General features: G+C 63.2%; 30 protein-coding genes (1 of these 30 cut by a window edge). 20 read left to right on the top strand and 10 right to left on the bottom strand.

The features are described 5' to 3' along the window. Window positions 1-16 precede the first annotated feature (16 nt). Entirely contained in the window at window positions 17-784 is a 768-nt protein-coding gene (locus V3587_RS09565) for a TSUP family transporter (RefSeq protein WP_283376421.1), read from the bottom strand. Window positions 785-822: 38 nt separating this feature from the next. On the opposite strand from V3587_RS09565, the gene V3587_RS09560 reads away from it, so the two are divergent. Together V3587_RS09560 and V3587_RS09555 are read left to right on the top strand one after the other, a co-directional pair. Next, entirely contained in the window at window positions 823-1,986 is a 1,164-nt protein-coding gene (locus tag V3587_RS09560; RefSeq protein ID WP_030536362.1) for a sensor histidine kinase, read from the top strand. A gap of 57 nt (window positions 1,987-2,043) precedes the next feature. Further along, window positions 2,044-2,703, top strand: coding sequence for a response regulator (locus V3587_RS09555; protein WP_003945024.1), 660 nt, complete (start codon window positions 2,044-2,046; stop codon window positions 2,701-2,703). A gap of 37 nt (window positions 2,704-2,740) precedes the next feature. On the opposite strand, the gene V3587_RS09550 is transcribed toward V3587_RS09555, so the two are convergent. Beyond that, window positions 2,741-3,400 (bottom strand): hypothetical protein, encoded by a 660-nt coding sequence (locus V3587_RS09550; RefSeq protein WP_003944837.1) that lies wholly within the window; start codon window positions 3,398-3,400, stop codon window positions 2,741-2,743. A gap of 250 nt (window positions 3,401-3,650) precedes the next feature. Here V3587_RS09550 and V3587_RS09545 point away from each other — a divergent pair, with 250 nt between their 5' ends. From V3587_RS09545 to V3587_RS09520, 6 genes are all read left to right on the top strand, one after another. Further along, window positions 3,651-4,211 carry an FxsA family protein gene (locus V3587_RS09545; protein ID WP_003944915.1) on the top strand — a complete coding sequence of 187 codons (561 nt, stop codon included), beginning with the start codon at window positions 3,651-3,653 and terminating at the stop codon, window positions 4,209-4,211. A 12-nt stretch (window positions 4,212-4,223) separates the two neighbouring features. Continuing rightward, window positions 4,224-5,858, top strand: a complete 1,635-nt coding sequence (locus V3587_RS09540) for an amidohydrolase (RefSeq protein WP_118607212.1) — start codon at window positions 4,224-4,226, stop codon at window positions 5,856-5,858. Between the two features lie 37 nt (window positions 5,859-5,895). Then, window positions 5,896-7,464, top strand: a complete 1,569-nt coding sequence (gene lnt, locus V3587_RS09535; RefSeq protein ID WP_030536364.1) for an apolipoprotein N-acyltransferase — start codon at window positions 5,896-5,898, stop codon at window positions 7,462-7,464. 92 nt (window positions 7,465-7,556) lie between these two features. Beyond that, window positions 7,557-8,387, top strand: coding sequence for a hypothetical protein (locus V3587_RS09530; RefSeq protein WP_030536365.1), 831 nt, complete (start codon window positions 7,557-7,559; stop codon window positions 8,385-8,387). A 136-nt stretch (window positions 8,388-8,523) separates the two neighbouring features. After that, window positions 8,524-9,177, top strand: a complete 654-nt coding sequence (locus V3587_RS09525; protein WP_283376420.1) for a hypothetical protein — start codon at window positions 8,524-8,526, stop codon at window positions 9,175-9,177. Then, on the top strand, window positions 9,174-10,352 hold the full coding sequence (locus tag V3587_RS09520) for a PrsW family intramembrane metalloprotease (RefSeq protein ID WP_003944910.1): 1,179 nt from the start codon (window positions 9,174-9,176) through the stop codon (window positions 10,350-10,352). The genes V3587_RS09525 and V3587_RS09520 overlap by 4 nt, the downstream gene beginning before the upstream one ends. 429 nt (window positions 10,353-10,781) lie before the next feature. Here V3587_RS09520 and V3587_RS09515 read toward each other — a convergent pair whose 3' ends face one another. Further along, window positions 10,782-11,120, bottom strand: a complete 339-nt coding sequence (locus V3587_RS09515) for an RNA polymerase-binding protein RbpA (protein ID WP_003944971.1) — start codon at window positions 11,118-11,120, stop codon at window positions 10,782-10,784. A gap of 189 nt (window positions 11,121-11,309) precedes the next feature. Between V3587_RS09515 and V3587_RS09510 the strand changes: the two genes are divergently transcribed. From V3587_RS09510 to V3587_RS09495, 4 genes are all read left to right on the top strand, one after another. Next, window positions 11,310-11,666, top strand: coding sequence for a hypothetical protein (locus V3587_RS09510; RefSeq protein ID WP_051720850.1), 357 nt, complete (start codon window positions 11,310-11,312; stop codon window positions 11,664-11,666). Between the two features lie 294 nt (window positions 11,667-11,960). Beyond that, window positions 11,961-38,537 carry a non-ribosomal peptide synthase/polyketide synthase gene (locus tag V3587_RS09505; protein WP_283376419.1) on the top strand — a complete coding sequence of 8,859 codons (26,577 nt, stop codon included), beginning with the start codon at window positions 11,961-11,963 and terminating at the stop codon, window positions 38,535-38,537. Window positions 38,538-38,647: 110 nt separating this feature from the next. Next, on the top strand, window positions 38,648-39,823 hold the full coding sequence (locus V3587_RS09500) for a lipase family protein (RefSeq protein ID WP_054827626.1): 1,176 nt from the start codon (window positions 38,648-38,650) through the stop codon (window positions 39,821-39,823). A gap of 73 nt (window positions 39,824-39,896) precedes the next feature. Next, the gene (locus V3587_RS09495) at window positions 39,897-40,370 is read left to right on the top strand and encodes a DUF5709 domain-containing protein (protein WP_007732075.1); all 474 of its coding nucleotides are present in this window, start codon (window positions 39,897-39,899) and stop codon (window positions 40,368-40,370) included. Here V3587_RS09495 and V3587_RS09490 read toward each other — a convergent pair. After that, window positions 40,359-41,408, bottom strand: coding sequence for a GGDEF domain-containing protein (locus V3587_RS09490; protein ID WP_238565218.1), 1,050 nt, complete (start codon window positions 41,406-41,408; stop codon window positions 40,359-40,361). The genes V3587_RS09495 and V3587_RS09490 overlap by 12 nt on opposite strands. A 603-nt stretch (window positions 41,409-42,011) precedes the next feature. Between V3587_RS09490 and V3587_RS09485 the strand changes: the two genes are divergently transcribed. After that, on the top strand, window positions 42,012-42,995 hold the full coding sequence (locus tag V3587_RS09485) for a hypothetical protein (protein ID WP_283376418.1): 984 nt from the start codon (window positions 42,012-42,014) through the stop codon (window positions 42,993-42,995). Window positions 42,996-43,002: 7 nt separating this feature from the next. Here V3587_RS09485 and V3587_RS09480 read toward each other — a convergent pair whose 3' ends face one another. Continuing rightward, window positions 43,003-43,599, bottom strand: coding sequence for an NAD-dependent epimerase/dehydratase family protein (locus V3587_RS09480; protein ID WP_283376434.1), 597 nt, complete (start codon window positions 43,597-43,599; stop codon window positions 43,003-43,005). A 122-nt stretch (window positions 43,600-43,721) separates the two neighbouring features. After that, window positions 43,722-45,809 carry a glycosyltransferase gene (locus tag V3587_RS09475; protein ID WP_283376417.1) on the bottom strand — a complete coding sequence of 696 codons (2,088 nt, stop codon included), beginning with the start codon at window positions 45,807-45,809 and terminating at the stop codon, window positions 43,722-43,724. A gap of 52 nt (window positions 45,810-45,861) precedes the next feature. On the opposite strand from V3587_RS09475, the gene V3587_RS09470 reads away from it, so the two are divergent. Further along, window positions 45,862-46,179 carry a hypothetical protein gene (locus tag V3587_RS09470; protein WP_230359872.1) on the top strand — a complete coding sequence of 106 codons (318 nt, stop codon included), beginning with the start codon at window positions 45,862-45,864 and terminating at the stop codon, window positions 46,177-46,179. A 451-nt stretch (window positions 46,180-46,630) separates the two neighbouring features. On the opposite strand, the gene V3587_RS09465 is transcribed toward V3587_RS09470, so the two are convergent. Then, window positions 46,631-47,428, bottom strand: a complete 798-nt coding sequence (locus V3587_RS09465) for an ArsR/SmtB family transcription factor (RefSeq protein WP_080726673.1) — start codon at window positions 47,426-47,428, stop codon at window positions 46,631-46,633. A gap of 411 nt (window positions 47,429-47,839) precedes the next feature. Here V3587_RS09465 and V3587_RS09460 point away from each other — a divergent pair, with 411 nt between their 5' ends. After that, window positions 47,840-49,255 (top strand): NAD(P)/FAD-dependent oxidoreductase, encoded by a 1,416-nt coding sequence (locus V3587_RS09460; RefSeq protein WP_165639264.1) that lies wholly within the window; start codon window positions 47,840-47,842, stop codon window positions 49,253-49,255. 83 nt (window positions 49,256-49,338) lie between these two features. On the opposite strand, the gene V3587_RS09455 is transcribed toward V3587_RS09460, so the two are convergent. Both V3587_RS09455 and V3587_RS09450 read right to left on the bottom strand, forming a co-directional pair. Next, a complete protein-coding gene (locus tag V3587_RS09455; RefSeq protein ID WP_003945020.1) occupies window positions 49,339-49,767 on the bottom strand; it encodes a PaaI family thioesterase in 429 nt (142 codons plus the stop codon). A gap of 236 nt (window positions 49,768-50,003) precedes the next feature. Then, complete coding sequence (locus V3587_RS09450; RefSeq protein WP_269609174.1) at window positions 50,004-50,786, bottom strand: hypothetical protein; 783 nt, start codon at window positions 50,784-50,786, stop codon at window positions 50,004-50,006. Between the two features lie 201 nt (window positions 50,787-50,987). Here V3587_RS09450 and V3587_RS09445 point away from each other — a divergent pair, with 201 nt between their 5' ends. Genes V3587_RS09445 through V3587_RS09435 form a run of 3 tightly spaced genes read left to right on the top strand, consistent with a single transcriptional unit; the run spans window position 50,988 to window position 54,384 of the window. Next, entirely contained in the window at window positions 50,988-52,448 is a 1,461-nt protein-coding gene (locus V3587_RS09445) for a FecCD family ABC transporter permease (protein WP_073512408.1), read from the top strand. Beyond that, complete coding sequence (locus tag V3587_RS09440; RefSeq protein ID WP_003944960.1) at window positions 52,445-53,536, top strand: FecCD family ABC transporter permease; 1,092 nt, start codon at window positions 52,445-52,447, stop codon at window positions 53,534-53,536. The genes V3587_RS09445 and V3587_RS09440 overlap by 4 nt, the downstream gene beginning before the upstream one ends. Next, complete coding sequence (locus V3587_RS09435; RefSeq protein WP_003945031.1) at window positions 53,533-54,384, top strand: ABC transporter ATP-binding protein; 852 nt, start codon at window positions 53,533-53,535, stop codon at window positions 54,382-54,384. The genes V3587_RS09440 and V3587_RS09435 overlap by 4 nt, the downstream gene beginning before the upstream one ends. 10 nt (window positions 54,385-54,394) lie before the next feature. Here the strand turns inward: V3587_RS09435 and V3587_RS09430 are convergent, their stop codons facing one another. Further along, window positions 54,395-56,968 carry a bifunctional lysylphosphatidylglycerol flippase/synthetase MprF gene (locus tag V3587_RS09430; RefSeq protein ID WP_058038790.1) on the bottom strand — a complete coding sequence of 858 codons (2,574 nt, stop codon included), beginning with the start codon at window positions 56,966-56,968 and terminating at the stop codon, window positions 54,395-54,397. Window positions 56,969-57,159: 191 nt separating this feature from the next. Here V3587_RS09430 and V3587_RS09425 point away from each other — a divergent pair, with 191 nt between their 5' ends. Continuing rightward, the gene (locus V3587_RS09425; RefSeq protein ID WP_003944876.1) at window positions 57,160-57,573 is read left to right on the top strand and encodes a BlaI/MecI/CopY family transcriptional regulator; all 414 of its coding nucleotides are present in this window, start codon (window positions 57,160-57,162) and stop codon (window positions 57,571-57,573) included. Window positions 57,574-57,598: 25 nt separating this feature from the next. Further along, window positions 57,599-57,671, top strand: partial view of a M56 family metallopeptidase gene (locus tag V3587_RS09420; RefSeq protein WP_003944922.1) — the 5' portion only. 881 nt of this gene lie beyond the right edge of the window; 73 of the gene's 954 nt are visible here — the first part of the coding sequence; it begins with the start codon at window positions 57,599-57,601; its stop codon lies off the right edge, out of view.

Raw genomic sequence — 57,671 nt, 5'->3', positions numbered from 1 at the left:
CCGACGACCGCCGATCTCAGCCGAACTGCTGCCATCCGAGGCGAATCACCATGGCGATCACGACCACCAACAGCGTGATCCGCACGAATCCGGATCCCTTGCTCAGCGCCATCCGCGAACCGATGACCGCGCCGAGAACGTTGCACACCGCCATCGCCAAACCCAAACTCCACCAGACATGCCCGGTGACGGCGAAGTAGGCGAGCGCGCCGAAATTGGAACCGAGATTGATCACCTTCGCTATCGCTGCGCTCCGAACGAATTCGGTTCCGAGGAAGGTCGCGAAGCTGATGATGAGGAAGGTGCCGGTGCCGGGTCCGAGCAGACCGTCGTAGAGGCCGATGAGTCCGGCGGAGAGCAGCAGGACGATGACGGTCTTGCGCTGCGTCGGACGATGGGTCGCGATCGTGGTGCCCAGCGTCGGACGCATGGTCACGAAGACGGCGACGGCGACGAGGACGACCATCACGATCGGAATGAAGTACTTCTTGTCGATCAGCGAAACGGCCGCCGCCCCGCACGCGGCCGTCACCGCAGCCAACGCGGCTGCCGGCGCCATCTGCCGCCACTCCATCGGGATTCGACGGGAGAACGTGTACACCGCAGCACTCGTCCCGGTGAATGCCGTCAATTTATTGGTGGCCAGTGCCGCCTGTGGGGTCAATTGGGGTGCGACCAGAAAGAGCGCCGGCAACAGAATCAATCCACCGCCGCCGACCACGGCGTCGACCCAACCCGCCGCCGTCGCTGCCGTCATCAGCAGTCCCCAATCAGCAATATCCACGGCGGTGACTCTTTCACAGCTGTGACACTCTTGAGCACATGCGGAGGTTCAGCCTGTGGCTGCGAGGAAAGCCGATGATCGCGGACAGCGCGCTGGCGCTCGTGTTCTTCGCGCTCGAGGTAGTCACGTTCGTCAGTTCGCCGCGTGAGGAGCGGTGGCCTCAGCTCGTCGTCGGATTTCTGATCTGCCTTCCCGTCGTGTGGCGTCGCAAATATCCGCGTGTGTCCGCTGCGTCCATTTTGTCGATGTCGTACTTCGCAACCTTGATGATGTGGGCGACCGGGGATCCGGCTGCGGAACATCCAGGCCTGTTGGCGCTCGGGGTCTCGCTCTACACACTCGTTGCGTATGTCGATCGACGCACCGGGGCGATTTTCGCGTGCTTCCTTGCCCTGGACATGACACTCTCGTTGCTCGTCATCCGCGAAGACGTGATCCTCACGATCATCATCGCGACCCTGCTCTATGCACTGGCCTGGATCACCGCCGAGTTCTTGAGCGCCCGCCGCGCCTACGACGAGGAAGTGGCCGCCAGACTCGAAGTGGCCGAATACGAACGGGATCGGCGTGCCGAGGATGCGGTGGCCACGGAAAGAACCCGAATCGCCCGCGAACTCCACGATGTCGTCGCCCACGCGGTCAGCGTGATGATCGTCCAGGCGGACGGCGCGTCGTATGCGGTCGATTCCAATCCCGCGTTGGCCAAGAAGGCGCTCGGCAACATCTCCAGCACCGGACGCGACGCCCTTGCCGAGCTTCGCCGTACCGTCTCGCTGCTGCGCACCGAGGTCAGTAGTGATGCGATGCCGCAACACGGAACTGCCGGCATCGCCAAGGTCGTCGAGATGATGCGGGCCGCTGGTCTCGGCGTGCGCCTCGAGCTGACCGGCGAGCTCGACGACGTCAGTCCTTCAGTCAGCCTGGGAATTCATCGCCTCGTTCAGGAATCACTGACCAATGTCCTCCGCCACGCCGGCGCAAACCCGAAGGCACGAGTCACCGTGCGCCGCACCGACACCGCGGTACTACTCGAGGTCGTCGACAACGGAACGTCGAGTTCGACCTTCTCCCACGGTTCGGGGAATGGACTGGTCGGAATGCGTGAGCGGGTGGCGGTACTGCACGGGACGCTCGAGACCGGACGACGCCCCGACGGCAGTTGGCGTGTGTACGCAGAGCTGCCGCTCGAGATCCACGATTGATACCGGCTCGCCGCAATCGCATTGGCACCGACGTCTCAGGCCCGATAGGTTTACGCCGTGCCCATCACCGTGCTGCTAGTCGACGACCAGGAACTCATGCGGATGGGCCTGAACATGGTGCTCGAAGCACATGAAGACATCTCGGTTATCGGTGAGGCCGGCGACGGGGCCGCGGCGGTCGCAGCGGCGGTGGCGCTGAAGCCTGACGTCGTGTTGATGGATGTGCGGATGCCGATTGTCGACGGGGTGAAAGCGACCGAGCAGATTCTTGCCTCCGGGATCGAATCCAGGGTCCTGGTGATGACGACCTTCGACCTGGACGAACACGCTCTCGGTGCCTTGCGCGCCGGAGCCAGCGGCTTCCTTCTCAAGGACACCCCGCCCGAGGATCTCGTGTCGGCTATCCGCAGCGTGGCAGCCGGTGACGCGGTTGTTTCCCCGAAGGTGACACGTCGTCTGCTGTCGAGGTTCATCGTGGACGGTCCGGCGCCCCGGCGCGATCCGGTAGTTCTCGACGTCCTGACCGAACGCGAACGCGAAGTCCTCGGACACGTGGCCACGGGGCTGTCGAACATCGAGATCGCACAGCAGCTGTACCTGTCCGAATCGACGATCAAGTCGCACGTCGGACGCATTCTCACCAAACTCGATCTGCGTGATCGTGTGCAGGCTGTGGTGCTGGCCTACGAGACCGGACTGGTGACTCCGGGCGCGTAGGCCAGCCGTCTGTCAGGCAGCGAGCGTTTCGCTCTGCTCAAGCATCAAAAGCGCCCACTGTTGGCAGCACGATGCAGGTCTTCCCGTCTGCGTAATCGACATTGCCGAACAGAGCGGCAAACACCTTGCCGTCACCGGTGTCGACGACCTTCGAGAGCAACGGCGTATCGAGTACGGGCAACTTCTCGTCCAACGGGACGATGCCGCCCTTGAACGTGCCGACGTTGATCCAGGCAACACTCAACCCTGAGGTCTTGGGTATGCCGACGTAACCCGGGATTGCCTGGAAACGGAGATGGTCGGCCTCGACCCACGGCGGCAACGGGAAGTTCGGACCGGCCTGTGCGGAGCTGAGGGTTACGGTGACGGGTTCACCGGCCACGCCACACCCGACCGTCGGTGCGGGGTACATGAACGACTGCGGCTTGGTGACGCCGATGTCCGGGAGATCGAGAGCGGTCGTGATCTGATCAGCGCCTGCCGTGCCGATCAACTGCTGAACAGCAGCAGAGGCTTCGGGGGAGATGGCTGCGGCCTGCGCGATCAGTGCGGCAATCCCTTCGGGTACTACCGGTTCTGCGGCCGCGGTTCCCGCGCTGATCATCGCGCTGCCGGCGGTGAGTGCCACGACGGCGGCAGTGCCGGCGATGGCAGCGGGAATGCGTCGGGCGAGTGTCTTGCCGGGGAGTCGGCTCATGTCGGGCTCCTTCATTTCATGAGGCCGGGAAATGCGGCCCGAAGTGACTTGACCATGCGCAGAGTCTCAACGTCAACTTGAGGTTTAGAATCGTTAGCGGAGCGTTAGTTAACGCCAGGCAAGTCGCACGTGCGTGAGAGAAGGCCCGTGTGACTCACGGCACCCACCTGTTTTGCACCTCTGCGTCGTTGTCGGGAGAAAAACCGGCCCCTCGAGCGTTGAACGAATAGACCGTCTGAAAGGGGACGTCATGATCGCCGCCGTATTTCTCCTCTACGTGATCGTCGAGATCGCAGCCTTGGTCATCGTGGGCAACGCCATCGGTGTCGCCTGGACAGTGCTGCTGTTTCTCGCCGGATCGCTTGTCGGATTGATCCTCATGCGCTCGCAGTGGCGACGGGTCATGGACGGGTTCCGTAAGGCCACGCGGGGTGAGGGATCGCCGTCACTGGCGGTCGCCGACGGCGCCTTGGTCGCGGCGGGCTCCGCGTTGATGTTCGTACCCGGACTCGTGACTTCGGTTCTGGGCCTGCTGCTTCTGATTCCGCCGACCCGCTGGGCGCTGCGCCCGCTTGCAGTGCTCCTGGCAGGTAAGCGCGCAGCAGCATTTGCCGCCGGTGGTGACGCCTTCGCCGGAACCGTCGGCTACGCCGCGCGGATGCGCGGAAACGGCGAGGTGATCGACGGCGAGATCATCGTCGAGACACCCGAAACCACCGAGTACGTCGCCAGCAACGGCAAGGAACTCGTCCTCGAGGGTGAGATTCTGGACACGGATACACCCACCCGTTCGCGGGGGCCGCAGTACTAACAGGCAGACTGGGTGCTCGTGACTACTCGTCTGCTGGTCAACGGCCGGATCTACAGTTCATTTGCACCTGACGCGACCTCGATCGCCATCACCGACGGCACCGTCGTGTGGGTCGGCGACGAGCGCGCCGGACGGGCGTTGCACCCCGCCGCGGAGATCGAAGATCTGGGTGGTGCGTTTATCACTCCCGGGTTCGTCGACACCCACGTCCACATCACCGCACTGGGACTCAATCTCGTCGGCCTCGATCTCGTGGGCGCGAACTCTCTGGACGAATGTCTCGCGCGAGTACGAACATTCGCAGCCGCGAACCCCGAAACTGCCCATCCCGACGCAGTCATCTGGGGACACGGTTGGGACGACACCGAGTGGGCCGAACAGACCCCGCCGTCGACCGCAGATCTCGACGCGGCCGCCCCTGGCCGCAAGGTGTATCTCTCGCGGATCGACGTTCACTCGGCCGCGTGCTCGAGCGCACTGCGCGACGGGATCTCCGGCCTCGCCGACACCGCTGGATACTCGGCCGAAGGCCCGTTGACGTTCGACGCACACCACCTGGCGCGCAATGCCGCTCGGAATCTGCTGACGGAAACTCAGCGCGCTTCTGCTCGTACCGCTGCGCTCGATCTCTGCGCCTCACGCGGAATCGTGGCCGTTCACGAGTGCGGGGGACCGGACATCTCGGGATTGACCGATTTCCAGGAACTGTTGGCCCACGATCACGGCGTGGAGGTTCGGGGCTACTGGGGTGAGCGTGTCGACAGCGAAGAGGATGCTCGCGCGCTCATCGACAAAACCGGAGCAGACGGACTCGGCGGGGATCTCTTCATCGACGGCTCGCTCGGTTCGCATACCGCGTGGTTGCTCGAACCCTATGCAGACCAACCTGATTCGACGGGCAATGCCTACCTCGACGTCGACGCGATCGCCGCACACATCCGGGCCTGTACCCTCGCGGGCGTCCAGGCCGGGTTCCATGCCATCGGTGACGGCGCCGTCTCGTCGGCAGCTGCCGCGTTCCGCAGGGTCGCCGACGAACTGGGTGGCCCCAAGGTCGCCGCGTTGGGTCACCGCCTCGAGCACGCGGAAATGATGTCCATGGCCGACGCGGAAACCTTTGCCGCCTTAGGTGTCATCGCTAGCGTCCAACCGGTGTTCGACGCACTGTGGGGTGGCGCCGACGGTCTGTACGCCACGCGCCTGGGAGTAGAGCGCGCAGCAGCGTTGAATCCGTTTGCACCTGCTGCCGGTAAGGGTGTCTCGCTCGCATTCAGCTCCGACGCCCCGGTCACCCCCATCGAGCCGTGGGCGATGCTGCGCGCCGCTGTCCAGCACCGCACCGACGGAAGTGGAATCTCGCCGCGTGCGGCCTTCTCCGCGGCAACTCGCGGCGCCTGGCGCGCGGGCGGAGTGCGGGACGGCGCCGCGGGAACCCTCAATCCGGGCGCACCGGCCTCCTACGTGTTGTGGGAGGCAGGCGAACTCGAAGTGAGCGCACCCGCCGACTCGGTTCAGCGATGGTCTACCGATCCGCGCTCGCGCGTACCCGCTCTGCCGAGGCTGGCGGAAGATGCGCCGATTCCGGTCTGCATCAAGTCGGTGCATCGCGGACGCGTCGTCTATCAGCGCGGCTCGTCGAGTGAGTGAGGCCGGCGCAGAGGCGTCTGTCGGTGATCGCTCCCGTGTGAGCGCTGTGCTCACCGGTTCCGCATGGCTACGTTCGCTGTACGCGGCCGCAGGTGGATTCCTGATCTTCGCAGGGTTCCCACCCCGCCCGCTGTGGTTCTTGGCGCCCGTCGGGATCGCTCTTCTGACGTGTGTGTTGACGAACTTCGGGCGCGGCGGACTGCGCCTTCGTGCCGGCTTCGGTTACGGATACTTGGCTGGTCTCGGATTTCTGGTGCCGTTGCTTCCGTGGATCGGTGTGTTCGTAGGTGCGGTCCCGTGGATCGCGTTGGCCGCGGTGGAGTCGTTGTTCATCGGACTGTTCGGGCTGCTTGCGGTTCTGGTGGCGAGGTTGCCATGGGCACCCTTGTGGATTGCTGCGACCTGGACGCTCACCGAGTGGCTTCGTTCCAGCGTTCCTTTCGGCGGATTTCCTTGGGGCAGGCTCGCATTCGGTCAATCCGAAGGGTGGCTCCTCCCTCTTGCGAGTGTCGGCGGTGCGCCGCTGCTCAGCTTCGCGGTGGCCCTGACCGGTACCGGCTTGGCAGCAGTTGCAGTCGCTGTCGCGGCCAAACGATGGGACCGAGGATTCTTCGGAGCTGTTGCCGCTGCCCTCGTGCCCGTGATCATTGCTCTCGCGGTGTCGCCGTTCTTGTCCACCATGGATTCCGGTGATCGAACGATCACCGTCGCCGCCATTCAGGGAAGCGTTCCGAGGTTGGGCTTGGACTTCAACTCGCAACGCAAGCAGGTCCTCGACAACCATGTCGCCGAAACCGTGAAACTTGCTGCCGAGGTGGACGCGGGCCGCGTCGATCAGCCTGACGTCGTGATCTGGCCGGAGAACGCCTCGGACATCGACCCCCTGCGAAACGCCGATGCCGCTGCCGACATCACCCGGGCCTCCGAAGCGATCGGAGCGCCGATTCTTGTCGGCACCGTACTCGTGAATGCCGATCGTACGACTACCAATTCGGTGATCGTGTGGGACGGCGCCAACGGTCCTCAGGAACAGCACGACAAGAAGATCATTCAGCCGTTCGGCGAATACCTGCCCTACCGAAGCTTCTTCCGGAACTTCTCCTCGTACGCCGATCGCGCGGGCAATTTCGTTCCCGGCGAGGGCAACGGCGTTGTCCATGCAGCGGGGGTACCCATCGGTGTCGCGACTTGTTACGAGGTGGCGTTCGACCGGGCGTTCCAGGAATCGGTGCGCAACGGTGCACAGTTGCTGGCGGTACCGACCAACAACGCCACTTTCGGGGACACCGAGATGACCTATCAGCAGCTGGCAATGTCGCGTGTGCGGGCAGTCGAGCACGGCCGCGCCGTCGTTGTCGCCGCAACCAGTGGTGTCAGCGCCATCATCGCTCCCGACGGTGCGGTGACTTCGCAAACCGACCTGTTCGTGCCGGCGGCCCTGGTGGCGAAGGTGCCACTCTCGACCAGTTCCACCCTTGCCAGCCGAGTAGGTCCGGTGCCGGAGATCGTGCTCAGCATCATCGCGGTCGGCGCGATTGCCATGGCAGTGCTGGCCCGGCGCCGAGATCAGGCTGAGCACTCACCCGAGGAGACTGCGGCAATCTGAGCCGAGCATCGGATATTAGGGCTGCCGATGTTCCGAGGAGCGCCTACGCGGGTACTCGCTGTGCCACCCGTTCCTGCGTAAGGCGGCTTCTTGTGACCGAGCCTGAGAAAACCGAGCCAGACAAGTCCGAGCCCCGGGATGCAGTTCACAAAACCAGTGTCGTCGACGCGGTTCTGCAGTCACCGCTCGCCGGCCTGTCACCGTGGATCTTGCTGTCCTTGCTCTCCGGGCCGGGAAGGTTCGAGGAATCCGCGGCCGCAGCCCTCGGGTTGTCGCTGCTGATCTTGGCGGCCAGTCACCGGCGCGGCGGCACCGTGAAGCTGTTGGAGGTCTTCGACGTCGTGTTCTTCGGCGTTCTGGCGGCCGTCGGCCTCCTCGCGTCGGCGAACACGATTCGGTGGTTCGAACTCTGGGGAGGCGAACTGACCAACATCGCGCTGGTGGTCTTTGCCTTCGGATCGATCCTGCTCCGCAATCCTTTCACTTTGCAGTACGCGAAAGAGTCGACGCCCGAAGAGTATTGGGCGACGCCTCTGTTTCTGCACATCAACTACGTCATCACCGCAGTGTGGGCTCTCGCGTTCACCTGGTCGGCGGTAGTGGGCCTGTTCGGAGACGCACTGCTGCACGACGGTGACAACTTCTGGACCGGATGGATTCTGCAGTTGCTCGGAACCTTCTTCGCGATCTCCTTCACCGAGTGGTACCCCGAGTATGCGCCGAACAAGGCCGCTCAGGCTCAGGGCCTCGAAACCGAACCACCGCAGTCGATTTTCAGGCTGTTCGACTTTTTGCCGGTGTTCGTAGCCGTGACCGGCATCGCGGGGTTGGTGACCGACTCCGTTTCCGTGACCGCAGGCGTCACGTTGATTCTGGTCGGCGTGTTCGGACATCTGGCGATGCGACGGTTCACCGTCGACTAGGAGCTCTCGGTGATCTCGCGCCTACGGGAACTTGGTGCACGATCGTCTCGATGACCGGCTGGTGCCGGCTGATGCACGGAATTTGTCCGTTTCTGCGATAGTCAGTGCACCTGCCGTGCAATGGAAACGAGGGAAATTGAGCGTTATTTCGAGTACTGCACACAAGCACGAGCCCCTACACGGAAGACGTCCACCAGCGGATCACCGCTTCCTCGGATTCGACACACGAGTCTTTCCACACGCCCTCGCGATCTTGGCGGTGTGGATGCTCTGGACCGTGATCGTGCCCGCCATCGATTCCGCTGTCTCCTCCGAAGATCCAACCGGCGCCGGAGACCGGATGGCCGTGACCGAAACGGTCTCCTTCGCCGCACCTGCGGGCTGGAATGTCGACAGTGGTTTCCGAATCGACCAACATGGCGCGTCCGATTCGCTCCCACGTGTGACGTTGACCGATGGCACCGTCACCGTGAGCGTCGACGCCGACACATTCAGTGGAACTGCCGACGAACTCCTCTCCCAAACAGATGCCGTGAGTCTTGCGACGAACGGCAGTTCCGTGCTTGCGGTCTCCGGTGCGCGCCAGCCGATCAGCACCGCCGGGGGTCTGAGCGGCGTCCAGGTCAGCTTTGACACTCCGCGGTCCGCCGGATCGGTGACCACATTCGTCGTCGACGGCAAGGGAATTCGGGTACAGGTAGTCGGCCCACCCGATCAGATCGCCGCCCGCAGTCGAGAAATCACCGACATGATCGCCTCTATCGGCACACACGAGGGAGACACCAAGTGAGCACCGATCTCCTCGAAACCCGCTCCCGCGCATTCGATACGACGGCCTGGGGCGAGAAATTTCACTTCTTCCAGCCACGCAACGTCGTGTTCTGGATATACCTGTGGATGTGCGGATTCGGCCTCGTCAAAGGCTGGCAGATGTTTGCTCCCTTCGCCGGATACTTCGGGCGCGCACTCCTCGTTGCCGGCATCGTCGGCGTCATCAGCGCCGCGGTCTGGACATGGTGGTTCCGGCACATCGACCGCTACGAACGCCAACCCGTAGGACTAGTGGTCACCGGCTTCATCTGGGGCGCCACCGCAGCAACGTTCACTATCGCAGTACCCGCGAACGGAGCAGTCGGTTCGCTCTACTCGAAGATTTTCGGGCAGGTATGGGCTCAGGACTGGCATGCGGGCCTCTCTGCACCCTTCGTGGAGGAAACCGCCAAAGGCATCGGCATCGTAGTCCTCCTCGCGCTTGCACCACGCCTGGTGCGCACCGCAACCGACGGCCTGCTCCTCGGTGCTTTCATCGGCTTGGGATTTCAGACCAGCGAAGACTTTCTGTACTCGATTGCCGGCGCAACACAGGGCTTCGGCGCCCACCAAACCGACGGCCTGCTCGGTTCCATCGCCACCCGCACCTACTCCGACATCGTCTCTCATCCCCTGTTCACCGCCCTTTTCTGCGCCGGCGTGATCTATCTGATCGGCACCCCGGCCCAGCCCCGGCGGATCGGACGCGGATTGGCGTTGATCGTGGCACCCATCCTGATCCACGGCGTGTGGGATTCCATGCTCGCGATCGCCGGCGGCAGCAGTTCGCTCGTGTTCGTCATCATGATCGGCGACATCGTCTTCGCGTTCACTGCCTTGTGGATCGCGTTCGTCTGGGCGCACCCACGTGAATCCCACTTCGTCCGTGACATTCTCGCCCCGGAAATCGAGTCCGGCGTCCTGACCGACGCCGAGGTGACAGCCGCCGGCGGATGGCGACAACAACGTACTTACGCGAAAGCCGCACCCACTCGCACCGAACGTCGCCAACGACGACATATCGTTCGTGCCGCGCTGGATCTGTGCAGCGACCTTGCTGTCAGCAAGGGCGACGACAGCCCCCAGGTCGTCGAATCACGCAACGAAATCACCCGCCTCCGCCAAGGAACCGCGGCACAGAGCATCACTCGGTGACCGGGAAGTAGCGGAAGAACCGTTCAGCACCGCAAAACATTCACCCACACCCCAGTCGGCCGGGTTGCTTGCCATCGTCACTTGGCAAGCAACCCGGCCGAGTGACTGGGCTACCAGTTCACTCCGTGTCGAAGTTTGGTGTACCGAAGTTTGGTGTGTCGCGGGGTGGGGGATACAGCTCACACTGGTGCACGAAGCAGCGCCGATGGTTCTCCAGCGCAAGTCCAGGATTTGCGCACTGTCGGCCCGCGAGTGCGCCTGGATGCTGAATGACGTTGCCCTGAAGTGTCTTTGAGGACCGCGAAGCATCCTGAAGTTGCCACGTCGAAGAAGGGCCGAAGTATGACGTCGACTTGTGAACGATCACTCCCCGAAGAACGAGAAAGACCGCCCGGTGTAGAACCGGACGGTCTTGATCGAAGTGCTAGTTCATGCGCCGCGACGCTTGGCCTTCAGCAAATCGAGACGCTCTTTGAGGAGCTCTTCGAGTTCCTCGACCGAGCGACGCTCGAGCAGCATGTCCCAGTGGGTGCGGGGAGGCTTGACCTTCTTGGCTTCGGGAGCAGTCCCTTCCATGAGGGTGCCTTCGAGGCCGTTTCGGCACAACCAGGTGCCGGGGATCTCGGCTTCGTCCGCGAACGGGATGTCGAAGATCTCGCCGTTCTCGCACTTGTACTTGGCCATACGACGGGGCGCGAGGTCATGGTCACGGTCGGTCTCGTAGCTCACAGCTCCGAGTCGGCTACCTCGAAGTACGCGATCTGCCATGGTGGTGTCCTCTCTTCGTTCGTCACCGCTGGTGGGCGCCCTGACTTGGGGAGTAGACGCTCACACTCATCTACAACGCCACGAGCACCCGATTGGTTCCCGTGTGGCGAGAAGACGCAACCTCTCCATCTTACCGGGTACCGTGCGCGTTCATCGAAGGCGTCCGAATCTCGAGTACAGTGTCGATTCATGGCTGAGAGCACACGCGTCGGATCACCGGAGTCTGCGCGTTCGGGAAACCCGTGTGTGTGGTGTGGTCGAGAGGTCGCGGTGACCGGTGTCGGTCGTCGACGCCGGTACTGCAGCCAGTCTTGTCGACAGCGTGCGTACGAGCAGCGCAATGCCGTCAAGGGCACGTCGATCCCGGCTGACGCCGTCATCTTGACCGCAGTCGAAGCGGTCGAACTCGTGGATCGGATGTTCGAGGTCCGATGCGCTGCCGAAGATGTGGCGACAGCAGTTGCCGAGGGCGCAGAGAGTTCAGAGCTCACACAGTTGTGTGAACGGTTGACCGAGCTTGCCCGCGAAGCCGAACGTTTCCGGTAGAGCAGGTGTGGGCAACCGGTTTCTAGCCTTGCGTCGAGCACTGCAACACTGCGGTGCTCCTGACGCCTGACGACGACAAATTTTGATCCTGAGTTCGGACCTTCGGGGAGGTTCGGACTTCGAAGCGACCCTTCGTCGAGGTCGATGACCTTCGGCTGCGCTCTCGCAGGATCGCCACATGGTTTCCACTCGATATCGAGGCGGTGCGATGTTTCTCTTCAATCCCCGAGCCACACTTCCCGGCGCTGATCGTGACAACGCTGATCGTCACAACGCTGTGTGGGGGTGGTCGTGATGGATACCGACAAGAGGATCGACCCGCTCACCGGATCGCGAAGCCTGCCGGCAGGAGCGTTCCCCCTGTCAGCGGTGCAGCGCAGCATGTGGTTTGCGCAGCAACTTCACCCGACGGTCCCGTACTTCATCGCGCAGTACATCGAGTTCCACGGCGATTTGGACATGCAACTGCTCAGTCGCGCCGCGGTGGAGGCTGCCCACGAGTTCGAATCACCGTTTCTACGGTTGATGTACCCGGATGGGGAGCCCTGCCAGATCGTGGACTTCACGATCGACCCGGGCATCGACTACTTCGACTTCCGCGAGCGTGAGAACCCTCGGCAGGCTGCCTCGGAGTGGATGGACAACGATTACGCGACGACGCTCGATCTGACTCGCGATCGTCTCGTCGAGATGACAATTCTTCAAACTGGTGATCGGGATTACCTGTGGTACACCAGGATTCATCACGTCGCTCTCGACGGATACAGCGGTATGACGATCGTCAATCGGATTGCGGCGATCTACACCGCAGCCGTCGAAGGTCGAGAGCCTGCGGTGAACAAGGCGCTCGACGTCACGACGCTGTCCGAGCTCGACCAGAAGTACCGCGAATCGAGCCGATTCGAAGCCGACCGCGAGTACTGGGCCCAGCGTGTGTCGGGCGTCGAACACGGTTCGACGTTGGCCACCCGTGAGGGACCCCCGACTGCACGCAGTGAACTCGTCAGTGCCGCGATGTCGGCGGACAGCCTTGCTGCCTTGGACGAGTGGAATTCACGTTCCGGTGCAACTCCGGCCGCAGTGTTGATTTCGGCACTGGCGTGCTACCTGTCCCGCAGTACCGGCTACGACGACGTGCTGATCAACCTGCCGGTTTCCGCGAGGACGACGGCACCGCTGCAGCGGTCCGGCGGAATGCTGGTCAACGTCGCGCCGCTACACATCCACGTAAACCCGGACGAAAGTGTCGACGATCTGGTCGGGCGCGTGCAACTCGAACTTCTCGGTGCGCTTCGTCATCAGCGATGCAGCCTCGAGGACATCCGGCGTGATGCCGGTCTGACCGTCGGCGACGCGCGTCTGTCCGGCCCGATGATGAATGTGATGCTCTTCCGGCAGGAGATAACCCTCGGGCCACTGACCGGTGAGTATCACATCGTCACGTCGGGTCCGGTCGAGGATCTGCTGGTCAACGTGTACCAGAGCGGCGATCCGGCGCAGACGTTGATCGACTTTCGCGGAAACCCCAATCGCTACGGCCACGACGAACTGGCCGAGCACCACCGGGCGTTCACCGAGTTGGTCGCAGAACTGACAGCAGCACCGGCCGGTACGCCGATGAACCGGATTCATCCGGCAAGTGCCGAGGCAGGGGCGCGCAGTGCACAGCGCAGGGAACTCGAGCGGTTCTGGGCGAGATACCTGGGGGACTCCGACGAGGGCTCCACACTGGACCTCGAGACACTGGGCCTCGAGCGAATCGACGCCGAATCGGAGCCCACCGGTACGAATCGGCTGAGCGTCCCACTCGATCCCGCGGTCGCCGAACTTGCGCGCACGGAAGGCGTCTCCCTCTTTGCCGTTGTCCATGCCGCATTTGCTTCGTTGCTGTCGAGATCGACCGAGCGCCGGGACGTGCTGATCGGAACGAGGACCGAGTGGGGAACTTTGCCCCTGCGCTGCGAGGTCGATCCGGCGGCGCCGTTCGACGAGTTCGTGAGTTCTCTTGCTCGAGAACGCGATACGTTGTCGATTCGATCGGCGGCAGGTGTCCCCGCACTGCCCGAGTTGCACGTCCACCTCAACGACGGCTCGCAGGAGACCACGATTGCCGGCCTCGACGTGGCGATCGACGTCCACGCAGATACCGGCGCCCTCGAGGTTGCGTACTCCACGCAGCACTACGCCGAATCCACGGTCCGAGCCTTCCTCTCGCGACTGGTGCGGATCCTTGCAGGCGCAGCAGCAGCCCCGCGAACGCCGGTCGGAGACCTCGATCTCCTCGACGACTTCGAGCGTGAGTCCCTGGTACCGGCGCGGGGAGCGACCGCGTCCTCCCCGTTGACTCTCCCCGATATTCTCCGCCGGGCCTCGGCTGTGAACCCCGATGCCCCAGCGCTCGTTTTCGGTGATCGTGAGGTGAGCTACCGGGATCTCGACGCCGAGTCGAACACACTCGCCCGTGAACTGATCAACAGGGGAGTCGGCCCCGGCACCTATGTCGCCCTTGCGCTGTCGAGGTCTCTCGAATCGGTGACCGCGACGTGGGCGGTGGCCAAGACCGGCGGTGCCTTCCTCCCGATCGATCCGCACTACCCCGAGGATCGTATTCGGCACATGCTCACCGATTCGGGAGCTGTGGTCGGAATCAGTGTGGGGGAGCACCACGGCGGGCTCGCCGATTCGGTGGATTGGCTGCTCCTCGACGAACTGGACACCTCGCACCATTCCGATGCACCGGTCGACGACGCCGAGCGGCGTACGCGCCTGAGCTACGACGATCCGGCATACCTCATCTACACGTCCGGCTCCACAGGTGTCCCCAAAGGCGTCGTGGTCAGTCACCGCGGGCTGAGCAGCTTCGCCGACGAAGAACGAGTCAGGTTCGGAGTCGAACCAGGAGACCGCACCCTGCACTTCTCTTCGCCGAGCTTCGACGCTTCAGTCCTCGAACTCCTCCTTGCCTTCGGGGGCTCGGCAACGATGGTGATCGCGCCGCCCACCGTGTACGGCGGCGACGAACTGGCACAGGTGATGCGTATCGGACGGGTCACCCACGCTTTCGTCACCCCGGCCGCGCTGGCAACAGTCGATCCCGCCGGCCTACCGGATCTACGAGTGGTCGTGACCGGCGGCGACGCATGCTCACCCGCGCTGGTGGATCAGTGGTCACACGGACGCTCGATGTTCAACGCGTACGGACCGACCGAAACCACCGTCGTCGCCACTCTGACCGGACCGCTGAGCAGCGATGTTCCCGTCACCATCGGGAAGCCGATGCGCGGAGCCGCAACCGTCCTCCTGGACTCGCGGCTTCAACCGGTGCCGATCGGTGTCGCCGGCGAGCTCTATGTGAGCGGTGTCGGTTTGGCGCGCGGGTACCACGCGCGTGCCACGATTACGGCCGAACGATTTGTTGCCGACCCCAACGGTGTTGCGGGAAAGCGCATGTACCGCACGGGTGACCTCGCGCGGTGGAACGGCGAGGGTGAGCTGGAGTACCTCGGCCGGAGCGACTTCCAGATCAAGATCCGCGGTTTCCGCGTCGAGCTCGGCGAGATCGACGACGTGCTGCGCCGCCACCCGAGCGTCGCACAGGCAGTCACCGCCGGAGTTGCGGGCCCGAGTGGGGAAACACTGTTGGCGGCGTACGTCACGGCGGCTGTGGGCACACACATCGACAACTCCGAGCTGGTCGCCCACGCGAGATCTTCGTTGGCAGCCCACATGGTTCCGGCGCGGATCGTCGTCCTCGACTCCATTCCGTTGACTCCGGCAGGAAAGATCGACAGGAAAGCGTTACCGGACATCGATTCTGTGGGCGGGTCGGCTGAATACCGTGCCCCCGAGACCTCGACCGAGAAGCGAATTTCGGCGGTGTTCTGCGATCTGCTCGGTATCACCCGGGCGGGAGCAGACGACAGTTTCTTCGACCTCGGCGGTGACTCGTTGATCGCGACCCGCGTCGTGTCGCGGGTCAACGGAGCTCTCGGAACGACGCTGAGCGTTCTCGACCTCTTCGAGGCGCCGACCGTCTCCGCACTGGCAGCACGTGCCGACCTCGCGGACTCGCGGAACACACGTGCCCCGGCACTGACGCGTATCGATCGCCCTGACCGGATACCGGTATCTCTGGCGCAGCAACGAATGTGGCTGACCAATCAACTCGATCCGAGTTCGCCGGCGTACAACATTCCGATCGCGGTTTCGATGACCGGCGATCTCGACGTCGATGCACTGTTCACCGCGCTGCGGGACGTGATCGTTCGACACGAGATCTTGCGGACCGTTTTCCCCGAGAGTGCGCGTGGCCCCGTCCAGCACGTTCTCGGTGTGGACGAGATGTTCGATCATCTCGAGGTGGAAACGGTGCCTGCCGCAGCGACCTCGGCGCGGGCGAGTGAGCTCGCGCGAGAGGGATTCGACGTCAGCGAATCGGTGCCGATCCGCGCGACTCTGCTCGAGGTGAACGAACGCGAGCACACCTTGGTCCTCGTCGTGCACCACATTGCAGCGGACGGCCTGTCGATGGCGCCGCTGGCTCGTGACGTGATGGTGGCGTACGCCTCGCGGGCGAGCGGACGCGTGCCGGCGTGGCTGCCACTCGAAGTGCAGTACGGCGATTTCAGCGAGTGGCAACGCGGAGCGCTCGGTGAAGCGTCCGACCCGGATTCGATTCTTGCCGAGCAGTTGCGGTTCTGGTCGCACACGCTCACCGAACGCGGTGAGCTCGCGGAACTGCCGATGGATCACCCGCGGCCTGCGGGTGTCTCGCTGCGCGGTGACGATCTCGATTTCCGGATCGACTCCGCGACGTACCGCCGGGTCGGCGAGATCGCGGCGCGCAGCGACGTCAGCGTGTTCATGGTGATCCACGCCGCGCTGGCCGTCCTGCTCAGCCGAGAATCCGGAGCGAACGACATCACGATCGGCACTCCGGTGGCCGGGCGGAGCGAGCGCGCTCTCGACGACGTCGTCGGAATGTTCGTCAACACGGTGGTGCTGAGGACGGTTCTCGAGGGGGGACTCACCTTCGGTGAAGTTCTCACCCGCGTCCGCGACGTCGACGTGGCGGCCTTGCAGCACACCGAAGTGCCGTACGACGTACTCGTCGAATCCCTCGCAGACAACCAGGCGCCGCTGTTCCAGGTGATGCTGGTGATGCAGGGCGCCGCTCCCACCGAGGTCACTTTGCCCGAGCTCGAGGTCACGGTCGACGAACTGTCGACGGGCGCGGCAAAGTTCGACCTTCAGGTCATTCTCACCGACCGCGGCGACCATCTCGACGGCCAGTTGAACTACGCCAGCCAGCTTTTCGACTCGGACACCATGTCCGGCCTCGCTGATCGCTTCACGATGCTCCTCGACGCGGTAGCTGCCTACCCGGAATCCGTCGTCGGCGACGTCGATCTCACAGCTCCGGGCGAGGCGGAACTGGTCCTCGAGCGTTGGAATGCCACCGAACACGCCGTACCGATCACCACCCTCTCGGACCTGGTGGCGGAGCAGGCAGCCCGGACACCCGAGGGGGCCGCGCTGGTCTACGGCGAGCGGACACTGACCTATGCGGAGTTCGACGCGAGGGTCGGTGAACTTGCCAGAACCCTCATCGCCCGCGGGGTCGGCCCGGACATGCGCGTCGCGGTGTCGATTCGACGGTCACCGGAACTACTCGTCGCGGTCCACGCCGTGATCCGTGCCGGTGCGGCATACGTCCCGGTGGATCCCGATCATCCCGCCGAGCGCATCGCGTACGTCTTCGACATCGCGGAACCGATCTGCGTGCTGAGCCGGCCCCAGGACCACGGCGCTTTTCCCGCGCGAGTCCCGATCGTGGACGTCGATCTCGATCGTCAGGTGTCCACGACGGCGCCGATCACCGACGCTGATCGGCTCGGACCCCTGCGCCCGGACAATGCTGCTTACGTGATCTTCACGTCCGGATCGACGGGTCGACCGAAAGGTGTTGCAGTATCACACCGTTCGATCGTCAATCGCCTGCTGTGGATGCAGGACACGTACCCCCTTCACGCGTCGGACGTGGTGCTGCACAAGACCCCGGTGACCTTCGACGTCTCGGTGTGGGAACTGTTCTGGCCCCTGCAGACCGGCGCGCAGTTGGTGATCGCGGAACCGGACGGGCACCGTGATCCCGGGTACCTGTCGGCGTTGATTGCCGACAGAGGCGTCACGACGGCGCACTTCGTTCCGTCGATGCTCGCGGAATTCGTCGCTGCCGCGACTGCCGGGCAGTGTGCGAGCCTGCGTCAGGTGTTCTGCAGCGGTGAAGCCCTCGCGCCTACCACTGCGGAGGCGTTCACCCGTCTGAGTTCTGCGGGACTGTTCAACCTGTACGGACCCACAGAGGCTGCCGTCGACGTCAGCGCCGCCGAATTCACCCCCGACATGACCGTCACCGTTCCCATCGGTGCGCCCGTGTGGAACACCCAGCTCTATGTCCTCGACGGGCGGCTGCATCCGGTTCCGGTCGGCGTTCACGGCGAGCTGTATCTGGCGGGAGTGCAACTGGCGCGTGGATACCTCGGGCGCAGCGATCTCACCGCCGACAGGTTCGTGGCCGACCCGTACGGCCCGTCTGGCACCCGGATGTACCGAACCGGTGATGTCGTCCGGTGGCGCGCCGACGGGCTGCTCGACTATGTCGGTCGACGCGATTTCCAGGTCAAGATCCGCGGCCAGCGCATCGAACTCGCCGAGGTCGAAGCAGCATTGCTCAGGCTGCCCGGTGTCGCGCAAGCTGCTGCTCTCGTCCATCACGACGACGTGGTCGGTGACAGTTTGGTCGGCTACGTCATCGCCGACACCGGCACTTCGATCGACACGGACGGCCTACGCACCGAGTTGAGAGGTCTCCTTCCGGCCTACATGGTTCCCGCTGTGGTCATCGCCCTCGACGTGTTCCCTCTCGGTTCGACCGGCAAGCTTGATCGGAAGGCTCTGCCCGCGCCCAGCTTCGACAGCTCGCAGACGTATCTGGCGCCGCGAACACCGCTCGAAGCGCAGTTGGCGGCGATCTTCGAGGAGCTTCTGGAATCCGGGGCAGTCGGTGTTCACGACAACTTCTTCGAGATCGGCGGAAACAGCCTCGTCGCTGCACGCGCTGTGGCGCGCGTGAACGATTCGCTGTCGTTGAACTTGTCGATCAGAGAGTTGTTCGACGCGCCGACCGTTGCGCAGTTGGCGGTCGAGTGCGCCACGGCACGAGGGGGACCGGCAGTCCTTCCGCTCGAGGCATTGCCGCGGCCACAGACGATCCCGCTGTCGCTGGCACAAAAGCGCATGTGGTTCGTCAATCAATTCGACGTCACGTCCGCGGCGTACAACGTCGCCATAGCGATCAGGCTGAGAGGCCGGTTGGACGTTGCCGTGTTGGAGGGCGCGATCACCGACGTGCTTACTCGCCACGAATCGCTGCGCACGCTGTTTCCCATGGTCGAGGGAGTGCCGGCGCAGGTGATCGTCGAACCCGGTGAAGCGTTGGGCGCGCTGCCGGTTGTCGCCGCAAACGCCGAAGCGGTACTCGGGGAGATCGAACGTCTCACCTCGAGGGGCTTCGACGTCACGCAGGCTCCACCGATCAGGGCGGAACTGATCGAGGTCGACGAAGAAGATCACGTCCTGACCGTGGTCGTCCATCACATCTGCGCCGACGGATTCTCGATGGCACCGTTGGCGTTCGACGTGATGAGCGCGTACTCGGCAAGGCATCGAGGTGAGGCGCCCGACTGGTCTCCTCTTCCGGTCCAGTACGCGGACTTCGCCATCTGGCAGGAAAGGGCTCTCGGTCGGATCGACGAAGCGGACAGCACTCTTGCCGGTCAGCTCGAGTACTGGACACGTCAACTGGCGAGTGTTCCCGAAATTCTTGCGCTCCCCGCAGATCGACCGCGTCCGCGTGTGCAGGATCTCTCGGGCGGCGTCGTTCGATTCGACATCGATGCCGGCATCCACCGTCGTCTGAGCGAAACCGCGATCGAACACCGAAGCAGTATGTTCATGGCGGTGCACGCCGCATACGCAGTGCTCGTGGCGAGATTGTCCGGCATGGAAGACATCACGATCGGCTCACCGATCGCCGGGCGCGGAAATGCCCTGCTGGATCCGATGGTCGGTATGTTCGTCGGCACGTTGGTCCTGCGCGCCGACGTCGACCCCGCCGCCTCGTTCACCGATCTGTTGGCCAGAGTTCGCAGCACCGACCTCGACGCCTTCGCTCACGCAGACGTCCCCTTCGAGCGCGTCGTCGATGCGCTGGCTCCGGAGCGGTCGACGTCGCATTCACCGTTGTTCCAGGTGATGCTGGAGTTCAAGAACACCACTCGGCCAGCAGTTCGTCTGACGGATTTGGACGTCGAGGTCCTCGAACTCGAATCCGCCGTCTCGAATTTCGATCTGCAACTCACGCTTGCCGAGACCTTCGACGACGACGGCCGGCCGGCCGGAATCGAGGCCGGGTTCACCTACGCGAGCGCCCTGTTCGACGAGTCGACCGTCGAAGGTTTCGCTCGATACCTGGTTCGGATTCTCGGTGCTGTCACCGAGTCACCGCACACGCCGGTCGGCGACATCGATCTCGTGAGTGATCTCGACACGATTCGCGCCGTCGCACCGGAACTTCCCGAGCAGGTTCACTTCTCGACGTTGCTCGAGCGGAAGTACGTCGACGAACCGCAGAGGGCTGCACTGATTTTCGGCGACCGCCATCTGACCTACTCCGATCTGGACCGCCGCGCCAACCGGCTTGCACGACTGTTGATCAGCCGCGGGGTCGGTCCGGAATCCGTTGTCGCCCTGGCATTACCACGGTCACTGGAATCCGTGGTCGCGATCTGGGCGGTTGCCCGGTCCGGCGCTGCATTCGTACCCGTCGACCCGGCGTATCCCGTCGACCGCGTGCACCACATGATCAACGACTCGGGAGCGGGCGTCGTTCTCACCACCGCCGAGCATGTGGGTGTCGTCCCCGACGAGGCAGACGCCGTTCTGCTCGATCAGGCAAAGACACTCGCAACCCTCGAACAGATCGGTGATCAGCGGATAGATGCCTCGGAGCTGCTGGCTGCGGTGTCCGTGGACAACCCGGCCTATGTCATCTACACCTCCGGTTCCACCGGCGTCCCCAAAGGCGTCATGGTCACTCACCGTGGGCTTTCGGCACTCGCCGAGCAGGAACGCAGTCGCTTCCGCGTCGAGTCGACCTCGCGCACGCTGCATTTCAGCTCACCGAGCTTCGACGCCTCGATTCTCGAACTCCTGATGGCTGTTGGTGCCGGGGCCACGATGGTCATCGCCCCACCGAGCATCATCGGCGGAACCGAACTGACGAGTCTGATCGCCGACCAGCACGTCACGCACGCCTTCATCACACCAGCCGCTCTGGCCACGGTCGATCCGAGCGGACTGAACGAGCTGGTGTGCATCGGAACCGGCGGCGACGTCTGCCCACCGGACCTCGTCGCCGCCTGGGTCAGCGATCACCGGATCATGATCAATGCCTACGGACCAACCGAATCGACGGTCGTCGCCAGCATCACCGAGCCGATGTCCCCGACCGATCGAGTCACGATCGGTCGCCCGTCGACAGGCATCACCGCGTGGGTCCTCGACAATCGCCTGCACCGCGTCCCGGTCGGAGTGACGGGAGAGCTGTACGTCAGCGGCGACGGACTCGCCCGCGGTTACCGAAACCGCGCCGGCACGACCGCCGAACGATTCGTGCCCAATCCTGCGGGCAGTGCGGGCGCACGGATGTACCGAACCGGCGACCTCGCCAGGTGGAACAAGAACGGAGAACTCGAGTACCAGGGTCGAGGCGATTTCCAGGTCAAGATTCGCGGATTCCGCATCGAACTCGGCGAGATCGAGGCAGTTCTGGCTCGCTATCCCGGCGTTGCACATTCCGTGGTGACCACGCTCGAACGTGACGGAGGCGCCGCACGGATCGTCGGATACGTCGTGCCTGCCAACGACGCTCAGACTGTGGATCCCGAGGCCGTCATCGCGTTCGCGGGCTCGGCTCTGGCCCCGTACATGGTTCCTGCGGTCGTGGTCGTTCTCGACGAACTGCCGATGACTGCCAACGGAAAGCTCGACCGCCGAGCCCTGCCGGTTCCCGACTTGCGAGCAACCCAGGCACGCTCGCGGGCTGCCGAATCCGATACCGAGCGCACGCTGGCCGCCTTGTTCGTCGATGTCCTCGGTGTCGAATCGGTGGGCGTCGACGACTCGTTCTTCTCGATGGGCGGCGATTCGATCATGTCGATTCAGCTCGTCGCCCGTGCCCGCGACGCCGGGCTCGTGTTCACCCCGCGTGACGTCTTCGAGGTGAAATCGGTCGCCGGTCTTGCGGTTTTGCTGGCATCGACCAAGGACGACGAACCCGAGGTGCTCGAGGAACTTCCCGGAGGCGGCGTGGGCCACGTGCCGTTGATGCCGGTGGCTCAGTGGTGGCTCGACCGGCTCGGCTCCGATCTCCGAGGTCTCGATTCGTTCTCCCAAGCGACTCTTCTCAACGCGCCGCACGGGCTTCGCAGTGTGGAGCAGTTGACCGCGGCTCTTCAAGTTGTTCTCGATCGTCACGACGTCCTTCGCGCACGCCTCGAGCTCGACGGCGAGCGCAGGCTTGTTGTCGGCGAGCCGAGATCTGTTGCAGCCGAGGATATTTGCCGGGTGATCGAGGTAGAGGCCGAGCCGGGCACCGCGGTGTTCGACGCGGCGATCGTCGACGCACTGGACGGTGCGCGCCGAGAGCTCGACCCCGGCCGGGGCGTGATGGTGCGGGTCGTCTGGTTGTCCGGCGTGCACAACACCGGCCGGCTGCTCCTGGTAATCCACCACCTCGCCGTCGACGGTGTCTCCTGGCGCGTCCTCGTGCCGGAACTTGCGTCGGCTTTCCACCGCATCGATGCAGGCGAGGAACCGGAGCCGTCGTACTCGGGCACGTCGGTTCGTCGTTGGTCGCATGCGCTCCGCGACATCGCGCCCGATCGAAGAGTCGAATTGCCCCGGTGGCGTTCGATACTCGAAGGTGCCGACCCGCTGATCGGAACCCGGCCGCTGGACCCGCGGCTCGACACGTTCGATTCGGTCGGCCGAGTTGTCGCCGACGTACCCGTCGAACTGTCCGATACAGTCCTGACCACGCTTCCGGCGCTTTTCGGTGGATCAGTCAACGACGGTCTCGTTGCTGCTCTCGCACTGGCACTGACGCAGTGGAGGCAGGCACAGGGCATACGAACCGACAACGTACTCATCTCGATGGAGGGCCACGGACGCGAAGCTCACGTGGTGCCCGGTGCGGACGTCCTGCACACGGTCGGCTGGTTCACCAGCGTCTTCCCGATGCGGATCGACCTCGCCGGCATCGGCATCGCGGAAGTGATGAGCAGCGCCCCAGAGGCAGCGGTGGTGCTCAAGCGTGTCAAGGAAGAACTCTTGGGTGTTCCGGACAGCGGCATCGGCTACGGAGTTCTGCGTTACCTCGACGAGGTGGGTCGAGCGGAACTCGAAGACCTCCGCCAACCGCAGATCTCGTTCAACTATCTGGGCCGTTTCTCCGGCACCGAAGCAGGAGAGTCACTGGGGGACTGGGCACTGGCCCGGGACGTCGATCTGGAAGCGGCAGCGCGGTCCGAGATGCCAGTGGGTTCGGTCCTGGACGTCAACGTCGTCACCACCGAGATCTCGGGCGCACCGCACATCGGTGCCACTATCGCCTATCCCACCGGCGTGCTGGCAGAGCGCGATGCTCGCGCCATCGCCGACCTCTGGGTGCAGGCGTTGCGCGCTCTGGCCACCTACGCCGAACACAGCGAACGCGGGGGACTCACACCGTCGGACATCGACCTGATCGAACTGGACCAGGAGTCCATCGACCACCTCGAGCGCAAGTTCCCGACACTGACCGACGTCTGGTCCCTTTCACCGCTGCAATCCGGACTGCTCTTCCACGCCCGCTACGCCGAACACACAGTCGACGCGTACACCGTCCAACTCGCACTCGAACTCGACGGCGTCGACGCGTCCCGGTTGCACCGCGCCGCACAGGCACTGCTCGACAGACACGAGAACCTACGCGCGGCGTTCACGACCGACACCGGTGGACGATCGGTGCAGGTGATCAACGCAGACGTTGACGTGCCGTGGACCGAGATCGACATCTCTCCGTTGGCCCCCACCGAACAGGCGACCGAGATACGCGAGCTTCTCCATGCGGATCGGGTCCGCGGCTTCGACATGGCCACTCCGCCCCTGCTGCGGTTCCTGCTTCTGCGAACCGGTGACGACGCGTATCGGTTGATCCTGACCAACCACCACATCCTCCTCGACGGATGGTCGATGCCGCTGCTGGTCCGCGACCTACTGACGCTCTACGCGACAGACAGTGATCACAGTGCCATCCCACGCGTACACCCCTACCGGGACTATCTGAGCTGGATCAGCACTCGCGACGACAGCGTGTCGATCGAGGCCTGGGGCGAAGCACTCCGCGGACTCGACGACCCGACGCTGCTCACCGGAACTCACGCCGTCGACGAGGACGGCGCTACCTCACGCTCGACGACCACAGCGCTCGGAGAACGTGAGACGGAACTTCTGCGTGGATTCGTCCGCTCCCGTGGCCTGACGACAGCCTCCTTGATCCAGGTGGCCTGGGGAATCGTGCTCGCCGAACTCCTCGGCCGCGACGACGTCGTCTTCGGTGGAACCGTCTCCGGCCGACCACCCCAGGTGTCCGGCGTCGAGTCGATGGTGGGTTTGTTCATCAACACCGTCCCCGTCCGAGTTCGCCTCGATCCAAGAGAGTCCCTGGCGGCGCTGTGCGTTCGCGTCCAAGCGGAACAGGCGCGGTTGTCCGATCACCATCATGTCGGGCTTTCGCACATCACTTCGGCAGTGGGGGCCGCTGCATCGTTCGACACGCTGACTGTCTTCGAGTCGTATCCCGTCGATCGCGGTGGACTCTCCTCCGGCACCGACATCGCCGGAATGCACGTTCTCGACGTCCACGACGCCGAGGATGCCGCGCACTATCCACTGGCAATCGTCGCCTCTGCGGCCGACGGGCGACTGCGGCTCAAATTCGAGTATTTCCCGGGAGTCCTGGGCGATCACGACATCGACGCGATCGCCGACCGGTTGCTCCGCACCCTCGAGCTGATCACCGCACAACCGGATCTGCCGCTGGCGAAACTGCGTTTGATGCCGGATTCGCAAGTGCAGCAATTGGTTCCCGCGCGCGGCAGGCAGGGCCGCTCGGTCAGGACACTCGATCGCATCTTTTCGGACACCGCGAGCAGATTCCCCGAACGGGTCGCACTGTCCTGTGGTGACAGAAAGATGACCTATCGAGAGCTGGACGAGGCGTCGAACCAGTGGGCGCGCGTGCTGATCGCTGAAGGCGCCGGGCCGGACTCACGGGTGGCGATCTGTGTGGAACGCTCCTTCGAATCCGTCGCAGCGGTCTGGGCGATCACCAAGACCGGCGCCGCCTTCGTGCCGATCGATCCTCGCTACCCGAGTGACCGGATCTCGTTCATGCTCGAGGACTCGGCATCCTCGCTCGGATTGACCACGGCTGCCCACAGACCCGGCGACGGCGGTGTGACGAAGTGGCTCGAACTCGACGACCCGACGAGCATCGCTCGGCTCTCCGGAGTGTCCGCGGCACCGCTACGCGAGGACGAGCGTCGAGGAACCCCGCGGTTGGAGAACACTGCCTACCTCATCTACACCTCGGGCTCGACCGGCCGACCCAAGGGCGTCGTCGTCACGCACACCGGTCTCGAGAACTTCGCCGACGAACAGCGTCATCGCTACGGTCTCACCGAGAATTCACGCGCACTGCATTTCGCCTCTCCGAGCTTCGACGCCTCCGTTCTCGAGTATCTGCTCGCCTTCGCCGTCGGCGGTGAACTGGTCGTAGCTCCCACCACCGTCTACGGAGGAACCGAACTGGCCGACGTTCTCCGCGAGGGACATGTCACCCACGCGTTCATCACGCCTGCAGCGCTGACGTCGGTGGATCCCGAGGGAATCGACGAACTGACCACCATCACGGTGGGCGGCGAGGCGCCCTCGGCGGACCTGGTGCGCACCTGGGCGCCGGGAAGATCGTTCGTCAACGTCTACGGACCCACCGAAACCACCATCTCCTGCAACCTCAGCGACCCCATCCCTGCCGGCGAGAAGGTCTATCTCGGACCGCCGAACCGCGGATTCAGCGAGGTCGTCCTCGATCGCAGACTTCAACCGGTGTCCGTCGGAGTTCCCGGCGAACTGTATGTCGCCGGAGTCGGACTCGCGCGCGGCTATCACGGGCGCTCACCACTGACGAGCGAACGATTTGTCGCCAACCCGTACGGCGAGCCGGGGGAGCGGATGTACCGCACGGGCGACGTGGTGCGCTGGCGCAGCGACCGCACCATCGAGTACCTCGGACGCAGCGACTTCCAGGTCAAGATCCGCGGCTTCCGCATCGAACTCGGCGAGGTCGACACGGCGTTGGGTCAGCTGCCCGGCGTGGAGTACGCGGTCACGTTGGCGGTGCGCGGACCCTCCGACGAGCAGGCCTTGGCGGCATATGTCGTCTGCGACGACGAACGCCGGGTGAGCGCCGAGGACATCCGGGCGGCGGCACGGGAGCTACTGCCGGCACACATGGTGCCCGCAAGCGTCGTCGTGCTCGACGAACTACCGCTGACCGGCGTCGGCAAGGTCGATCGGGCTGCTCTTCCGGCGCCTCGTTTCGACACCGATGCCGAAACACTCACTGCACCGGCCACCGAGTTGGAACGGCTGGTGGTGGGCGTTTTCGAGGACGTGCTCGGAGTGTCTCCGATCGGTATCGACACTCACTTCTTCGACGTCGGCGGAAACTCACTGACCGCGACCCGCGTCATCGCCCGCGTCAACGCACTTCTCGGCACCGACATCGGCGTTCGAGGACTGTTCGAGTCTCCGACAGTTCGGCAGCTCTCGCGTCTGGCGGAGAGCGTCGGCCGCGGAGAGAACCCCAGACCACCGCTGACTCGGCGATCCCGCCCGGACCCACTGCCCGTGTCACTGGCACAGAAGCGGATGTGGTTCCTCAACCAGTTCGACGTGACGTCCCCCGCCTACAACGTTCCCCTGGCAGTGCGCCTCGACGGCGATCTGGACTTCGCCGCATTGCAGGCCGCGGTAGCGGACGTACTGGGGCGCCACGAGAGCTTGCGGACGAAGTTCCCCTCGATCGACGGACAGCCGGTTCAGCAGGTGATGTCCAGCGACGAGGTCATGCCGATCCTGGAGCCGGAAATCGTCACTGCTGCCAGAGTGTCCGATCGAATCCTCGAGCTGGCCTCGGCAGGCTTCGACGCCTCGGCCGAAGTTCCGATCCGCCGCGCGGTCCTGCGCGTCGACAGGGACGAGCGCAGGCACGTACTCGTGATCGTCGTCCACCACATCGTCGCCGACGGGTTCTCGATGAACCCCCTCGCAGCGGACGTGGCAGCGGCTTACGCGGCCCGCAGTGCCGGCAGTGCGCCGAACTGGTCGGAACTGGCCGTGCAGTACGGCGACTTCGCTGTGTGGCAGCACGAAGTGCTCGGCTCCGAGGAAGATCCGGACTCGGCTCTGACCCGTCAGCTCGATTACTGGAAGGACCGACTCGCGGGACTGGGCGAGCCGATCGCGTTGCCGACGTCGTTCCCACGTCCGGCAAAGCCGTCCATGGTCGGCTCGGTCCACCGGTTCGCGGTATCGCCGCAGACCCATCGGGCGCTGACCGACCTGGCACGTGAGCACGGCACCACCATGTTCATGCTCATGCACGCAGCACTGGCGGTACTTGCGGCGCGCCTGGCCGGTACCGAGGACATCGCCATCGGGACACCTGTCGCCGGCCGCGGCGAGGCCGAACTCGATCACCTGGTCGGTATGTTCGTCAACACTCTCGTGCTGCGAACACAGGTCACGCCCGACGCGTCGTTCGAGGACGTCCTCGCCCAGGTTCGCGAAGGCGACCTCGGCGCGTTCCAGCACACCGATTTGCCCTTCGAAAGGTTGGTCGACGCACTCGACCCGGAACGCTCGACTTCGCACACTCCGTTGTTCCAGATCCTCATCGAGTTCCGCAACAATGCACTCCCACAACTCGAATTGCCGGGGCTGTCGGTCTCGGGAGTCGAGTTCGACCTACCCGTCGCCAAGTTCGATCTGCAACTCTCGGTCACCGAGCGTTACGACGCGGATGGCGGAACGGATGGCATCGACGCCGAATTCATCTACGCCACAGACCTGTTCGACGGTGACTTGATCGATTCGTTCTCACGCAGACTGCTCACCATCCTCGAGGCGGTCTCCCGAGAGCCGTCGACTCCTACCGGTGACATCGACGTCGTGAGCGCCGACGAGCGTCGACAGATGCTGACCGAGTGGAACACTCACGCCGAACCGGCTCCAGCGGACAACATCGCGGACCGATTCTTCGAGGCTGTTGCAGCACATCCGTCGTCGACCGCGGTCAACGACAGCGACGGCGCCATGACGTACGCCGAACTGGACGGGCGCGCTAACCGCCTGGCCCGACTCCTGATCGGCCGCGGTATCGGTCCGGAATCCGTGGTGGCTGTTGCGATGCCCAGAACCACCGATCTCGTGCTGGCCCTCGTCGCCGTCATCAAAACCGGAGCGGCATACCTGCCGGTCGACATCACCTACCCGGCCGAGCGCATGCGGTTCCTCTTCGACGACGCGCGGCCGGTATGCCTGGTCACGACCGGAGACTTCCGAAGCGACCTACCTTCGGAGATCATCGAATCCGGCATAGACGTCGTCGAACTCGGATCGCCGGAGATCGCGGTACGCCTCGATCACTCCGCGCCCCATCGCATCACCGACGCGGACCGGACGACACCACTTCTGCCCGACGCGATCGCGTACATCATCTACACCTCCGGATCCACAGGGCGCCCCAAAGGTGTCCAGGTCAGCCACCGAAACGTCCTGACTCTGATGGACAACACCGCCCCGACGTTCGGGTTCGACAACACGGACGTGTGGACCATGTTCCACTCGTACGCATTCGACTTCTCCGTCTGGGAGCTGTGGGGGCCGCTGCTACACGGCGGCCGACTGGTCGTCGTCGACTACTACACGACCAGATCACCGGACATGTTCCACGAACTGCTCCGCCGTGAGCGAGTGACGGTCCTGAACCAAACGCCCACCGCCTTCTACCAACTCGCCGAAGCCGACCGTGCGTACTCACCGAACGGCACGGGTCCCGACCTTGCACTGCGCTACGTCGTCTTCGGTGGCGAAGCGCTCGACCTCGGGCAGTTGCGCAAGTGGTACGACAGGCGGGCCGACACGGCTCCGACGTTGGTCAACATGTACGGGATCACCGAGACGACAGTGCACGTCAGTCGAATCGCACTCGACCGCAACGACAGCGAGCACGCGTCGGCGAGCATCATCGGGCGAGCAGTACCGGGATTGTCCGTCTACGTACTCGATCGGCGACTGAACTTGGTACCACCAGGTGTCGTCGGCGAAATGTACGTCGCCGGTGATCAGGTGACTCGGGGATACCTCGGGAAACCCGCATTGACTTCGGTGCGGTTCCTTCCCGATCCATTCGGTAGTTCGGGGGATCGAATGTATCGGAGCGGGGACCTGGCGAGGTGGAACGACGCGGGGCAGTTGGAGTACGTGGGCCGCAGTGATTTCCAGGTGAAGGTGCGTGGTTTCCGCATCGAACTCGGAGAGATCGAAGCCGCAATGCTCCGCTGCCCCGGCGTCGCGGCCTCGGTAGCACTTGTTCGGACAGAGGGAGCGTCACCGCGGATCGTCGGGTATGTGGTCGCCGAAACAGGCAGTACCGTCGATTCAGCGACGGTGACCGACTTCGTCGCCGCCGAACTCGCGGAGTACATGGTGCCCACCGCGATCGTCGTCCTCGAATCGCTTCCACTGACGGTCAACGGAAAGCTCGACCGACGCAGCCTCCCGGCTCCGGACTTCACCGTCACGGGAACAACCGAGGCGACGCGGGCGCCGGCCACCGCTACCGAAGCGGTCCTCGCGGACCTCTTCGCGGAGGTGCTGGGTCGGGGCAGTATCGGAGTAGACGATTCCTTCTTCGGTCTCGGCGGCGATTCGATCATGTCGATCCAACTCGTCTCACGGGCGAAGTCCGCAGGCCTCGTCTTCACTCCGCGGGACGTCTTCGAAGCGAAGACCGTGGCCGGCCTCACCAAAGTGCTCCTCATCGAATCATCGGAAACGGCACCGGTTCTCACGGAGCTACCCGGCGGGGGAGCCGGCCCGCTACCGCTCACGCCGATCATGGAGTGGCTCGTCGAACGCAGTCGCGGTGACCTGAGCACGATCCGCAGTTACAGCCAGAGCGCGCTGATCGCACTGCCCGCGAATGTCTCCGGCCCCGCGCTGGAACGAGCATTGCAAACGATCCTCGATCGTCACGACGTGCTGCGGGCGCGCCTGGACGCCGCGACTCACCAACTCGAGATCCGCGAGCCAGGGAGCATCACCGCCCCCGACATCCTGCGCCGAACCTCCATCGTGTCCACCAGCGGCGAAGAATTCGTCGCCGCTGCGGAAACCGCGATGCAGGACGCATCCAGCCGCCTCGATCCCGAACACGGGAAGATGATCAGCGCAGTCTGGTTGGATCCCGTCAGCTCGAACGGCAACCGGGCCGAAGCCGGACGGTTGCTCCTGGTCCTTCATCACCTCGCGGTCGACGGTGTGTCCTGGCGTATGCTCGTCCCGGGCCTGGTCACTGCTTATGCCTCGGCGTTCGACGGAGAAACACCCATACTTCCGCCGGGCGGAACGTCGATACGTCGCTGGGCGACAGCGCTCGCCGAGACCGCTGCGCAGCGACGCGACGAGATCGACCTGTGGTCGAGAATGCGGACCGACGAGCCATTGCTCGGGGCACGCGGGCTCGACCCAGCCGTCGATGTCGGAGCCACCGTCGACCGAGTCAGCGTCGACGTTCCGACCTCCGTGACCGAGAACGTCATCTCGACGGTGCCTCAGCATTTCGGAGGCTCGGTGAACGACGGGCTGCTCGCTGCTCTCGCGATTGCCGTCACCGCCTGGCGTCGATCGCGCGGACAGCGCAGCGGGGACGTGCTCGTCAACCTCGAAGGGCACGGCCGCGAGGAGAACGCCGTACCGGGCGCCGACCTCTCGCGCACGGTCGGCTGGTTCACCACCTTGTTCCCCGTCCGGATCGATCTCACCGGACTCGATGTCGTCGATGCACTGGCCGGGGGATCAACCGCCGCCTCCGCCGTGAAACTCGTCAAGGAAACGCTGCTCGGCCTGCCCGACAACGGAATCGGGTTCGGCATCCTGAAGTACCTCGATCGAAACGAGGAACTTCGTGAGCTGCCCACGCCGCAGATCTCGTTCAACTACCTCGGACGATTTGCCGGCTCGGATCCCGAGCACGGCGAAGTGCCGTGGCTGCCGATCTCGGAAGTGACCCTCGACGAAGCGCACAGCGGCGAATTGGCCGCCGCGTCGGTGCTCGACATCAACGCCGTCACGACCGATACCGTACACGGTCCGATTCTGCGCGCTACGTGGTCCTTCCCCCGCGGCATTCTCAGCGAGGCCGAAGTCACCGAACTGGCGGAGCTCTGGGCCCGAGCACTCGGCGCACTGAGTGAATACGTGGAGGAACACTCCGAGCGCGAGCTCACGCCCACCGATCTCGATCTCGTCACCGCGGATCAACAGAGCATCGAACAGCTCGAGCGCAGATTCCCCGACCTGACCGACATCTGGTCACTGTCACCTCTGCAGTCGGGCATGCTCTTCCACGCCCAGTTCGACGAAACCGAAATCGACCCGTACATGGTGCAACTGACCCTCGAGCTCGGGGGTCGGGTGGAGGCGCCGCGCCTGCGCCGCGCCGCGCAGGCCTTGGTTGATCGTCATCCGAGCCTGCGCGCGGGATTTGTCTCCGCACCGGGAGGGCGGGCACTGCAGGTGATCCGTTCCGGTGTCGACATCGGCTGGGCCGAGATCGACCTGTCCGGGGCCGAAGTCAGTGAAGTCGCGTTCGGTCAGCTGCTCGAACGCGATCGCGCTCATCGTTTCTACATGGAAACAGCCCCGTTGATCCGCTTCATGCTCGTGCGAATCGGACCGGACACAGCACGCCTCGTCGTGACGAACCACCACATCCTGCTCGACGGCTGGTCCACCCCGCTGTTGCTTCGAGACCTGCTCACTCTCTACGCAACCGACGGTGACCCCGAGATTCTGCCCCGAGTTCAGTCGTATCGCGACTATCTCTCCTGGATCTCGAAGCAAGAACCCGAGACTTCGCTACGGGCGTGGCAAGAAGCGCTACGGGGCGTCGACACGTCCACCCACCTCTCGAGGGCAGACACCGCCGCCGAAACCGTGGCAAGTGAAATCCACTCGTACTCGCTGCCGACCGAACGAACCGAGACTCTTCGGGCGTTCGCGCGAAGCCGCGGCCTGACCATGGCGACCCTGGTACAGGTGGCATGGGGAATCGTGCTCGCCGAACTTCTCGGACGCGACGACGTCGTCTTCGGCGGAACGGTCTCAGGACGCCCACCACAGGTGCCCGGCGTGGAATCGATAGTCGGCCTGTTCATCAACACGGTGCCTGTCCGAGTCCGCCTCGACGCCCGAGAAACCCTCGCCGAACTGGCCATTCGCGTCCAATCCGAGCAAGCGTCATTGCTCGACCACCACCACATCGGACTGTCGGACATCGCCGGAGCAGTCGGCGCCGCCGGTTCCTTCGACACCCTGACGGTATTCGAGTCGTATCCCGTCGACGAGACAGCCCTGACCGCCGAAACCGACATCGCGGGAATGCACGTTCTCGGCATCGACGGACGCGACTCGGCGCACTATCCGATTGCCGTGGTGGCGTCCGAAAGTGACACGCTGAATCTGAAGATGGAGTACTTGCCGACGCACTTCTCCGCCCGCGAAGTCGCCAAGATCACCGAGCGCGTGGGCATCGTCCTCGGGCAACTCGCCTCGGCACCGGATCAGCCGCTGGCCCGTCTGCAGGTTCTCACGGAGTTCGAGAGCCGTGATCTTGCGCCGGTCTTCGGCTCCCCGGGGCGCTCCGCGCGAACGCTCCCAGAGATTCTCGCCGACGTCTCTGCCACCTATCCCGACCGCATCGCGCTCTCGGCCGGCAGCCGTTCCATGACCTACGCCGAACTGGACCGGCGCTCGAACCAGTTGGCCAGAGCCATGATTCGCCGCGGCGCCGGGCCCGAGACGTCGGTTGCCATCGGCATCGAAAGGTCCGTCGAATCCGTACTCGCGGTGTGGGCGGTGGCCAAGACCGGCGCAGCGTTCGTCCCCGTCGACCCCACCTATCCGGCTGACCGAATCGAACACATGCTCAGCGACTCCGAGGTGTTGTTCGGGTTGACCGTCGTCGACGCCATCGACACACTTCCACCCATCGTGTCCTGGTTGGTGCTCGGAGAAGAGGCATTCGACGACGACGTCGCCACCAGTTGCACGCTGCCGATCACCCAGGACGAACGGCGTGCACCGGTGGTCATGGACAACGCCGCCTACGTGGTCTACACCTCGGGATCCACCGGCCGACCCAAGGGAGTTGTCGTCACCCACACCGGACTCGACAGCTTCGCACTCGACCAGCAGCGTCGATTCCACGCAGATCACCACTCTCGAACCCTGCACTTCGCCACCCCCAGCTTCGACGGAGCCGTCTTCGAGTACCTGCAGGCATTCGGTGTCGGAGCAACCATGGTGATCGTCCCGACCGACATCTACGGCGGCGCCGAACTGGCAAGTCTCATCCGCCGCGAACACGTCACTCACGCGTTCGTCACCACGGCAGCACTCGCCACCGTCGACCCGGCCGGCCTGGACGAGTTCCGGCACGTCGTCGTCGGGGGAGAGACACTACCGCCGCATCTCGTCGGCCTCTGGGCTCCCGGACGAGAATTCGTCAACGCCTACGGCCCGACCGAGACAACCGTCATGGCAGACATCAGCGAACCCATGACAGTGGGCGCACCCATCACGATCGGTGGACCGATCCGCGGCGTGCACGAGATGATCCTCGATTCGCGCCTGCAACCTGTACCCGTCGGAGCTCCCGGTGAGCTGTACATCGCCGGCATCGGCCTGGCTCGCGGATACCACCGGCGTCCCGGCCTGACCAGCGAGCGATTTGTCGCCGACCCCTTCGGCAAGCCAGGCGACCGGATGTACCGCACGGGCGACATCGTCTCCTGGCGAAGCGATCACACCATCGAATACGTCGGGCGTAGCGACTTCCAGGTCAAGATTCGCGGATTCCGCATCGAGCTCGGCGAGGTCGACGCCCAGATCACCGCAATGGCGAGTGTCACGAATTGCGTGACACTCGGCGTCGACGGACCGGCCGGCGCCACAGTTTTAGCGTCCTACCTCACCGTCGAGGAAGGATCGACGCTGACCGGGGCAGAGATCACCGCGCACCTCGCCGGACGTGTTCCCTCGCACATGGTTCCGGCCAGCATCATGATCGTCGACGAGCTACCGCGCACCGCGGTCGGCAAGCTCGATCGAAAAGCGTTGCCGACGCCGGAGTTCACCGGAACCGGTGTGGAATTCCGGGCGCCCGGCACCAGCCTCGAACGTCGGATCGCCGATGCGTTCATCGACGTACTCGGCGTCGAACGGGTCGGCGTCGACGACAATTTCTTCGAGCTCGGCGGCAACTCGCTGATCGCCACTCGCGTGGTCTCGCGGCTCAACTCCGCACTGAACATCGACGTCGGGGTGCGCGTGCTGTTCGAGGCACCGACGACGGCTCAGCTCGCCGAACGGCTCTCCAGCGCTGTCACTGCCGTCGGCACTGTGCCGCTCACTCCCATGGAGCGCAATGGCAGCGTCCCGCTCTCGTTGGCGCAGAAGCGCATGTGGTTCCTGAACCAATTCGACACACGCTCAGCCGCGTACAACATCCCACTAGCTGTTCGCCTCACCGGTGACCTCGACGTCACGGCCATGCAACAGGCCATCGCCGACGTCGTCGAGCGGCACGAAACACTGCGGACGGTGTTCCCCGCCGTCGGCGGCGATCCGATTCAGCAAGTGCTCACCGTCGACGAGGCAGTACCGCCGGTCCGTGAAATGACGTTGGGGGAGGACGAACTCGCAGAGCGCATGCAACGACTCGCCACGACCGGCTTCGACGTGTCGGTGGACCTGCCGCTGCGCGTGGCACTGTTCCGACTCGACACCGCTGAACCCGTTCACATTCTGTTTGTCGTGGTCCATCACATCTGCGCCGACGGTTCGTCGATGGCGCCGCTCGCACGCGACGTGATGACGGCCTACCTGGCGCGTACGGCAGGGACCGAGCCCACGTGGGCGCCACTCGAGGTGCAGTACGCAGACTTCACGTTGTGGCAGCATCGCGTCCTCGGATCGGAAGACGACCCGGAATCCGTCATCAGTCGCCAATTGCACTACTGGAGTGAGCAACTCGCCGGACTCGACGACGTCATCGCACTGCCCGCCGACCACCCGCGACCCGTGCAACAGACCTTCCACGGTGACCGATTCACCTTCGACATCGACGCGAACACCCACCGCGCCCTCGCGGACCTCACCAGGGCAAACGGTGTCACGATGTTCATGGCGCTGCACGGCGCGCTCGCAGTGCTGATGTCCAAGTTGTCGGGCGCCGACGAAGTCACCATCGGCACACCGATCGCCGGCCGAGGTCAGGCAGCGCTCGACCATCTCGTCGGAATGTTCGTCAACACACTGGTCCTGCGAACCAGCGTCGATCCCGACATCACGTTTGCCGACCTGTTGGAGCACGTCCGGGAAATCGACCTGGCCGCATTCCAGAACTCGGACCTGCCATTCGAACGGCTCGTCGACGTCATCAACCCAACCAGATCCACGTCGTACTCACCGTTGTTCCAGGTCGCCCTCGAACTTCAGAACAACGAACCCGCACATTTCCACCTACCCGGCCTCGACATCGACGGACTGACCGTGGAAACCAAATTCGCGAAGGAGGACCTGGAGCTGATCGTCGACGAGAAGTTCGACGAGTTCGGCATCCCGGCTGGGATGTCCGCAGCCTTCGACTTCGCAACCGATCTCTTCGAACCCGCCACCATTCGTCGGTTTGCCGACCGACTGCGCCTGATCCTGGACGCTGTCGGACGCGAACCCGCAACACGTATCGCCGACATCGGCATCCTCGGCGCCGACGAAACAGCTGCCCTGGTGCCGGCATCCGGTGCCGCCGCGACTCGAGCGCGGGTGTGGCCGGAGATCCTCGCCGAAGCAGTCGCCTCGAACCCGGATGCCCCAGCCCTCTCGAGTCGCGAGAGGTCGATGACCTACCGCGAGCTCGACGAGGAATCGACGAAGCTGGCGCGCGCGCTGTGTCGGCGCGGCGTCGGTCCCGAAGATTTTGTGGCGCTGGGTCTGCCGCGGTCCACCGCGGAGATCGTCGCGATCTGGGCGGTCACGAAAACCGGTGCAGCATTCTTGCCGGTCGACCCGAACTATCCCGACGATCGCATCAACCACATGCTCGACGATTCGCGGGCCGTACTCGGCATCACCGACGACGCTCACCGCAGTCAACTTCCCGACACGGTCGAGTGGATGGTCCTCGATGAAGCCGAGACCGTCGACGAGATCGACGCCCAGAGCGCAGCCGCGATCACCGATCGCGACCGCACGATCCCCTTGCATCACGGGCATCCCGCGTACCTGATCTACACCTCGGGTTCAACCGGGAAGCCGAAGGGCGTCATCGTCACCCACCTCGGGTTGTCAAACCTCAATGCCGAGGAACATCAGAGATTCAACGTCCAGCCCTATTCGCGGATCTCTCACCTGGCATCACCGAGCTTCGACGCCTCGGTCTTCGAACTCATGATGGCGTTCGGCAGCGGAGCGTGCCTGGTCGTCATCCCACCGACGGTCTTCGGCGGATCCGAGTTGGCCGAAATCTTTGCCGACGAACACGTCTCACACGCGTTCATCACTCCGACCGCGCTCAGCTCGATCGAAAGCTCCGCGCTACCCGAACTCCGCGTACTCGCAGTCGGTGGCGAAGCCTGCCCACCCGAACTCGTGGACATCTGGGGCCGCGACCGTCGCATGTTCAACGGATACGGACCCACCGAATCCACCATCCAGGCCAGCGTCAGTGAACCCATGCGGCCGGGCAAGGACATCAACATCGGACGACCGGCCATCGGCTTCGCCGGACTGGTCCTCGACGGGCACCTCAAGCCCGTGCCGGTGGGAGTCATCGGGGAGCTGTACGTGACCGGCCCCGGACTCGCCCGCGGATACCACAATCGTCCCGACCTTACCGCCGACCGATTTGTCGCCGATCCGTTCGGCGAACCAGGCCAGCGGATGTACCGCACGGGCGACCTGGTGCGCTGGCGCTCCGACAGCACCCTCGAATACCTGGGCCGCAGCGACTTCCAGATCAAGGTCCGCGGATTCCGCATCGAGCTCGGCGAAATCGACTCTGTCCTGATGGCACACCCATCCGTCTACTTCGCCGCCACACTCGGGCACGAAGCGCCGTCGGGGGAGACGATGATCGCCTCCTACATCCAGCCCGTGGAAGGACAGACCGTCGACGACTGGGAGCTTCGCCGCCATCTGTCTTCTCGCCTGCCCGCGCACATGGTTCCCGGCGCGATCGTCGTCGTCGACCGCATTCCGGTGACACCGGTCGGCAAGCTGGACCGCAAGGCACTGCCGACCCCGAGCTTCGAGCGACGCACGGTCCCGTACGCACCGCCGACAAACAACACCGAACGAACGGTCGTCGACATCTTCGAGACCGTGCTCGGGCACGAGCACATCGGCGTCGACGACGACTTCTTCGAACTGGGCGGAACGTCGATCGTGGCCACTCGCATCACCATCGAACTCGAGAAGCGTCTCGGGATGCGAGTGCCGTTGCAATCGCTTTTCCTGGATCCGACACCTGCCGGAGTCGCCCGGGCTGCCGACGGAATGGACGCACACTCGCCGGACGATTCGTCGGATCTTCTCGCCCCGATGATCACGCTGCGCGCCGGATCCGATCGTGCACCACTGTTCTTCGTCCATCCGGGTATCGGATTGTCCTGGGGTTACGCAGAATTCGTCAAGCATCTCGAGCTGGATCAACCCGTCTACGGTCTTCAGCTACCGTCCCTGAGCGGCGGGCCCAGCTTCGACTCGCTGACCGAACTCGCCGACGACTACGCGAATCGCATTGCAGCCGTGGCATCGACCGGCCCGATCCATCTGGCCGGCTGGTCGCTCGGCGGCGTGATCGCACACGCCGTGGCACACAGCCTCACTCGGAGCGGACGTGACGTGACTCTGTCGATACTCGACAGCTATCCGTCGTCGGATTCCGATCAGCCCGCAGAACTCTCGGTCTCCGAACTACTGGCCGGGCTCGCGATGCCGGCGGGATCCAAGACGGTCGAGACCTTCGAAGAAGCGGCGGAATTGCTGGAGCAGACCCTGGGTGCCGGAATCGGAATCGAAGCGGAGCATCTGGCGCGGATCAGTCGCGGTTACTCCCACTCCGTCGAATTGACGAATCGGCACCAACCGCCTGTCCACGTTGGAGCCATCGAGTTCTTCGTAGCCGGAAGATCTACGGAGAACGGACACGATGTCGCCGAATGGCGAAGGTTTGTAGAAGGGGACATCCGAGTCACCGAAGTCGATTGCGAACACAACCAGATGATCGAACCGGGTCCGGCGGCAACCATAGCTGTACGATTGCGAGAAGTTATCGCTCAGTGGGGTGTCTGAACCAGGTTCGACATGGGTATGAGTGAAACACACAGGGTGATGGACCCCGGGTGGGTCCGGACGAGGGGAAAACGTTGAAACTGCGAACCACACGCGTGTTTACCGGATCGATGCTGACTGCCGCTGCACTGACTGCCGCACTGCTCTCCGGGGGGACTGCACAGGCCGATCCCGCATATCCGGCACCGGACCCGGACCCGTTCTACTCGCAAGCAGCTGCCGAGGGGACCGCCGGCACGCCGATCTCCGTGCGCCGGGCCCCTGACCTGATGACCTTTCCCGGCGTCGCGATCTGGCAGGTCAGTTACAGGTCCACGAACTCAGAGAACAAGCCTATTGCCGCGGTCAGCACGATCCTGGTCCCGCCGAATCAAGCACAAGACGGCCCGTTGCTCTCGTATCAGCACATCGTCAATGCACTCGGTACGGGATGTGCGCCATCTCGCGCGCTTTACGCATCGGATCCCAACATCGTCATCCGTGAAGCGCCCATCCTCAACGTCGCGCTGCAACGTGGATGGACCATTGCCCTTCCCGACCATCTCGGACCCAACAGTGCGTACGGCGCCGCGCGCCTGGGCGGACAGATCACGCTCGACGGTATCCGCGCCGTTCAGAAAGTCCCCGAATTGCGTAGTGGCGCCAGCCCTGTAGGTATTGCCGGCTACTCCGGCGGCGGCATGGCCACCGCGTGGGCGGCCGCACTGGCCCCGAGCTACGCACCCGAGGTCAACCTTGTCGGTGTAGCCGAGGGCGGCGTCCCGATGAATCTGTCCAAGATGGCAAACGGCCTCGGACAGGATCCGCACCCGGCATTCGGCCTCGCATTCGCCGCAGCAATGGGCCTCGAACGCGAGTATCCCGACCTACTGCCGCTGAGCAACCAACTCAACGACCTCGGACGGTCGATGCGGGCCGAACTCACCAACGCGTGCACCAACGACATCCTCAGGGTCGGTGCCGGGCGCAGTGCCTCTCAGGTGTCGACGTCGACATCCTTGCTGTCCAGCCCTGAAGTGCGAAAGGTGATGGACGACAACAGCGTCGAACTCTATCCGGGTGTGCCGACTGCCCCGGTGTTCGAATGGCACACACCCGACGACGTTCTGATCCCCATCGATTCGGTGGTCAACACGATTTCGCGGTACTGCGCCGCCGGAGCCACGATTCAATCCCAACTGTTCCCCAGCCCGGACCACCTCACCACTGCGGTCCTCGGTCTGCCCACCGCATTCGAGTACCTACAGGACCGATTCGACGGAGTGCCGGCCCCGCGTTCGTGCTGAATGTCTCCGGAGTGACGTATCGAGCAGGCGCGGCACATGGCCAACTCGGTGTGCCCGTGGCATCGTTGATCGTATGAGCGACACGGATGACACCGGCGCGGCCGGCAATGGCGATTACAGTCTCGATCCCGACGACCAGCTTCAACCTGAAGACACTCTGATCGATCGAGGCGTCGACGACATTCTCGACGAGGGAATCTCACCACCGGAACGCCCACTGGGACTTGATGCCCACGGGTTGACCGGCAGCGAGGAATCAGCGGGGGAGACCCTCGACGAGCGCCTGGCCGAAGAAGAACCCGATCCGTACGCGTCGCTCGGAGATCCTTTGAAGGATCCCGCCGATGCCGACGAATTCGAACGGGAAGAAGAATTCCCGGACGGTGACGAAGTGGGTAACCGTCGGGTCGGGCGTCTCGTTGCCGAAGACGAGGGCAGATACGAGGACGAGGAAAGTGAACTCATTGCCGGAGACGTCGGAATCGACGGCGGCGCAGCGTCGGCAGAGGAAGCCGCGATGCATCTGATCGACGATTCAGAGGACTGAACGACCGCCTGACTGTTGTGGCTGTTGTAGCTGTTGATCGGTGAGAACGATGGAGTGGACGTGATTTCCACCCATTCTCTTGCTTTCGTACATCGCCGAATCGGCGAGGCGATGTAGATCGTGAACGCCACTTTCTGCTGCTTGTACGTCCGGCCAGGCGCCGTTGTGGATGGCTATGCCGATGCTTGTCGTCGAGATTGGTTCGCCTGTAGGGGAGTTCATGATGGGCCCGATCCGGGCCAGTAGATCGCCGACGTACGGCAACGGCATCATCTGAACGACGACGAACTCGTCACCGCCGATGCGCGCTATCGCCGCGTCCGATCTGGCCCAGTCGTGTAGTCGATAGGCCGTGCGCAGTATGACTCGGTCGCCGACGTCGTGACCGTAGGTGTCGTTGAAGTGTTTGAAATTGTCGATGTCGATCACCACCACCAGCAAAGACTGGTCGAGGCTGGATTTCGCTTGCAGTAGTTCGGAAGTCCGCCGTGCGAGTCCGCGCCGATTCAGCAGGTCCGTCAACGGATCGAGTTCTGAGCTTTGAGCGTCGTTGCTCAGGAGCGCCAGAGCAATCTGCGTGACCACCGGTATGACAGTGATGACAGGAATGGCAAAGGCAATGCGCCCCAGGACGTCTGGAAGGCCAGAAGGTACATCGGTGAACACGCCGATGCTGGCAACAACGATGACCGCCCCGGAAAACAGCAGGTGCCACAGCTGAGTTCGAAGATTGTGAAAGAAGGCTATGTACGAGCCGACGAGCCCGAAGACGAGACATCCGAGCAATCTCTGATCCGGATTCGCCTCAGCCAGCACGATCACCGCAACGGCGAAGTCCCCGGCAACGACGAAGAAATACGACCTTTCACGGGTGGTCGCTACGACAGGCAGGGCAATTCCGCCGATCATCACAAGCACTGCGACGACGACGTCCAACGGAAATCCGATGGTCTGTACCGAATGAGTGCCCAGTCGCTTCAGCAGAATCGTGATACCCAGGAGGAAAACCAATACGCCGATGCCTATCCGAGTCGGCATCAGAATTCCGTTGTCGCGCAAGAATCGCGTGAATCGGTCAAACTGGTCTGGCACTGCGAGCCAGCGATGCACGACCTTGGGTGTGTCGCTCATCGCGGCCACTGACCATGAGAAGCGGCCGGTCGAATACAACACATGCGGCGATAGTAGTCCGTGGCGATGACAATGGAACTGAACTCGCCTCCAGCCTGTCGACCATAATACGTCACAGTGACGAATTGAGGTGGGGTAGCCGGAAGTCGGTGAGACGTGTTTATCGGCATCAATCCACATCAGAGCACTTATTGGTCGTTCCTGACGTCCAGGTCGCGCGGCGTAGCCGCAGTCGCCGGCGAGGCCAGGCGGTGATCGGTACCAATTCAGCCGGCGATCGCGGAGTCGCAATGGTCGAGTCGTGCAAGCCGGTCGCAGATCTAGGACGGAAACGCAGGAAAGCCGGCAAATGTACCGGCAGACAGACATAGGTGGGCGGAAACAAGGAAGGTTGCACGAACCAGGCGTGAGCCGGATATCGCCAGTTCGAGAATTTGCCGATAATCTACATTATGTCAAGTAATGGATATTCGAACGTCCCCCGTCAGCTTGTCCGCTAGCTTTACCCAGATGGATTCCGTTGCACTCGTCCTCGGTTCACCACGTGGCCGTCGCTTCTGTGCGAACGTCGGTTACGCATGCCGCGCCGGCGCACGCACATCCGGTGGACACTGGCCTCAATCGCCGGACGATGCGCTCCAAGTTCTCGGCGCTGTTGATATCCGGGCAATCGGCGAGATGTCCGAACTCGAGATTCTGCACTGTCTTGCGTATGCCGTAGATTTTGCACGCTACTGGGAGCCGCCGGACGAAGAAGATCTGATCTTCGTCCGCCCTGAGGTGATCGCGGCATTGCGACCGATTGCCGAAGCACTACTCGACTCGCCACACACTGCCTGGTGGGCCGAGCCTGCTGACCTTCTGAACCAGAATCTGGTTGAAAAGCGAAACCCTATTTACGGCTGGTCGGACCTTCCCTTGCGGATTTACCGTGCAGAGGACGGCCTCGAACAGTGGCGTGCTGAGGCACTCGACTACGAACGCCGGTTTCTGGAATACCAGATCGAAGATCCGGACCGTCACATCGGAGGCGAATGGTGGTCTATCCCGTTTGCCAACGGCACAACCGAAACAACCAGGGCCCGCGACGGTATCGGGGCCCTCGGGGTGTTTCTCGAAGAAGACAGCTCCTCGAACGAGGCGCGGGTGCAGCCGGTAAGGATCTACGGCGCGCCCCGGATCTACGAGATCACCGGTCCGCAGGACTGGGCGAATCTGGTCGATACCTATCCCCTGCCAGTGCCCGCTTCACGTCGCTCCGTGTGGTACGACACGACCGGTGAATACCGTGACTGGTTCATTCCGGACTGGGTTTCGGTGTCCGCGGATTACGACGCCGTGCACCTGACCATGATGGCTTATCTGACCACGCCAGGTGTCGCGATCCCGTTGTCGGCCAACGCGGGGGCCACTGTGCTCGCCGGGTGGAATCCGGACGCCACCTTCTGGCTACGTAGCAACAACATCACCGTTGACGACGACCCGACGGGCTGACGTTCGGCTACACCGAGTTGAGCAGGTGCGGCCGCACTGCCAGCCACCGCGCGGTGTCCTCGATCCCCTGTTCCAGGGTGAATGTCGGAACCCACCCGAGTAGTCGCAACGCACGATCGTTCGACGCATAAGCGCCGGCAGTGTCACCGGTGCGTCGGCCGGCAGCGACCACGTCGATATCTTCGCCGAGCACGTTCTCGAATGTGTGTACCAGCTCCCACACCGTCGTCCCCCGCCCGCTGCCCAGATTGACCACAGTCATGCGTGATGATTCAGCGGTGACCCGGTCGAACCTTTCCAGTGCTCGAACATGAGCGTCTGCAAGGTCCCAGACATGAACGTAATCACGCACTCCGGATCCGTCGCGCGTCGGCCAATCCGTTCCCGTAACCCTGAAAGGCGTTCCTGTCGAATATGATTCGAACAGCTTTCCGAGTGCGTGGGTCGGGTGTGCCGATGGTGTACCACTTCGCAGCTCCGGATCTGCCCCGACCGGATTGAAGTAGCGTAGAGATATCGCCGATAATTCAGTGGCCGCCGCAATGTCGTCGAGCATCGTTTCGAACTGAGCCTTGCTGTGCGCATAGGGACTCTGCGGTGCGATCCCCCAGCGTTCGTCGATCGTTGCTCTCCACCGTCTGAGAGCGTTGCGGTCTCACACCTTCGAGTAGTTCGGTCAAGATATCTCCTTGATTCAGCGAATCCGATTTCGTTTTGGTGGTGGTCTCACAGTGCGAAGCGTCGTGAGTATTCGGATTCGATTGCGCCCGAACGAATCAGGCTGCGTGTGGAGGCGATGCCGGGCGACAGCGTCAGGCACGTGAGCGCTCCCCCGGCACTCGCATCCACCAGGTAGTCGCCCAGAGTTCGGTAGTGACCCGCCCATTGTCCGAATGCTTCGGGATCTGACTCCGGATCCGCAATCTCGTCGAGAATTCGCTCGAAGGCGCGCGAATGTACGAGAACGGCGTGGACTCCACGGTTCTCAGGACTGGTGCGCAAGAGTGCCGAACCGTCGAGCAGAGCTCCGTCCCTCGATTTCGGGTCGTGTCCGAGGTGGACGACATCCCAATCGCCGTGATCCAACTCTTCGCGGGCATGGCCAAGGATCGATGCGGCGGCATCCAGCAAACTGACGTCGTCAGCAGCGATGAGGACCGAATCCCAGCCCTTCTCAGTCGCCCGAGCGAGCGCACGACGCCACGAGACGGCAAAGGCCGCGTCCTTATTCATCGCGTCCTCGAAAGCCGACACTCTTTCCACCGCTGTTACGCGCGGTAAGCGAATGAATCTATGCCAGGATGCTTTCCATCTGTCGATGTCGAGATCGAGATTCACGACGGCAACACCGAGGTCCGACTCAGAATCCTCGACAACGGGGTTGGGTTCTCCCCCTACGCGGACAGGCGACAGTGGGCGATCGAGCACAACGTCGACTGCGCCTCGCTCGAGCAGATAAGCCGCCAGTGAGAAGTCGGACGGCACGGGTCCGTTGATCCTTCGTGAGAGTTCGTCTCGCAAAGTTCCGTATGTCGCCGCGCGAACAATCAGTGCAACTCCGACCAGATCTTCGCCGTGTGCGTGGATGACAGCCGTATCGGCCTCGGCCGGGAGGTCGTCGACGATGTTCCGTAGCTTGTACATAACCGCGGGTTCGATCACGCGAGCCTCGTCCAGAAAAACTACCGATTTCCAGGCCAACAGAATGGCCTTGTCGATTCCGGCGACGAACGCAGACGCAGTCCTCCACACATCCGGAGCGTCGTCCTGCGACGGAATGGCACGGTGAACGGTCAGTTCGATCGACTCGGCCTCCGCCAGGCATGAACGCCACGGAGCGACTCGGCCGTCGTCGCCGAGAACGATCACTCCACCAAAGGCCAACTCGGGTTTCTGGACGCTCAGCTCCGCACGGAGACGAATCTCGGGATACGAATCACCGAGGTATTCGGAGAACTGACGATGGAGTGAATCGATGTCCCAACCGACCTCAGTCCAACCGAGCAGGTAGTTGTGAACACGATCTTCCCAGTTTATTCGATATGGGACGCCTGCCGGGCGCTCGAACCGATGGTGCCAGCCGAAAGCCGGAAGGCAGACGACCTTGCCGCCGTTGATCCGGAACTTCTCGTGGATGTACCCCTCTTCACCTCCGAATCCGGTGAAGTGCGAGTTCAATCCCGGCCACGCCTCACGCCTGCAGGCAAATGAGCCGAGGCCCTGCATGACGATCTCGAAAGGCACGTCCGGGTGTTGCTTCGCTCGCGGATCAACTCCCCACGAGCCGAACATCCCGTTGCGCCACTTGGGGTCCATGTGGGTGGCCGCGATGTGCGAGGAATCCTGGGAGAGCATCGGTCCCTGGATCAAATCGTCGGTTTCCGGGTCCGCATCGAAATACGCCAGCAACGCCGACAACGATCCCGGTGCCAAGATCACGTGAGAGTCGAGGACAAGGACATACTTTCCGGTGGCCTTGCGGAACAGGACGTCCCGCACCGCAGTCGATCGAACGTCGGTGAACGGGATGTAGCGGAACCGATCGATGTAACCGGCAAACGATTCGAGCATCGGCGCCGGCAACCCCTCGGGGTTGTTGTCCAACAAGACGAATTCGACTCTGTCCAGAACCTCGCGATGATGGACCAAGATCGAGTGGATCGTGAAGTACGCGCCGTCGAAATCGTCGTAGGTCGCGATCGCGACAGTCAGATCGGCCGGTTCTCCGTGTGGCGGAGTCTCCTTCACCTGAACTGACCCCGCGCTCTGAAACTTCTTCAGAGCGCGGTGTAGCGCGACGTCGAACTCTGTCATCGTCGGTGTTCCCCCTCGGAACCAGTCGCGTCGTGTCGGCTACGTAGGTTCCGTGGGATTTGTCGGCTGGGTCGGAGGGGTCGGGAAGGTCGGCTCGGTGCGAGTGGTCGGCACCGTCGGTACGGTTGGCACAGTCGGGACGGTCGGCTCCGTCGGCGCTGTCGGCCCGGTGGGTTTGGCGGTCGTCGTTCCACCCGAACCTGACGAGCTACCGGTTGATCCGGAACCTGTGGAACTTCCGGACGGTCCCGAACTCCCGGAACTACCCGAACTTCCTGACGATCCCGAACTCCCGGAACTACCCGAACTTCCTGACGATCCCGAACTTCCCGATGATCCGGGATTGCCCGGCTCGTTTCCGCCCGGCTGATTCCCTCCCGGAGTATTACCACCGGGTTGATTCCCGCCTGGTTGCTCGCCGCCTGGTTGATTCGGATTCTGCTGGCCACGACTTGGCGCTCCGGAAAGATTCGGCGTGTCACCGGCTGCGAAGGCCGGCGCCGCACCACCGAGGCTGATCGACGTCACGACTGGCACAGTTACCGCCGAGGCCGCTAGAACTGTCTTGACGAACTTGCGTCGATCAACTGGAACATTCTGAAAAGCGTCGCCGCCCATAGCGTTTCTCCCATGCGTCCGAGACGAGGTCGTCCTCACTCGATGTCGGGCAAAACGCTAGCATCCTTCTGGCAACTTTACAGACTGAACGCGCCGATATTTGACGGTTATGCGAATTTGAGTCCGGACTGGGCCGACTGTTCGGACAAACGTACGGCGATCTCCTCCTGTTCAGGGGACTCGTTTGTCCCGGTCGACAACCGTCAACCGACCGGCATCTCCCACGGCGCCACCGGAAGAGTGCTTCCGGTTTCGAGGTAGGACTTCAGGTTCGACAACACCGCCGACCATCCACCGGCCACCTCCATGCGAGCCGATTCGTCCGCCAAATCGGTGTGCTTGACGGTCAGTCGCACGATCGCGCCGAAGGCTTCGATGTCGAAACTCACCCGAGAGATGTCGACGCCCGGTTCGCCGTTCGGATCAGCCCAGGTGGTGACCAACCTCGACGGAGGGTTGCTCTCGACTACGGTGCCGACTACATCGGCAATGTTCGAACCGTCGATCCGGCGGTGCTCCCAGGTCGATCCCGGCTGCCAGTCGGAGACGTTGCTGTGTCCCCAATACTCTGCGGTGGCCTGTGCGTCGGTGAGCGCTTTCCAGACGTTGTCCGCCGTGCTCGCAATGTAGGTGACGTACACAAAACTGGGCTTGTCGGTCATGGCTTCCTCCGCGATTTTTTTGACGGTACTGAGCGCACGAAGGCGCGGTACCTCGAACTTGTTGATCCACCGCTCTCGAATCTCCTCGAGCGCAACGGGATTGAGATAGTGAAGCTTCGCCCTCCCCTGTCGGACCGTGCTGATCAGATTGGCGTCCTCGAGCATGGTGAGGTGTTGAGTGACAGCTTGCCGACTCATGTCGAGGCTGTCGCACAGCTCGCCGAGCGACTGACCGTTGGCTACGAACAAGCGGTCCAGGAGAAGCCTTCGTGTGGGATCGGCCAGTGCTTTGAAGGCTGCATTCATCCGGTCGTTCACAACTTCACAATATGCAAGCATTTACTTGCATGTCAACGGTTGGGCGTGCCGGGTTTCGAAAGTTGGGACAGATGAGGTGTGATGTCTCTAGGCAGATGTGATCTGAATCCCGGATTACACCGTAAGAGAGGTTGGGCACATGGACTGGGCAGCAATTGGAGTGGGTGTCGGGTATGCCTCGGTGGCCCTGTCGATCCTGGTTTTCGTCGGCGGGTGCATCGCACTGTTCATCTTGTCCGTCCGCCAGTAGCTGACACCTCGACAAAGTGGTGATCACCCCGGGGTCCGGCCAAGCCGATCACCTCGGGAGTGATCACCCTCGAGGCCGCTTGATCGATTCGGACACACCGGCGCGCGTCGGACTGCTCGCAGAGAAGCTCGGCCGCGGTGGGACTACCGTAGGACTGTCGCCTAGAACTCGAGGAGTACGGAATGAGCATCCAGTCGGTTGAACCGCACCGCCACCGCGTAGTGGTGATCGGTTCCGGCTTCGGAGGATTGTTCGGCACTCAGGCTCTCAAAAAAGCCGATGCCGACATCACGATGATCGCGCGTACAACCCACCATCTGTTTCAGCCGCTCCTCTATCAGGTTGCGACCGGCATCCTCTCGGTCGGTGACATCGCTCCCGCCACGAGACTGGTGCTGCGCAAGCAGAAGAACGCACAGGTACTGCTCGGTGAGGTCGAGACCATTGATCTCGAGAATCAGACCGTGACCTCGCGCCTGCTCGAACGCGTCACTGTTACGCCGTTCGACAGTCTGATCGTGGCAGCCGGTGCCGGTCAGTCGTACTTCGGCAACGACCAGTTCGCGGAGTTCGCCCCCGGAATGAAAACGATCGACGACGCCCTCGAACTGCGCGGACGAATCCTTGGGGCCTTCGAACAGGCCGAACTGTCGGACGATCCCGCCGAGCGTGCGCGCTTGCTCACCTTCGTCGTTGTCGGCGCCGGCCCCACCGGCGTGGAGTTGGCCGGGCAGATCGCCGAGCTTTCCCGTCGAACGCTGGACGGCGCGTTCCGCAAGATCGATCCTCGTGAAGCGCGCGTCGTGCTCCTCGACGGCGCCCCTGCCGTGTTGCCCGTGTACGGCGGGAAGCTCAGCCGCAAGGCTGCCGAGACGCTCGAGAAGCTCGGCGTCGAGATCCAGCTCGACGCGATGGTCACCGACGTGGACAACGACGGTCTGATCATCAAGGAGAAGGACGGCACGCTTCGCCGTATCGAGTCGCAGTGCAAGGTGTGGTCCGCCGGCGTGCAGGCCAGCCCCCTCGGCAAGCAGCTCGCAGAACAGAGCGGCGGAGAAACCGACCGCGCCGGCCGCGTCATGGTCAATCCCGACTTGTCTCTGCCCGGGCACCCCAACGTCTTTGTCATCGGCGACATGATGTCGCTCGACAAGCTGCCCGGATTGGCTCAGGTTGCCATGCAGGGTGGCAAGTACGCGGCCAAGCAGATCAAAGCGTCACTGGACGGCAAGTCCCCGTCGGAACGAGTTCCGTTCAAGTACTTCGACAAGGGCAGTATGGCAACGATCTCGCGCTTCAGCGCGGTAGCCAAGGTGGGCAAGCTCGAGATCAGCGGCTTCATCGGGTGGGTTGCCTGGCTGGCAATTCACCTCCTCTACCTCGTCGGATTCCGTTCCCGTGCCTCGACGCTGTTGTCATGGGCGGTGACGTTCTTCGGGCGTGGCCGTGCTCAGATGGCGTCCACCGAGCAGCAGGTCTTCGCGCGAAACGCGATGGGCGAGTTGGAGAAGAAGAACAAGGAAGCGACGGAGTCCGGCAGCGCTTCGAATGGCGAAGCCAAGAAGGCTGCCGACAAGCAGCAGAAGGCCGCCGGCTGATCAACACCTGAGTGACCGGCGGAGGGCGGCTGTGGAGTTCAACTCCGCAGCCGCCCTCCGTCATTCGATCGACTGCCGCGTGGTCAGTTTCCGATCTTCGCCACCTCGGTGATGTTCGCGAGGCGAACCTGTCCCTTGGAAACGAGTCGGTCGTTCTCGTCGGTGATGCGAACTTCCCAGAGTTGCTGGGTGCGTCCGCGATGAATCGGGGTGGCTTCAGCGGTGAGAGTGCCCTCCCGCGTTGCGCGCAGGAAGTCGGTGTTGTTGTTGACTCCGACCACGTGTCCTCGCTCGCCCAGCCACACGGTGCCACCGACGCTGGCGAGAGACTCCACCACCGAGCAGTACACACCCCCGTGCTGTATCCCGGCGGGCTGGTGCAGCGTGGGCTTGACGGTCCATTGCGCCCGCACGCGATCTGGGCTCAGTTCGGTGTATTCCAGGCCGATGGTGGCGTCGAAGCCCGTTCCGAGCCGTTTCATCATCTCTGCGGTCTCAGCAGTGTCGACCATGCCATCTCCATCTGTGATTCTCTGGCGCCGGTGTGGCTGCCACTCCCTACCTGATTACACGAGAGGTAACTCGAGCTTGGAATCAGGTCTGGAAAAAGAACCGGCGGGTTTCACATCATTCGATGTGAAACCCGCCGTGGGAAGGACCGGGAGTCTCTGCAGCCCTCAGGACTCCGGCGCGGTCCGGCAGTTTCGTCACTCTCGCGGGGTGTAACTCTCCGCGTGGTGTTCCACAATCATAGGCAAGGCTGACCTAATTTAGCAAGCCCTTCGTCGAACTGGTTCCAACGAGGACGCAGCGAGACCTTGCGGCGTGCACGCACGGGCAGCCCTGCGGCGACAAAAGCGTCCAGCAGCCCCTGCCCGCGGCGCTGAGCGGCTGATTCGCCCCCGCCGGCCAAGATGGGGACATATGCCGCTGCGCCCAGGATCGACTCCCCTACCAAGCCCCAGAATCTGAACTGGTCGACGGGCGCACACCTGGAGACGGCGTCGTAGATCGCCCGTAGCGAGGTCAGGCAACGGTGCGCGGTCCAGACGAGGAGCGCTTCTTCGCACGGCATGTCGACGACGCCGTCACTGCCGGACTCCCGTCCGTTCGGCGCAACTCGCAGAGTTTCGTCGATCACCCCGGCCCAGTCGATACCGCCGTCGCTGTCCATGTGGATGAACAGGTTCTCGAGGCCTGGATCCCAAGCGGCACCTTCGGAGACGATCGATGCGGCAACCCTGCCGACCACAGTGTGAATCAGTGATGTTGCGACCTGTATCGCCGCAGCTTCGGCACTGTCGAGATCCTGGAGCGAGCGGGCGAACATCTGATGCACCCGATCCCCGCACAAGCCTTCACTCAACTGCCACCAACGCCGTTTGCCTTCACCTGACATGGCGGCAACCGCGTAGACGCGCGGGTAGTCAGGGTTGAGTGCTCGTAGGCGAACGCTGGTGCGGCTCAATGCGTTCGACCGGAGTTCGAATTCACGAACATCCGCATGCTGGGTGGTCAAGGTGATTGTCACCGTGCACTCCAATCGGCCGAAGTTGTCTTGTGGTTCTTAATGTAGGTTAGCCTCACATAATTCAAGAGTAAAGAACTGTGACGCTGGGCACCGCATATTCACAGGAACTTGCCCCGCAGGGAGCACACCCACATAGGGTTCCGTAACCTAAGATGCGAATTCCCTGCGCACAAAGACCAGGAGCTCGAACCGCCAGTGACGATGATCAAACCGCTCGGGAACGGACATCCCCGAGGACCCAGCGAGACGTACGGACGGCGCATAGTGCCGCGCGGCCCGGCTCCTGTCCGAATGCGTGTTCTAGCTGGGATTTTCGACGCGGGGGTGTTCCTGCTTCCGTTGCTCGTCGGCTGGTACGTCGTTCAGTCGCTCCGAGACGAGAACGGTGGCGGCGAAGCCGACCGCGCAGTGTTCGGTGGGACGGCAATAGCCATTGCCGTTGGTCTCCTCGTGTGGAACCTGGGATTCCGCGAAGGTGCCACAGGCCGGACCTCGGGAAAGGGATGGGTAGGTCTGGTCACGCGTGACGCGAAGACAAAGCAGCCCATCGGTGTTCGCCGGGCTCTGCGCAGGCCGTTCGATCGAACCGGTATCGAGGTGGTCCGTGAAAGCACGGCGCGCGAAGAAGGGTTCGAGGAACTCGCGCGCGACAACAGCGTCGGGGCAACTCGTCGACGCCGGCTGATCGGTCTCGCGGTGCTCACGGTTCTTCTCGCGCTCGTCATGCTCGCGAGCATCGCGGTGGGCGCACGTCCGCTGACGTTTGCCGAGATCTTCCACGCCATCTTCAGTTCGGACGGCACCCAGACGGACATCATCGTGCGAACGTTGCGCGCTCCGCGGACCATCCTGGGTCTTGTCGTCGGCATCGCACTCGGTATCGCCGGCGCCCTGATTCAGGGACACACGCGTAACCCGTTGGCAGATGCCGGACTACTCGGCCTCAACGCCGGCGCGGCTTTCTTCGTAGTCATGGCGATCTATCTCTTCGGCTTCACCGCCCCGAGTCAGTACCTCTGGTTCGCGTTTGCAGGCTCGTTCGTCGCCAGCATCGTCGTCTTCGGCTTGTCCTCCATCGGAAACGGCGGCGCGAGTCCTCTGAGTCTGGCTCTGGCGGGCGCAGCCGTCGCGTTCTTCCTGCAAGCCATGACCAATGCCGTGATCATCCTCGACCAGACCAGTCTGGACGCCTACCGTTTCTGGGTAGTCGGGTCGGTGTCCGGTCGCGGGTTCGACGTTCTCTGGCAGGTCCTCCCCTTCCTGATACTCGGTTTGGTCATCGCCCTGGCGAGTACGCCTGGTCTCAATGTCCTCAGCCTGGGTGAAGACGTCGCAAAAGCGTTGGGAACGAACATCGCGTTCAGTCGCACACTCGGCATCATCGCGATCACCCTGCTGACCGGCGCCGCGACCGCAGCGTGTGGACCTATCGCGTTCATCGGATTGGTGGTCCCCCACGTGGCCCGGGCCATCACCGGACCCGACTACCGCTGGCTGGTCCCGTACGCGGGCTTGCTCGGTGCGGTCATGCTGATCACCGCGGACATCATCGGTCGCGTAGTCGTGCGCCCCGGCGAGTTGCAGGTCGGAATCATCCTGGCCCTCTTCGGCGCCCCGTTCTTCATCGCTCTCGTACGCCGCAGGAAGTTGGCAAGTCTGTGACGCTCAAGCAAGAACTCCGGGTACTCCCCCGGACCGTCCCCTCACGTAAGTCGATTCGTATCGGTGGATTCTCGCTGGTCTACCGTCCACTCGCGGTGTCGGTGTGCATTGCGCTCGCGGTCGCACTCTTCCTTCTGCTCTGCATCAACATCGGACGGGGCGACTATCCGATCTCGATCCCCGATGTCATTTCGGTCCTGCTCGGTAATGGAAGCAAGACACAGAACCTGATCGTCTTCGACCTCCGACTTCCTCGATCGCTCACCGCACTCTTCATCGGTATGGCACTCGGCATTGCCGGTGCGGTCACCCAGACGATCGCTCGCAACGCCCTCGCCAGCCCCGACATCCTCGGAATCACGGCTGGATCGAGTGCTGCCGCGGTCGCTCTCATCGTACTCGGCGGGGGTGGCTCGTTCGTGGGACTGCTTGCCACACTGGGGATTCCGTTGGCTGCACTGTGTGGCGGTCTGCTGACAGCTGTGGTGATCTACGCCCTCGCATGGCGAAAAGGCGTCGAGGGGTTCCGCCTCATCCTGATCGGCATCGGCATCAACGCCATGCTCGTGGCAGCGACGGGATGGCTTCTCATCTCGGCGGACATCAACGATGCTTCCCGCGCACAGGTGTGGCTCAACGGTTCGCTCAACGGTGCCACCTGGAATCAGATGTGGCCGGTAGCCATCGCTGTCGCGGTAGTCGGCGGCTACGCGGTGATCGCTTCGTTCACCATGGGAGCGCTGCGGTTGGGCGACGACAACGCCACCTCTCTCGGTGTTCGCTTGCAATCATCGCAGGCCAAACTGTTGCTCTCCGCCGTGGCGCTGGCCGCCATCGCAACCGCCGCAGCAGGTCCGGTCGGCTTTGTCGCCCTGGCTGCGCCACAGGTCGCCATGCGTCTGGTGCGCTCTGCCGGCCCGCCCATCGTGGCGTCCGCGCTGACCGGTGCTGTACTGGTGGTCGGCAGCGACGTCATCGCTCGAACAATTCTGCCTGTGGAACTCCCCGTCGGAATCGTGACTTCCGCACTGGGTGGTCCGTTCCTGCTCTACCTGTTGGTTCGTAACAATCGGAAGGTCACAGCATGACCACCATCGCCCAGTCCACCGATACTCCTTCGCGTCTCGTCGCCAAGAACCTGACGCTCGGGTACGGGGACCGCATCATCGTCGACGGACTCGATCTCGAGATCCCTACCGGCGTGATCACGACGGTCATCGGCCCCAACGGTTGCGGCAAGTCGACGCTCCTGCGTGCGCTCGGTCGTCTGCTCAAGCCCAAGGGCGGATCGGTCGTCCTGGACGGCAAGGCGATCAGTTCGATGAAGACCAAGGAAGTCGCACGGGTGCTCGGAATGCTCCCCCAGACTCCGGTTGCGCCCGAAGGACTCACGGTCGCCGATCTGGTCTCACGTGGGCGCCACCCGCACCAGTCGTGGATCAGGCAGTGGTCCGCGGACGACGAGGGCGAGGTCGCCGAAGCGCTGGAGCTGACCGGTGTCTCGGATCTCGCCGATCGACCCGTCGATCAATTGTCCGGCGGTCAGCGCCAGCGAGCCTGGATCTCGATGGCTCTCGCCCAGGGAACCGACATTCTGCTTCTCGACGAACCGACTACCTATCTGGACCTCGCGCACTCGATGGAAGTCCTCGACCTGGTGGATCAACTCCACGAGGAAATGGGGCGCACCGTGGTGATGGTGCTGCACGACCTCAATCTCGCGGTCAGATACAGCGATCATCTGATCGTGATGCGCGACGGCGCCGTCGTCGCTTCTGGTGTCCCCAAGGACATCATTTCCGCGGAACTTCTGCTCGAGGTGTTCGGTCTCGAAGCTGCGGTCATCGACGATCCCGTCTCGGATCGGCCGCTGATCGTTCCGATCGGTACCCGGCACGTGTTCGGCGCCGTCGGCGGGCCGGCAAAGCCTGCGTGACGATCGCGAATCAGCGACCCAGAATCGTCCGAACAAGTTTGAATCCTTGACCGATCGTCACGGTCGGCAGGTACGCCCGTCCGACCGCGTTCCCGATGCTCGGCAACGCGGCTGGATCGGCGAAAGTCATGTGCATCGGCACGTACCGAGGCTGGAACTTCGATTTGAAGGCCAACAGCGAACGAAATCCGTACACCGGTTCCAGGGTGCGACCGAGTAGGTCGAGCACGCTGTCCATCATCGCCGAGAAAGTCGTGGCCTCCGGTTCGTTCGCATTCCTCTCGGAGTCACCGGCGATTGTTGCCAACGGTGCACCGGACAGACTGAGGAACTCGACGCCCTCCTCCTCCAATTTCAGTGCAGCGGAGGCGATGAGGAACTCCATCGCGGGACGGAATCCTTCGGAGCGTCGCCTCATGAAGTCGAGTGTCCACCCGACGACTTTGCCGTCGCGGTACACCGGTAGCCACGACGTGACACCGTGCACGGTGCGATCCTCGTCGACGGCGATCAGGCACCGCACTTGTTCGTCGTCGACCTCGTCGAGTCCGCCGAGGGTGAATCCCATCTCGGGCATCCCCTTGTCCGCCACCCATTCCTCCGAGATCGCAACTATCTGATCCTTGATCGCGAGAGGTGCATGAGGGAAGGAAATCCACTCGGCCGTGATCCCGGACTTCTTCGCCCGGTTCAGTGCTGTTCGCACATCCTGGAACCGCTTTCCTGTGAACGCGACCTGTCCGAGGTCGAGCACGGTTTCCTCGGCGACCTGCAGGCCGCTCCAGCCCATGGAATCAGTGATGCTTCGGGCGTCGTCGGTCACTGAATAGAAGCAGGGAATCCAACCGTTCGACGACGCGAACTCGGCAAACTCCTCGATCGCCGTGCGCATGCGATCTGGAGGACCGACCGGATCACCGGTTGTGAGAGCAACACCGGCGATGACGCGATACGCGACGTAACTCGAACCGTCCGCGCTGAACCAGTATGTGTTTCCCTTCCACGTCGTCATCCAGGACAACGGGCTGCCGGTACCGGCGATCAACATGGATCGTGCTCGTTCGGCGGCTTTGGGATCGGCGGTCTTGACCGGCTTGAGGAAACTCACGAACACCAACACGGCGGCGACGCCCCAGAACACGACGCCGGTCCACTCGAAGAGCAACGTCGACTCGATGTCCACGGGAAGCAGACGCGGATCGATCAACTGCAGGTACACGGGCGGTACAAGGCGCTGAGGGAAGTCCGCGAGCAACATCGTTACGGTGGGCTCGCGATCGAACCCGTGCCTGGCGAGCATTCCGCCGCCGACGTAGATCACGGCGAGGACCGCGAGCAAGGTCACGATCGCAGCACCGAGACGTCGGTATGTCTTGGCCGGGGCCGCGACGTCGAAGTATCGACGTGTCGCGATCAGCAGGATCAGTACGAAGAGCGGTGTCAGGAACGGCACCAGAGTTCGGTACACGTTCGGATCGCTGATTCCGTAGAACAAGCTGTCACTGTCGACGGCGTCGACGAACCTGATGACGAAGTTCCCGATCGAGAGGACGAGTAGGACTACCTGAGCACACACTGTCGCAATCCAGGCGAATCTGCGGCCACGACGGAGCCCGTCACTCAACACGAGAACGAAGATCGACGGCATCAGCGAGAGCAGAGTCGGGCCGATACCGGAGAGTCTGAGCTCGAGGAGTCCTCGTCGGCAGTCCGGATCCGACGAGGACTCCTCGCACAGTTCTCGAACCTCGGCGACAGTCCAGGGAACTCCGCGGAAGAGGTCACGGAGGACCGCGAGTGGGCCGACCGCCTGCGGGGACAATGCGGCGATCATCGGGCCGATCGCACTCGCCGCGACGACGATGGCGACCAGGACGCGACCCTCTCGCTGTGTCCCGGCGATGCGCTCACCGCGCGCCGATCGTCCGACGATCCACTGACCGATCACCAAACCCACCACAGCGGCAAAGAATCGGATGACGTCTTGCAGCTGACCACTGAACAAGGCCAAAGTGATCGTCAACGCCAAAGTTCCGACGCGAATGCGACGGCGCCACAGGGTGCCCATGTTCGAGCTGGCGGCCATCGCAGCGCCGACGATCCATGCACTGGCTCCGACCGCGGAGCCCACGTGGAGGCGGAATCCCCAACTGGAATCGAACACCTTCGCAAACGACGCCCAGCCGAGCCCGAGCAGGACTCCCAAGATTTGAGTGCTTGCGCCGGCGATCGCAAGCTTGATCGTTCCCATTCGGCGTTCGAGGGGTGCGGCGACTGCGATCAGGAGCACGGTCGCGCCGAGGTACCCGAGCAGGTTTCCTGCCCACAGCACGGACGTGAGCGGAGTCCAGATGCGGCCGTGCTGGATCGAGCCCATTCCGGCACCGATCGTGTGCTCGAGATCGCGGGACGGTCCGTGAACGAGGCTGCCGGTTGCGGCACCCACGATCCACATGGTGAGAAGTAGAACGACCGTCAACGGTGCGTCGCGAATGCCGAAACGGATGATGCCGACAGCTTTCTGCGTGACTACCCGCGCCCGTGATGTCGATTCTTCGGTGCCCGGCGAACTGTCGATCGTCATCTACGTGCGGCTACTTTCTGCGGATCGACTGTTGGCTTGCAATTATCGGGCATCGTCATTGTCGGGAATTCCGTCGTCTCACACCACCGTAACCGTCACGCAGATCACTATGGCCAATACCACACCCCCACCGAGGTGGTTACTACTACCAGTAGTACGTATTTCGTCGTGGAAGTTCGTAGAATCGAAGAATGGCAGGTCTAGGTGAACTCGAACGTGCGGTGATGGATCACTTGTGGTCCACATCGGAACCGCAAACTGTGCGACAGGTGCATGAAGCACTCGCGACGCATCGCGAATTGGCGTACACGACGGTAATGACCGTTCTGCAGCGCCTGGCGAAGAAGCATCTGGTGATTCAGCAGCGTGACGATCGCGCACATCGCTATCTTCCCGTCAACAAGCGCGAAGAACTGGTCGCGAGTCTGATGGTCGACGCGCTGGCCCAGGCTCCGGAGTCCGGCGGTCGCGCCGCGGCGCTCGTCCACTTCGTGGGACAGGTCAATGCTGACGAAGCCGATGCTCTCCGCGAGGCGCTCGCTGCCCTCGAGGTGCGCGAGTCCGCGAAAAAGGCTGCGCAGCCCGGAATTTCTAGGCCGAACTGATTTCGTCGTGCATGATGTGTAGGACATGAACGCCACTACTGCACTGGTTTTCGGACTGCTTGCCTTGTTGCTGGCCGGTCCGGTTCCCGCACTCCTGA

Source organism: Rhodococcus sp. IEGM 1306, from assembly GCF_036541985.1.
GTDB classification, from domain to species: domain Bacteria; phylum Actinomycetota; class Actinomycetes; order Mycobacteriales; family Mycobacteriaceae; genus Rhodococcus_F; species Rhodococcus_F qingshengii.
This window is presented reverse-complemented; position numbering and strand designations above follow the sequence as displayed.

Coding starts and splice junctions, on each gene's coding strand:
- V3587_RS09560 (WP_030536362.1), top strand. CDS start 823: ATGCGGAGGTTCAGCCTGTGGCTGCGAGGAAAGCCGATGATCGCGGAC.
- V3587_RS09500 (WP_054827626.1), top strand. CDS start 38,648: ATGCTGACTGCCGCTGCACTGACTGCCGCACTGCTCTCCGGGGGGACT.
- V3587_RS09550 (WP_003944837.1), bottom strand. CDS start 3,400: ATGAGCCGACTCCCCGGCAAGACACTCGCCCGACGCATTCCCGCTGCC.
- V3587_RS09430 (WP_058038790.1), bottom strand. CDS start 56,968: ATGACGATCGACAGTTCGCCGGGCACCGAAGAATCGACATCACGGGCG.
- V3587_RS09460 (WP_165639264.1), top strand. CDS start 47,840: ATGAGCATCCAGTCGGTTGAACCGCACCGCCACCGCGTAGTGGTGATC.
- V3587_RS09435 (WP_003945031.1), top strand. CDS start 53,533: ATGACCACCATCGCCCAGTCCACCGATACTCCTTCGCGTCTCGTCGCC.
- V3587_RS09485 (WP_283376418.1), top strand. CDS start 42,012: ATGGATTCCGTTGCACTCGTCCTCGGTTCACCACGTGGCCGTCGCTTC.
- V3587_RS09445 (WP_073512408.1), top strand. CDS start 50,988: ATGATCAAACCGCTCGGGAACGGACATCCCCGAGGACCCAGCGAGACG.
- V3587_RS09490 (WP_238565218.1), bottom strand. CDS start 41,408: ATGCCGACTCGGATAGGCATCGGCGTATTGGTTTTCCTCCTGGGTATC.
- V3587_RS09425 (WP_003944876.1), top strand. CDS start 57,160: ATGGCAGGTCTAGGTGAACTCGAACGTGCGGTGATGGATCACTTGTGG.
- V3587_RS09545 (WP_003944915.1), top strand. CDS start 3,651: ATGATCGCCGCCGTATTTCTCCTCTACGTGATCGTCGAGATCGCAGCC.
- V3587_RS09455 (WP_003945020.1), bottom strand. CDS start 49,767: ATGGTCGACACTGCTGAGACCGCAGAGATGATGAAACGGCTCGGAACG.
- V3587_RS09465 (WP_080726673.1), bottom strand. CDS start 47,428: ATGCTTGCATATTGTGAAGTTGTGAACGACCGGATGAATGCAGCCTTC.
- V3587_RS09515 (WP_003944971.1), bottom strand. CDS start 11,120: ATGGCAGATCGCGTACTTCGAGGTAGCCGACTCGGAGCTGTGAGCTAC.
- V3587_RS09475 (WP_283376417.1), bottom strand. CDS start 45,809: ATGACAGAGTTCGACGTCGCGCTACACCGCGCTCTGAAGAAGTTTCAG.
- V3587_RS09505 (WP_283376419.1), top strand. CDS start 11,961: ATGGATACCGACAAGAGGATCGACCCGCTCACCGGATCGCGAAGCCTG.
- V3587_RS09495 (WP_007732075.1), top strand. CDS start 39,897: ATGAGCGACACGGATGACACCGGCGCGGCCGGCAATGGCGATTACAGT.
- V3587_RS09510 (WP_051720850.1), top strand. CDS start 11,310: ATGGCTGAGAGCACACGCGTCGGATCACCGGAGTCTGCGCGTTCGGGA.